At 30.3% G+C, this 57,671-nt stretch carries 51 protein-coding genes, 2 rRNA genes, 1 pseudogene and 1 other annotated feature (2 of these 55 running past the window's edge); of the genes and pseudogenes, 40 read left to right on the top strand and 14 right to left on the bottom strand.

The window, feature by feature from the left end; all coding sequences use genetic code 11:
- From OCV55_RS03045 to OCV55_RS03025, 5 genes are all read left to right on the top strand, one after another.
- On the top strand, positions 1-315 hold the 3' portion of the coding sequence (locus OCV55_RS03045; protein ID WP_048924247.1) for a recombinase family protein. It extends 312 nt beyond the left edge of the window; only the last 315 of its 627 coding nucleotides appear in the window; the start codon falls outside the window, past its left edge; its stop codon occupies positions 313-315.
- A 243-nt stretch (positions 316-558) separates the two neighbouring features.
- On the top strand, positions 559-4,047 hold the full coding sequence (locus OCV55_RS03040) for an SHIRT domain-containing protein (protein ID WP_267309785.1): 3,489 nt from the start codon (positions 559-561) through the stop codon (positions 4,045-4,047).
- Between the two features lie 31 nt (positions 4,048-4,078).
- A complete protein-coding gene (locus OCV55_RS03035; RefSeq protein ID WP_117811922.1) occupies positions 4,079-4,300 on the top strand; it encodes a hypothetical protein in 222 nt (73 codons plus the stop codon).
- A gap of 359 nt (positions 4,301-4,659) precedes the next feature.
- Positions 4,660-4,953, top strand: coding sequence for an RNA polymerase sigma factor (locus OCV55_RS03030; RefSeq protein ID WP_048924251.1), 294 nt, complete (start codon positions 4,660-4,662; stop codon positions 4,951-4,953).
- Position 4,954: 1 nt separating this feature from the next.
- The gene (locus tag OCV55_RS03025; RefSeq protein ID WP_048924252.1) at positions 4,955-5,140 is read left to right on the top strand and encodes a hypothetical protein; all 186 of its coding nucleotides are present in this window, start codon (positions 4,955-4,957) and stop codon (positions 5,138-5,140) included.
- Positions 5,141-5,507: 367 nt separating this feature from the next.
- Here the strand turns inward: OCV55_RS03025 and OCV55_RS14050 are convergent, their stop codons facing one another.
- Positions 5,508-5,774, bottom strand: a complete 267-nt coding sequence (locus OCV55_RS14050; protein WP_394802852.1) for a nucleotidyl transferase AbiEii/AbiGii toxin family protein — start codon at positions 5,772-5,774, stop codon at positions 5,508-5,510.
- A gap of 52 nt (positions 5,775-5,826) precedes the next feature.
- Positions 5,827-6,012 (bottom strand): nucleotidyl transferase AbiEii/AbiGii toxin family protein, encoded by a 186-nt coding sequence (locus tag OCV55_RS03020; RefSeq protein WP_158556413.1) that lies wholly within the window; start codon positions 6,010-6,012, stop codon positions 5,827-5,829.
- A gap of 83 nt (positions 6,013-6,095) precedes the next feature.
- Between OCV55_RS03020 and OCV55_RS03015 the strand changes: the two genes are divergently transcribed.
- On the top strand, positions 6,096-6,353 hold the full coding sequence (locus OCV55_RS03015) for a hypothetical protein (protein WP_147579765.1): 258 nt from the start codon (positions 6,096-6,098) through the stop codon (positions 6,351-6,353).
- A gap of 111 nt (positions 6,354-6,464) precedes the next feature.
- Here the strand turns inward: OCV55_RS03015 and OCV55_RS03010 are convergent, their stop codons facing one another.
- Entirely contained in the window at positions 6,465-7,085 is a 621-nt protein-coding gene (locus OCV55_RS03010) for a TetR/AcrR family transcriptional regulator (protein WP_147579764.1), read from the bottom strand.
- A 153-nt stretch (positions 7,086-7,238) separates the two neighbouring features.
- Between OCV55_RS03010 and OCV55_RS03005 the strand changes: the two genes are divergently transcribed.
- The 9 genes from OCV55_RS03005 (at position 7,239) to OCV55_RS02965 (ending at position 21,410) form a co-directional block, all read left to right on the top strand.
- Positions 7,239-9,332, top strand: coding sequence for an efflux RND transporter permease subunit (locus OCV55_RS03005; protein ID WP_147579763.1), 2,094 nt, complete (start codon positions 7,239-7,241; stop codon positions 9,330-9,332).
- A gap of 1 nt (position 9,333) precedes the next feature.
- Positions 9,334-10,905, top strand: a complete 1,572-nt coding sequence (locus OCV55_RS03000) for a hypothetical protein (RefSeq protein WP_147579762.1) — start codon at positions 9,334-9,336, stop codon at positions 10,903-10,905.
- Between the two features lie 203 nt (positions 10,906-11,108).
- Positions 11,109-11,468: a DUF6465 family protein gene (locus tag OCV55_RS02995; protein ID WP_267309784.1), complete on the top strand. Its 360-nt coding sequence runs from the start codon at positions 11,109-11,111 to the stop codon at positions 11,466-11,468.
- A 117-nt stretch (positions 11,469-11,585) separates the two neighbouring features.
- Positions 11,586-12,455 (top strand): aldo/keto reductase, encoded by an 870-nt coding sequence (locus OCV55_RS02990; protein ID WP_119362514.1) that lies wholly within the window; start codon positions 11,586-11,588, stop codon positions 12,453-12,455.
- A gap of 90 nt (positions 12,456-12,545) precedes the next feature.
- Positions 12,546-12,778 (top strand) — a binding site (T-box leader).
- A gap of 33 nt (positions 12,779-12,811) precedes the next feature.
- Complete coding sequence (gene lysS / locus OCV55_RS02985; protein WP_032091192.1) at positions 12,812-14,302, top strand: lysine--tRNA ligase; 1,491 nt, start codon at positions 12,812-12,814, stop codon at positions 14,300-14,302.
- 227 nt (positions 14,303-14,529) lie between these two features.
- Positions 14,530-16,440 (top strand): BglG family transcription antiterminator, encoded by a 1,911-nt coding sequence (locus OCV55_RS02980; RefSeq protein WP_147579761.1) that lies wholly within the window; start codon positions 14,530-14,532, stop codon positions 16,438-16,440.
- Between the two features lie 172 nt (positions 16,441-16,612).
- On the top strand, positions 16,613-17,899 hold the full coding sequence (locus OCV55_RS02975) for a PTS sugar transporter subunit IIC (protein WP_107029674.1): 1,287 nt from the start codon (positions 16,613-16,615) through the stop codon (positions 17,897-17,899).
- A gap of 60 nt (positions 17,900-17,959) precedes the next feature.
- Positions 17,960-19,462, top strand: a complete 1,503-nt coding sequence (locus OCV55_RS02970) for a glycoside hydrolase family 1 protein (RefSeq protein WP_147579760.1) — start codon at positions 17,960-17,962, stop codon at positions 19,460-19,462.
- Between the two features lie 379 nt (positions 19,463-19,841).
- Positions 19,842-21,410: a prolyl oligopeptidase family serine peptidase gene (locus OCV55_RS02965; protein WP_267309783.1), complete on the top strand. Its 1,569-nt coding sequence runs from the start codon at positions 19,842-19,844 to the stop codon at positions 21,408-21,410.
- Between the two features lie 99 nt (positions 21,411-21,509).
- On the opposite strand, the gene OCV55_RS02960 is transcribed toward OCV55_RS02965, so the two are convergent.
- Both OCV55_RS02960 and OCV55_RS02955 read right to left on the bottom strand, forming a co-directional pair.
- Complete coding sequence (locus OCV55_RS02960) at positions 21,510-21,944, bottom strand: hypothetical protein (protein WP_147579759.1); 435 nt, start codon at positions 21,942-21,944, stop codon at positions 21,510-21,512.
- Between the two features lie 222 nt (positions 21,945-22,166).
- Positions 22,167-22,628, bottom strand: coding sequence for a sigma-70 RNA polymerase sigma factor region 4 domain-containing protein (locus OCV55_RS02955; RefSeq protein ID WP_117782878.1), 462 nt, complete (start codon positions 22,626-22,628; stop codon positions 22,167-22,169).
- A 256-nt stretch (positions 22,629-22,884) separates the two neighbouring features.
- Between OCV55_RS02955 and OCV55_RS02950 the strand changes: the two genes are divergently transcribed.
- Positions 22,885-23,256, top strand: coding sequence for a hypothetical protein (locus OCV55_RS02950; RefSeq protein ID WP_117782877.1), 372 nt, complete (start codon positions 22,885-22,887; stop codon positions 23,254-23,256).
- A gap of 129 nt (positions 23,257-23,385) precedes the next feature.
- On the opposite strand, the pseudogene OCV55_RS02945 reads toward OCV55_RS02950, so the two are convergent.
- Positions 23,386-24,231: pseudogene (locus OCV55_RS02945) on the bottom strand (IS3 family transposase); the annotation flags it as partial.
- A gap of 679 nt (positions 24,232-24,910) precedes the next feature.
- Between OCV55_RS02945 and OCV55_RS02940 the strand changes: the two are divergent.
- The 7 genes from OCV55_RS02940 (at position 24,911) to OCV55_RS02910 (ending at position 31,132) form a co-directional block, all read left to right on the top strand.
- The gene (locus tag OCV55_RS02940; protein ID WP_147579758.1) at positions 24,911-26,029 is read left to right on the top strand and encodes an aldo/keto reductase; all 1,119 of its coding nucleotides are present in this window, start codon (positions 24,911-24,913) and stop codon (positions 26,027-26,029) included.
- 118 nt (positions 26,030-26,147) lie between these two features.
- The gene (locus tag OCV55_RS02935) at positions 26,148-26,741 is read left to right on the top strand and encodes a hypothetical protein (protein ID WP_022002375.1); all 594 of its coding nucleotides are present in this window, start codon (positions 26,148-26,150) and stop codon (positions 26,739-26,741) included.
- Positions 26,742-26,899: 158 nt separating this feature from the next.
- A complete protein-coding gene (locus tag OCV55_RS02930) occupies positions 26,900-27,568 on the top strand; it encodes a response regulator transcription factor (RefSeq protein WP_175301748.1) in 669 nt (222 codons plus the stop codon).
- On the top strand, positions 27,561-29,129 hold the full coding sequence (locus OCV55_RS02925) for a sensor histidine kinase (protein ID WP_147579756.1): 1,569 nt from the start codon (positions 27,561-27,563) through the stop codon (positions 29,127-29,129). The genes OCV55_RS02930 and OCV55_RS02925 overlap by 8 nt, the downstream gene beginning before the upstream one ends.
- 91 nt (positions 29,130-29,220) lie before the next feature.
- A complete protein-coding gene (locus tag OCV55_RS02920; RefSeq protein ID WP_147579755.1) occupies positions 29,221-29,703 on the top strand; it encodes an RNA polymerase sigma factor in 483 nt (160 codons plus the stop codon).
- A complete protein-coding gene (locus OCV55_RS02915; RefSeq protein WP_032091209.1) occupies positions 29,693-30,325 on the top strand; it encodes a hypothetical protein in 633 nt (210 codons plus the stop codon). Before OCV55_RS02920 ends, OCV55_RS02915 begins: the two co-directional genes overlap by 11 nt.
- Positions 30,326-30,427: 102 nt before the next feature.
- Entirely contained in the window at positions 30,428-31,132 is a 705-nt protein-coding gene (locus OCV55_RS02910) for a hypothetical protein (protein WP_147579754.1), read from the top strand.
- A 2-nt stretch (positions 31,133-31,134) separates the two neighbouring features.
- Here the strand turns inward: OCV55_RS02910 and OCV55_RS02905 are convergent, their stop codons facing one another.
- Together OCV55_RS02905 and OCV55_RS02900 are read right to left on the bottom strand one after the other, a co-directional pair.
- Positions 31,135-31,611 carry a potassium channel family protein gene (locus tag OCV55_RS02905; protein ID WP_267309796.1) on the bottom strand — a complete coding sequence of 159 codons (477 nt, stop codon included), beginning with the start codon at positions 31,609-31,611 and terminating at the stop codon, positions 31,135-31,137.
- Between the two features lie 45 nt (positions 31,612-31,656).
- Entirely contained in the window at positions 31,657-31,851 is a 195-nt protein-coding gene (locus OCV55_RS02900) for a hypothetical protein (protein ID WP_217498486.1), read from the bottom strand.
- Between the two features lie 109 nt (positions 31,852-31,960).
- Here OCV55_RS02900 and OCV55_RS02895 point away from each other — a divergent pair, with 109 nt between their 5' ends.
- From OCV55_RS02895 to OCV55_RS02885, 3 genes are read left to right on the top strand one after another with little or no spacing between them, the layout of a single operon-like run.
- Positions 31,961-32,779, top strand: coding sequence for a Cof-type HAD-IIB family hydrolase (locus tag OCV55_RS02895; RefSeq protein ID WP_147579753.1), 819 nt, complete (start codon positions 31,961-31,963; stop codon positions 32,777-32,779).
- Positions 32,780-32,836: 57 nt separating this feature from the next.
- Positions 32,837-34,255, top strand: a complete 1,419-nt coding sequence (locus OCV55_RS02890; protein ID WP_147579752.1) for an SWIM zinc finger family protein — start codon at positions 32,837-32,839, stop codon at positions 34,253-34,255.
- Entirely contained in the window at positions 34,245-37,451 is a 3,207-nt protein-coding gene (locus OCV55_RS02885; RefSeq protein ID WP_267309782.1) for a DEAD/DEAH box helicase, read from the top strand. The genes OCV55_RS02890 and OCV55_RS02885 overlap by 11 nt, the downstream gene beginning before the upstream one ends.
- A gap of 19 nt (positions 37,452-37,470) precedes the next feature.
- Here the strand turns inward: OCV55_RS02885 and OCV55_RS02880 are convergent, their stop codons facing one another.
- The gene (locus tag OCV55_RS02880) at positions 37,471-38,097 is read right to left on the bottom strand and encodes a DUF5052 family protein (RefSeq protein ID WP_147579750.1); all 627 of its coding nucleotides are present in this window, start codon (positions 38,095-38,097) and stop codon (positions 37,471-37,473) included.
- Positions 38,098-38,189: 92 nt separating this feature from the next.
- Here OCV55_RS02880 and OCV55_RS02875 point away from each other — a divergent pair, with 92 nt between their 5' ends.
- From OCV55_RS02875 to OCV55_RS02850, 6 genes are all read left to right on the top strand, one after another.
- Positions 38,190-39,077 (top strand): LysR family transcriptional regulator, encoded by an 888-nt coding sequence (locus tag OCV55_RS02875; RefSeq protein ID WP_147579749.1) that lies wholly within the window; start codon positions 38,190-38,192, stop codon positions 39,075-39,077.
- Positions 39,078-39,493: 416 nt separating this feature from the next.
- Positions 39,494-39,808 carry a flavodoxin gene (locus OCV55_RS02870; RefSeq protein WP_267309781.1) on the top strand — a complete coding sequence of 105 codons (315 nt, stop codon included), beginning with the start codon at positions 39,494-39,496 and terminating at the stop codon, positions 39,806-39,808.
- A complete protein-coding gene (locus OCV55_RS02865) occupies positions 39,781-40,005 on the top strand; it encodes a flavodoxin (RefSeq protein ID WP_267309780.1) in 225 nt (74 codons plus the stop codon). The genes OCV55_RS02870 and OCV55_RS02865 overlap by 28 nt, the downstream gene beginning before the upstream one ends.
- Position 40,006: 1 nt before the next feature.
- On the top strand, positions 40,007-41,188 hold the full coding sequence (locus tag OCV55_RS02860; protein ID WP_147579746.1) for an iron-containing alcohol dehydrogenase: 1,182 nt from the start codon (positions 40,007-40,009) through the stop codon (positions 41,186-41,188).
- Positions 41,189-41,293: 105 nt separating this feature from the next.
- Positions 41,294-41,554 carry an RDAC family protein gene (locus OCV55_RS02855; RefSeq protein ID WP_147579745.1) on the top strand — a complete coding sequence of 87 codons (261 nt, stop codon included), beginning with the start codon at positions 41,294-41,296 and terminating at the stop codon, positions 41,552-41,554.
- 51 nt (positions 41,555-41,605) lie between these two features.
- Positions 41,606-42,631 carry a MerR family transcriptional regulator gene (locus tag OCV55_RS02850; protein WP_119362537.1) on the top strand — a complete coding sequence of 342 codons (1,026 nt, stop codon included), beginning with the start codon at positions 41,606-41,608 and terminating at the stop codon, positions 42,629-42,631.
- On the opposite strand, the gene OCV55_RS02845 is transcribed toward OCV55_RS02850, so the two are convergent.
- Both OCV55_RS02845 and OCV55_RS02840 read right to left on the bottom strand, forming a co-directional pair.
- Entirely contained in the window at positions 42,628-43,320 is a 693-nt protein-coding gene (locus OCV55_RS02845) for an alpha/beta fold hydrolase (protein ID WP_217498484.1), read from the bottom strand. The two genes, OCV55_RS02850 and OCV55_RS02845, sit on opposite strands and share 4 nt — an antisense overlap.
- Before the next feature lie 2 nt (positions 43,321-43,322).
- Complete coding sequence (locus OCV55_RS02840) at positions 43,323-43,766, bottom strand: MerR family transcriptional regulator (protein WP_147579743.1); 444 nt, start codon at positions 43,764-43,766, stop codon at positions 43,323-43,325.
- A 111-nt stretch (positions 43,767-43,877) separates the two neighbouring features.
- Between OCV55_RS02840 and OCV55_RS02835 the strand changes: the two genes are divergently transcribed.
- The 3 genes from OCV55_RS02835 to OCV55_RS02825 all read left to right on the top strand — a co-directional run bounded on the left by OCV55_RS02835 (position 43,878) and on the right by OCV55_RS02825 (position 46,525).
- Positions 43,878-44,033 carry a hypothetical protein gene (locus OCV55_RS02835; protein ID WP_267309779.1) on the top strand — a complete coding sequence of 52 codons (156 nt, stop codon included), beginning with the start codon at positions 43,878-43,880 and terminating at the stop codon, positions 44,031-44,033.
- Positions 44,034-44,063: 30 nt separating this feature from the next.
- The gene (locus OCV55_RS02830; protein WP_147579741.1) at positions 44,064-44,972 is read left to right on the top strand and encodes an MBL fold metallo-hydrolase; all 909 of its coding nucleotides are present in this window, start codon (positions 44,064-44,066) and stop codon (positions 44,970-44,972) included.
- Positions 44,973-45,058: 86 nt separating this feature from the next.
- Positions 45,059-46,525 carry a glycoside hydrolase family 1 protein gene (locus OCV55_RS02825; RefSeq protein WP_106987358.1) on the top strand — a complete coding sequence of 489 codons (1,467 nt, stop codon included), beginning with the start codon at positions 45,059-45,061 and terminating at the stop codon, positions 46,523-46,525.
- A 39-nt stretch (positions 46,526-46,564) separates the two neighbouring features.
- On the opposite strand, the gene OCV55_RS02820 is transcribed toward OCV55_RS02825, so the two are convergent.
- Positions 46,565-47,923, bottom strand: coding sequence for an MATE family efflux transporter (locus OCV55_RS02820; protein ID WP_147579740.1), 1,359 nt, complete (start codon positions 47,921-47,923; stop codon positions 46,565-46,567).
- Between the two features lie 9 nt (positions 47,924-47,932).
- A complete protein-coding gene (locus tag OCV55_RS02815; RefSeq protein ID WP_147579739.1) occupies positions 47,933-48,502 on the bottom strand; it encodes a histidine phosphatase family protein in 570 nt (189 codons plus the stop codon).
- A 240-nt stretch (positions 48,503-48,742) separates the two neighbouring features.
- Here OCV55_RS02815 and OCV55_RS02810 point away from each other — a divergent pair, with 240 nt between their 5' ends.
- The 3 genes from OCV55_RS02810 to OCV55_RS02800 all read left to right on the top strand — a co-directional run bounded on the left by OCV55_RS02810 (position 48,743) and on the right by OCV55_RS02800 (position 51,819).
- Complete coding sequence (locus OCV55_RS02810) at positions 48,743-50,254, top strand: carboxylesterase family protein (protein WP_147579738.1); 1,512 nt, start codon at positions 48,743-48,745, stop codon at positions 50,252-50,254.
- Between the two features lie 79 nt (positions 50,255-50,333).
- Entirely contained in the window at positions 50,334-51,092 is a 759-nt protein-coding gene (locus tag OCV55_RS02805; protein WP_032091227.1) for a MurR/RpiR family transcriptional regulator, read from the top strand.
- Positions 51,093-51,114: 22 nt separating this feature from the next.
- A complete protein-coding gene (locus OCV55_RS02800) occupies positions 51,115-51,819 on the top strand; it encodes a MurR/RpiR family transcriptional regulator (RefSeq protein WP_143712318.1) in 705 nt (234 codons plus the stop codon).
- 29 nt (positions 51,820-51,848) lie between these two features.
- On the opposite strand, the gene OCV55_RS02795 is transcribed toward OCV55_RS02800, so the two are convergent.
- Complete coding sequence (locus OCV55_RS02795; protein WP_147579737.1) at positions 51,849-53,483, bottom strand: aryl-sulfate sulfotransferase; 1,635 nt, start codon at positions 53,481-53,483, stop codon at positions 51,849-51,851.
- A gap of 323 nt (positions 53,484-53,806) precedes the next feature.
- On the opposite strand from OCV55_RS02795, the gene OCV55_RS02790 reads away from it, so the two are divergent.
- Positions 53,807-55,331 (top strand): 16S ribosomal RNA (locus OCV55_RS02790).
- A gap of 210 nt (positions 55,332-55,541) precedes the next feature.
- Positions 55,542-57,671: ribosomal RNA gene (locus OCV55_RS02785) — 23S ribosomal RNA — on the top strand (it continues 741 nt past the right edge of the window).
- The 16S and 23S rRNA genes sit together here, the layout of an rRNA operon.

Raw genomic sequence — 57,671 nt, 5'->3', positions numbered from 1 at the left:
GTAAATGGGATTACAGGGAAATTTATTGCTGATTTGGTTTTACAAATATTATCTTATGTGGCACAAGTAGAACGAGAAAACACTAAACAACGACAGGCTGAGGGGATACGGATTGCCAAAGAAAAAGGAATACGGCTAGGGCGACCACCTATGCCTATTCCAAAAGAATTTGAAGAAATCTATCGATTATGGAAAGAAAATAAAATCAGTAAACGAAAAGGTGCATTGATGTTACATACTAATCATAATACTTTTTCTAACTGGATAAAAAAATATGAAAAAAGTATTGAAAATAACGGTAGTTCATGTAATTAAAAGCAGACATTTTATTCCATTAAAATAAGAAGTTTTTCTAAATGGAATAGGTATAAAACTTCTGTTTTTCTTTATATTTTAAGCGGTAAAATGCAAAAACATTTCATATTATCTCAATTTTAGATTTTATCACTACTGGTAACAAAAGTCTACTTTCTGTGGCAATAAAAGTCTGCTTTTCTTACCATTTCATGTATCTCTTAACATACATTTGGTTCAAAAGATAGATAGGAGGGAATAAGAATGAACCTAACCAAGAGAGCAACTGCATGGTTTCTTACATTGGTTATGATACTGGGATTGGTATCGCAGACTGTATTTGCAGAAGAAACAACCGATTTGCCACTTCAAACTTCTTTGCTTCAATATGAAGTCTTGCAAGAAATAAATAAAGATAAAACTGAATCGGCTATTTCTTTGGAATTTACAGAGACAGAAACTATTCAGTTGGAGAAAGTAACATTGCCAGACGGCACAGAGAAAACAGAAAATTTTGCTGTTATTGCTTATACTGTTTCTGAAAATGGAAAATATGAATTTGTAGTAGATTATTTCAAAGATGGTATAGAACAGGAAGAAATGATACAAGTTGAAGTAACTGAATTATTGGAAAAGAAAACAGAAGAGGAAATTCCAACAGAAGAAAAGGAAAATCTTACTGATGTTGAAACAACTTCTAATATGCTGCAAGCTGAGGGAAATACTTATAAGGTTTCCAGTGCGGATGAATTGACGAGGGTATTGGAGCAGATTGGAAAAAGTCAAGAAACAGAAGCAACGATTGTGTTAAATGCTGATATTGGAAATGATGTGAAATTTGTTGGTGTTGTTAATAAATCCATTACTGTGAAAAGTACAGACGGACAAAAACACGCACTTACTCTTGGAAGTGAATTAGTAGGTGATATTACATTAGATAATGTAAAGGTAACCGCTGGAACATTGTATTGTAGTGGATATAGAACCATTTTTACTGAGAATTGTGAGTTTACGATTTCTGGTACTCTTTATGGTGGTGGAAATTCAAAGACCGTATCAAGCGTTTATGTAAAAATAAACGGAACAGGAAAAATAAATACTTCCGATATGGAAAATGTAGTTGTTGGTGGTAGTTATAAAGGATCTGTAGACGGAGATATTTATGTAGAACTTGTAGGTAATATTAGCTATGGAAACAACGAAGGTGGCAATTATCTGATAGGTACAAACAAAGCAACAGCTTATGGTGGAGATAGACCAAGTGGTACACCGCTTTATGTAGGTGGAAATGTAACATTGATTCTTGATGGACCAGCTACTAATACAAGACCGCAGAATATCGTTGGAGCATATAACTCTCATGTTAAGGGAAATGTAACTGTACAAGTGAAAGCTGGTTATGCTACTGGAATTGAAGGAATGCGAGAAGATCCAACGCAATCTATCGTTGATGGAGATATACATATTATTGCAGGAGATTCTGCATATGCAGGTACAGACCGTATCGTTCGTATTGGTGCAAATTGGGACATTATTGGTGCCGGAGAAAAAATAAATTTAACAGGTAACCTGTTCCAAGTTGGCGGAAATGTAACAGTTGATACATATGAAAATGTTTGGGGTTGGGATAAAGATGGAACTCCAGAAAGTGATCCACCGGGAATTGTAGGTGCAGAATCTGCAATAGTTGGTGGGAATGTCACAATCAATGCCAATGGGTCACATTTAGAAGATATTATTGGTGTTGATGATTCTGCAACAACAGGTTCAATCGTTAATGGAGATATTATTATCAATGCTACTGATATTGATTTGAGAAATAGTTATAATTATCAAAGTGGCATTATCCCTGTTTATGCAACAGCCAGAAAGGATGTAACAGTAAATTTAGATGGTGGCTCTTTATCGGGAATCTATGGATATGGCGGTACTGTTAATGGTAACATGGAAATCAATATCACAGGAAGTCCAGTGTTTACAGATGATGAAGCCGGCGTTTGGGGAGTAAATAATACAGATACAAAAGAAAGATCAGTTCTTAACTTTGATAAGGCTCAAACTTCTATTCCAATCGTAGGATATTTTACAGAGATGAATGTTACTAATGATTCAGATGTGACTTTAGGAAATAAAAAAAAGAATGCTTTTAATATTTATGATATAAATATCAATACAAATGCAAAATTAACAACCAATAAGCAAGCATATTCCAAAGGTGCTTTGACTATGGATCATGGTACTTGGATTGCTAATGGTTATCTTTATGTCACAACTGCAACAAATACAAATAACTCTGAGATTGTAATGAACGATTATGCAGCATTTGGATATGGTTATAAAGATAACAGTGCTTATGATAAAACAGTTGTGACAAGCATTGACGATACATATACATTTAATCAGTGCAATTATGTCGATAAAATCTATGGTAATGCTGTAATTACAAATAGCACATGGAATGTATTTGTACCAACTATGATTGGTGGAGGCTATAAGGCAACTTCAAACAAATTAAATTTATTAGCATTTGTAGATAAAGAAAATTATCCTGACGAAAAGATACCTTTAGAAATTTTAGGTACAGCTACAGGAAAAACAGCAGTAACACTTGTAGATAAGACAGATACTTCTAAAGAGGGAAAACCAATCGTTGGGCAAAATTATATCAATGCACTGAAAGTAAGCAAAGATACTTTTGAATTGGTAAATAAGAATGCAGAAACAGAGGGCTTATACTTTAAGAAACTTGCGGACGCAAATACACAAAATAAAGCTGATTATGATATGTGGCAGGTTGCAAAAAAAGACACATATCGTGTGTTATATGAATTTGTGGGTGGAACAAAAGGAAAAAGCCTTCCACAAGAAGTGACAGATTTATTACCAATAGATCCTTCTAAATATGTAGAGGGTGCAACCATTACTGCGATTCAACCAGATGAAACAGAAATTAAAGTAAGTGATGGCGTATGGACATTTAAAGGATATGACGCTGATAGTAAAGTGGCTAATGCAGATAATGCAGATAAAAACAGAAATGTTTCATTTACTGGCACATGGGAATTCAAGGTAAATCAGTATGTCGTAGATTACCGCTTTGAATCTACAACCAAAGATAAAGAGCTTCCAAAAGAAATTACAGACCAGCTACCAGAAACAGGAAGTGTTGAGCATGGAAAAACAGTGCAACCATCAATAGAAACATTTGCCGATGTAAAAGTATCAGATGGTATATGGTCATTCAAAGGTTGGACACCTGCTAAGCATGATAATGTAACAGATAATGTAGAGTTTGTAGGTACATGGGAATTTAAGAGAAATATGAGTGATATTAACCGAATTCCAATAATCAATGCAAGTGATAAGACATTAACAGTTGGAGATGTGTTCGACCCATTCAAAGATGTAACTGCAACAGATAAGGAAGATGGAAATTTAACAGAAGAAATTGAAATCCTGAAGAATGAAGTGGATACAAGTAAAGCTGGAGTATATGAAGTTACATATAAAGTAACAGATAGTAAAGGAGCTTCATCTGTTAAAACAATCAAAGTTACAGTAAAAGCAAAAGATAAACCAGTAGCTCCAAGTGAACCAGATAAACCGACGCAACCAGATACAGATAAACCTAATAATAGTGGAAGCGTTGAAACAGGCGATAAAACAAATATGACACTTTGGACATTATTGTTACTTGTATCAGGAATTGGTGCTATCGGTGTATATCGAAAAAAAAGAAGAACAAATCAATAAATCTTATAAGTAATTTGAGGAGAATTGATTTATGAAACAGGATATTTTTGAAGATATGAGTACTGAAATAGGTTGCGAGTATATTTCGGATTTATCACTTTATAAAGATCAAGTAGAAAAGAAACTGCTGAAAATTTCATTGGAAGAGTATTCAGAAAAACAAATCTGTGAACTTTGTGAGTATGTATTTGGCGATAGTTCTATTTTGAAATCTTTATATGAAAAACAAAATAATGATACTTTACATCTGTAATGCTATATTGCAAATGGTGTAGAAACTAAAAAATTATTTCTAGTTTATGAGGGTAGTTGCCTAAACATAGACGCTACCCTTTTTCAAAAGACAAAGGAATGAAAGGCTATGAGAGAACCTACCCCTAACGAGAAAAAATAATTTTCTTGTTTCTGATGTAGAATCAGATAGTGGTTTTCCCATGTACAAAAAGAAGAAGTACAGTAAAACAAATATGTTTTATTGGCTTTTTTCGTATTTGAAAAAATTTTTTCAACTTTTTTTCAAAATTTGTATTCAAATCACGTCTCGCTGTTGAGTGTTGGTGCGGAAAGAGGGAGATACCGATTTTCGCTATATGTAGAGAGGGGGGTGAAGATATGAAACCTACTTCTTTTGAAACGGCAATCCGATTGCAGTTTGATACATTGGTTAAACGCGTGATTGATTGTACTGTGAAGAATTATGAAAAAGAGTTAGATCGTCGTTCCAGACGTGAAGTTCTCTTTTGCGAATTGCCGGAAATCAAACGTAATGTACTTCTGCTGTCCTATTTTGAAGAACTTTCGGATCAGGCGATTGCAGAATTGATGGACGCAACAAGGAACGGAATTTATAAGCGTAGACAATCTGCGTTGCAGTTAATGCGAGAACTATTACAGGAGGAAGAATGACATGGTAAAGAGTGTTGATAAATGCCCTGCCTATCGAACTATTTCCGCTGCATGTGATGGTAGCGAGAAGTCTATGGATAAATTGCTGAAATTCTATGACTTTGAAGATAAACAGAAAGTGCTTGACGCATTTGGCAAAGTTATCAAGATTGCCAATGGAAATATAGAAATGACATGGAATATCTAAGTTCCATGTCATTTCCTAACAAAGTTTATTTTAGCCAAAATGATTTAAAAGTGTTTAGTTTACTAAACCATAATCATTTAAAAAATCACGATAACATTTATAAGAAATCATTTCACTATCAATTAATAATCCATCCATATTTATTGTTTTAAAAAATCAACCTCGTTAGAAGATAACATGAAGTGCTTGTTAAAGAAATCAAGCACTTGTTTTTTTGTTAAAGATAATGAGAAAAAATCTTTTGAATTAATAACAGGTAATAGAAATCTTTTAATGTGATTTTGATTAATAGAATCAAGATGATTTAAATTAAAATCATAGCTTTCATATTTATTGCTTATTGCTCTATAAAATACAGCACATTTTTTTATTTCTTGAATATCGTGTTCAAGAAAATATGAGAATTAATCATATAAAGAATATCATATAAATCACGTGGAGTTGCACGTGTCATTAAGGCAATAAATTTACTTCCGTAAATTGCATAGGGATGCAAAGTTCTTATTAAAACATTTTTAACCAATCCATAATCTTTACTTTCTACAACAATAAGATCATAGATATGATTACGGAAGATATAATTGATTTCTATTTTAATAGAATCCTTATTATTTCCTGCGTTTATATAATAGATTTTAAAGCTATCTAAAGCATAATGATATCGAGATTCTTTTTCTAAAATATAATCATTTTTTTAAATAATTTTTAAGTAGATTGGTTATTTTTTGCCTTATGATGAGCATCTCATCTTTAGTAACATGATTGGTGAAATCTAGGTCAATGTCTACTGATAAACGAGGTAAATCAAAAATAGTTAAGTTAATAGCTGTTCCACCTTTTAAAGCAAGATTACTAAATAAGATAAGCACCATTTTGTCCATCTCTAGGACCAGTAACCAAATCTCCCTCCCAATGACCAAACTCCTTTCTAGAGCTGATATATTCAGGTCTTTCAGTGATAGAAGGTCCTTTTTCTCAGTTAGAAACAATTACTTCTAAAGAATTAAAAACCATGCCTTTAATTTTACATGAATGTTTTGACCTTCAAGAAAGGTTAGCTCATTGCACACAAGTTGATTTAAAAAATTTAAAAATTCAAGCAACTTATAATGTAATCAATGGTTCAGATATTGAACTGATAAGAAATAATTTAGGATACTTACTTGCAACTGACAATCATCTAACACAAACTTTAGATGATTTAAATATTTAGAACCTAATTTAAGTGAATTATATGCACTTGTATGGAAAAAAGCAACTACATTTTAGTAGGGAAACTAGAGCTTTTTATGAACAAATAGAGGGAAAATAAAAAAATGGAAAATTACTTTTCCACTTTTTCGTTAATTAATAAACGAATTGTTTTATAAAGATGTGGTTTAAATTCTACAATAGGAAGTGGTTGTTTTTCAACAATTGAAGTAAAAACAGTTGAACTGACAAGTTCAATAATCATAAATAAAGTCATTTCAGGATATTCTAAAGGAATATCCTTTTCTTTTACTTCTCTTATAAATAATTCCTTAATTCCTAATTCTTCACTATCTAATAAATCAGTTAACTTTTCACTATAAAGTCCTAAAGACAAGTTCTTTTGAATAAACTTAAGAATGTTAGGACGATCAATTAATTCATTAATAATAGAATCTATAATAAAAACAATTTTATCATCTAAACGATCAAAGTGATGTTGATTGGCTTTTTTACAAGCATTCGCAAAGAATTCATGAGAAGTCTTTGCAAGTAAAACATCTTGAAGTTCATATTTATCTTTAAAATACAAATAAAAAGTTCCTTTAGCAATTCCTGCTTCATGAACAATATCTTGAATAGATGTTTTTTTAATTCCTTTTTCAGTAAATAAATGTAAAGCGGTATTTAAAAGCTTACGTTCTTTTTCTTGTTTATTATCATTTATCTTTGATTTTATATCTTGAATTGCCATTTTAACACATCCTTTTAGAAATATTTTATGTTCTAAAATTTGAAAAGTCAAATAAAAATATAAAAAAATGACTTTTAGTCATTTATATATTGACCGATGGTCATTTTAGTGCTACTATCATAACTGACCAAAGGTCATTTAGGAGGGTGAACTATGAAAAAGCTAGGAGAAACAATTGGTAAATTTGTTGTAAAACATAGAATACTAATTGTTATTGCATCAATTCTTCTATGTATTCCATCATTATTTGGATACATCAATACAGATATCAATTATGATATTCTTGTTTATCTACCAGAAGATATTGATACGATGAAAGGACAAGATATATTAGCTGAGGATTTTGATATGGGATCTTTTGCGATGTGTGTTGTCGAAAATATGTCATCAAAAGATATCTTAGATTTAGAAGAAAAATATAAAGATATTGAGGGAGTTGTCAAAGTTGTATCAGCCAACGATATGATTGGAACAACAATTCCTAAAGAAATGTTACCAAGTGATGTAACAAAACAATTTAAAAAAGGTAATAGTGAATTGATGTTGGTTACTTTTAAAGATAGTACAGTAGCCATTGATGCAATTACACACATGAGAGAAATCACCAGTGATAAAGTTGTTCGTATTGGTGGAATGTCAGCTTCTACTTTAGATACAAGTATTGTTGCTGATAGTGAAATTATTACTTATGTTATTGTTGCTGTTATTTTAGTTTTAATTGTTTTAATGGCATCGTTAGATAGTTATGTTGTTCCATTTCTATTATTAGGAAACATCGGACTAGCAATTCTTTATAATATGGGATCTAATATTTTCTTAGGTCAAATTTCATATATTACAAAGGCAATTGCTGCTGTTTTACAATTAGGAGTTACAACAGACTTTTCAATTTTCTTATATCATAAATATGAACAAGCTAAATTGAAAGTGAAGACAAATGATGAAGCCATGACATTAGCCATTGGTGATACACTTGTTTCTATTGCAGGTAGCTCACTTACAACTATTGCTGGATTTTTAGCGTTATGTACAATGCAATTAACATTAGGTTCAGATATTGGTATTGTAATGGCAAAAGGTGTCTTTATTGGGGTTCTTTCAACAGTTACAATTTTCCCAGCATTTTTATTAGTATTTGATAAACTTGTCTTTAAGACAAAACATAAACCAATTATTCCATCATTTAATGTTGTTAAAAATTTTGTTGTTAAACATTATAAAATTATTTTATTAGTTGCATTAGTTATTGCTTATCCAGCTTATTATGGAAATGCACATGTTAAAAGTTATTACAATTTAACAAAAGATTTACCACAAGATTTAAAAAGTTGTGTCGCTAATAGTGAATTAAGTGATGAATTTGATTTAGTTGCTTCACAAGTTATTTTAGTAAATAAAGATATTAAAGAAAATGATTTAAATAAAATGGTTAATGAAATAGAAAATGTTGAATCTGTTAATCTTGTTTTATCACCATCAGAGTTATCAAATCTAGCAATTCCTGATGAAATGATCCCGGATGATGTAAAAGGTATCTTTGAAAGTGATCGTTATAAAATGATATTTGTCAATTCTACTGAAGAGATTGCAACCAATAAATTAAATAAAGTAATTGATAAAATTGATCATATTATCAAAAAATATGATAAAAATGCTATAATGGCAGGGGAAGGTCCATGCATGAAGGATTTGGTTAATATAGCAGATGAAGACTTTAAGAATGTAAGTATTGCATCTATTGGAATTATTTTTATCATTATGTTATTTGTTTTAAAATCAGTTTCACTTCCAGTATTGTTAGTTTCTGGCATTGAACTTGCTATCTTTATCAATATGGCAATCAGTTATTACACAGGTGATGTTTTACCATTTGTTGCCTCTATTGTTATTGGAACAATTCAACTTGGAGCAACAATTGATTATGCTATTTTACTTACAACAAAATATTTGGAAAATAGAAAAAATGGTATTGATAAGATTAAAGCAATGGATAATGCAATTAGTAATTCTGCAGGTTCAATCTTTGTTTCTGGAATGTCATTCTTTGCAGCAACATTTGGAGTAGGAATGATTTCTAAATTGAATATGATTGGATCATTATGTAATTTAATGTCAAGAGGAGCACTTATTTCAATGTTTATTGTTATTTGTGTTATTCCAGCAATCTTACTTGTATTTGATAAAGTTATTATTCATACTTCTATCGGTTTTAAACAATTAAAAAATAATGTAAAAGGGGAATGTTAAGATGAAAAAAGCAAAATTAATCACTTCTTCAGCAGTTGTAATGACAATGGTCATGAGCTCAATTGTTCCTGCCTTTGCCTATTCAAAAGAAGAAACAGTTTATAGTAAGTTAAAAACAAATGGTTCAGAAAAAACAACAGTTGTTTCTGAACATCTTATCAATGATCAAAATGAAACATCATTAGATGATCAATCATCATTAAAAAATATTAAAAATGTTAATGGTAAAGAAACATTTAAACAAGATGGTTCTAGTTTGGTATGGCAAACAACAGATGGACAAGATATTTATTACCAAGGTAAAACAACAAATTCATTACCTGTTTCAATGAAAGTAACTTATAAATTGGATGGTAAGAAAACGAAGTTAAAAGATATGCTTGGTAAAAAGGGTAAAGTAGAAATTCAAATTTATTATACAAATAATGAAAAACAAACTGTTGATGGTAAAGAACTTTATGTTCCTTTTGTCGTTACAACAGGAACAATGTTACCAACAAAAACAAATTCTAATATTGAAGTTACAAATGGTAAAGTAATTAGTAATGGTTCTTCTAATATCATTATGGCAATTGCTGCTCCAGGATTATCAAAGAACTATGATAATAATAAAGATTTAGAAAAATTAAATTCTGTAACAATTAAATATGATACAACAAAGTTTAAATTAAATAGTTTAATGTCAGTAGCAACACCATCATTATTATCTGAAACAGATATTAATTTTGATGATTTAAATGATGTTTATGATAGTGTAGATACATTAAATTCATCATTTGATCAAATTATTGCTGGTGGGAAAACATTACAATCAGGCTTAAAACAATATGCTTCTAAATACAGTGAATTTGATCAAGGTGTAGCATCTTTAAAAACAGGTGCAGCTTCTGCTCTTGTAGGATCACAAAAATTAACAACAGGTATCGAAACACTTTATAATGGATTAATTACTTTAGATGGACAAAGTGCAACATTAGTTGGTGGAGCAAAACAAGTATTTAATACTTTATTAACAACAACACAAACACAAATTAATAATCAATTGGCTGCTACAGGAATGTCTATTGAATTGACAATTGATAATTATCAAACAGTTTTAAATGGTTTAATGGCAAAATTACCAGCAGAAAATCAACCATTAATCAAAACAGCTTTAGCACAATTAGATTCATATAACAAATTCTATCAAGGATTACAAAGTTATACAGATGGAGTTGCTCAATTAAAGGAAGGAGCTAAGAGTGCTGTTGATGGTTCTAAACAATTAAGTGAAGGATTATCTTCATTAAGTGATGGATCTAATACTTTAGTACAAGCAAGTAGTCAATTAAAAACGGCATCAAATCAATTAGCTCAAGGTAGTGATACTTTAGTTGATGGTTTAACTTTATTTAAAAGTAAAGGTTTAGATAAGATTTCTAGTGTTTTAAATGATACAGTGAAAAAAGATGTAGATACAACACAAGAACTTGTTGATTTAGCTAATGATTATAAAACATTTGCAGATAGTAAAGATGGTGTAGAAGCTAAAACTAAATTTATCATGATTATTGATTCAAAATCTAAGAAATAGAATTGGGTTTCCAATTCTATTTTTTTACAAATTAAGATAAAAGGTTTGAAGATAAAACAATATTTTATTCTTATGATAAGTGATTAGAGAAAAACGTTGATTTCATGCGCTTTTTCTTAAGAAAAACACTTTACAAATAAAAAAAATGGTATAGAATACTTACCAAGGAGGAAGTAAAAACTGAGGTTTTGAAGTGAGAGAATATGAAAACAATGATCGAAGTACAATACCAAGAAAAGAATGTTAAAAATGGTGATTTAGATAAATACGTTAAAGAAACTTTAAAAGAACAAGGTGTAAAAACAACAGAAGTTGAAACTTTAAATATTTATTACTTACCTGAAACTGCTAAAGTTTTCTTTGTAGCAATTAAAAAAGATGGTTCTGAATTAAAAGGTGAATTAGATGTTAATGCTATGCCTGAATATCCAGAAGTTGTTAAAAAAACAGCTGCCAAAAAAGCACCAGCTAAAAAAGCTACTGCAGCAAAAGCTGTAGCTGCTAAAGAAGCTAAACCAGTTGTTAAAAAAGCAACAACTGCTAAAAAAACTACTAAAAAATAATAGAGGAGAACCGAGAGGTTCTTTTTTTATGCTTTAAATGTATGATAGATGATAGTTAATAAGTATTTGAAGATTTATATAGATGATTTAAAATATAAGCAAAAGGGGGATCATATAATGGAATATGTTACATTAAATAATGGTTTAAAAATGCCAATGGTAGGTTTTGGTGTTTTTAGAGTACCAGATAAAAAAGAATGTGAAGAATCAGTTTATCAAGCAATTAAAGCGGGATATCGTTTAATTGATACAGCTGCTGCTTATTATAATGAAGATGCTGTAGGAGCTGCTGTAAAAAGAGCAATTGCTGATGGTCTTTGTACAAGAGAAGATTTGTTTATTACTTCTAAATTATGGGTACAAGATATGATGGATTACGAAAGTGCCCAAAAAGGAATTGAAGCTTCTTTAGAAAAAAGTGGTTTAGAATATTTTGATTTATATTTATTACATCAAGCTTGTGGTGATTATTTCAGTGCTTGGAGAGCCATGGAAACTGCTTATCAAGAAGGTAAATTAAAAGCAATCGGTGTTTCTAACTTCTATCCAAATATTCTTACAAACTTCTGTGAAGTTGTTAAAGTAAAACCAGTAGTCAATCAAGTAGAACTCCATCCATATTACACTCAAGAAAAGGCGTTAGAAACAATGAAATATTATGATGTTATTCCAGAAGCATGGGCACCACTAGGTGGAGGAAGATATAATCCATTTGAAGATGAAATGTTAAAAGGAATTGCAGCTAAATATAATAAGTCTGTAGGACAAGTAATTCTAAGATGGAATGTACAAAGAGGAGTCGTTGTTATTCCAAAATCAACACATGTAGAAAGAATTAAAGAAAATATAGATATCTTTGATTTTGAATTAAATGAAGAAGAAATGAAACAAATTTCATTATTAGATATGGGATATTCAGGATCAAGAGCTAAACATTTTGAACCTGATTTTGTAAGAATGGTTTTAAATAATAAGATTCATGATTAATGCACTTACGTGCATTTTTTCATTATTAAAACTAATTTTATCGCTTATATTGACAATAAATTTGAATTAAGTTAAGATAACGAAGTAGAAATAAAGGCAATGAATAGACAAGTAATAATAGCCCTTCATTCAAAGAGAGTCTTGGTTGGTGGAAAAGATAATGAAACTATTATGAATAAAGACTAGGAGCTGCATCTTGGATGTTTTGATAAGATGACGTAAGCCACGTTATAGGCAAGACTATTAATAGATAGTTATTGAGGTTAATAGGGTGACCTATTGATGAATTTGGGTGGTAACACGATTTAGCTCTCGTCCCATGGGATGGAGAGTTTTTTATATTTTAGGAGGAAATTATGGAAGAAAGAAAATTTAGTGAACAAGAACTTGTTCGTAGAGAAAAAATGCAAGAACTTATTGATAAAGGGATTGATCCTTTTGGTCAAAGATTTGATGTAACTGCTTATTCAAAAGGTATTAAAGAACAATATGGTGAAAAAACTCATGAAGAATTAGAAGAAATGGCTGTAGAAGTATCTGTAGCTGGTAGAATTATGACTAAACGTCGTAAAGGTAAAGTATGTTTCATGCATATTCAAGATAGAGATGGACAAATCCAATTATATGTAAGAAAAGATACTATTGGTGAAGATGCTTATGAAATCGTTAAAAAAGGTGATATTGGAGATATTATTGGGGTTAAAGGTACAGTATTTATGACAAATACTGGAGAATGTTCAATTAAAGTAAGTGAATATACACACTTAACAAAAGCATTACGTCCTTTACCAGAAAAATTCCATGGTTTAAGTGATATTGAAGAAAGATATAGAAGAAGATATGTTGACTTAATCATGAATGAAGATGCTAAAAAAATTGCGTTTACAAGACCAAGAATCATTCGTTCAATTCAACATTATTTAGATAGTAAAAACTATGTAGAAGTTGAAACACCTGTACTAAATCCAATCTTAGGTGGAGCAGCTGCAAGACCATTCGTTACTCATCATAATACATTAGATACTGATTTCTATTTACGTATTGCGACTGAATTATCTTTAAAGAGATTAATTGTTGGTGGTATGGATGCTGTTTATGAAATTGGACGTTTATTTAGAAATGAAGGTATGGATAGAACTCATAACCCTGAATTTACTACAATTGAAGTTTATAAAGCATTTAGTGATCTTGAAGGAATGATGGATTTAACTGAAGGTATTATTTCTAATGCAGCTATGGAAGTTAATGGAACTTATGAATTAGATTATAAAGGACATCATATTTCTTTAGCTCCAGGATTTAAACGTGTTTCTATGACAGAAGCTATTAAAGAAAAAACTGGTATTGATTTCAATGAACATATGTCATTTGAAGATGCTAAAAAATTAGCTGAAGAACATGGTATTGAAGTAGAAGCTCACTTTGGTTATGGACATATTATCAATGAATTTTTTGAAAAATATGTAGAAGAAACAATTGTTGAACCAACATTTGTATATGGTCATCCAATTGAAATCTCACCACTTGCTAAAAAGAATTTAGAAGACCCACGTTTCACACAACGTTTTGAATTATTCATCTGTGGAAACGAATATGCTAACGCATTTACTGAATTAAATGATCCAATCGATCAATATGAAAGATTTGCTGATCAATTAAAAGAAAAAGAATTAGGAAATGATGAAGCAAACGAAATGGATTTAGATTACGTAGAAGCTCTAGAATACGGTTTACCACCAACAGGTGGAATGGGTATGGGTATTGATAGATTAGTTATGTTATTAACTGGACAAGAATCTATTCAAGAAGTTATCTTATTCCCTCAAATGAAACCAAGAAACAAATAAAACAACAATAAAATCAACATTTTTTTGATTTTAAATTTGTGATTAACACATCAAAATAAGACACATTTATTGATGATAAATATACTTAAAATAGCACTTATTTAGGTATAAAAATCATTAATTAGATGTGTCTTTTCTTATTAAAAGTATATATTATAGCTAATTGGTTTTAATATGTTAAAAAGCATGAGTAGACAAATTTCTAGATAAAATATTATAATAGCAATATGAATGAAAGAAATTATACAATATTAAAATATTTAAAAGAGAACGGCGAATATGTGACTTCAGAAAATCTAAGTGCGTTATGTAATGTAAGTACCAAAACAATATTAAAAGACATTAAATTAATAAATGAAGACATGAAATCAACAAAGAATTATATTGATGTCAAAACATCTCAAGGATTAAAATTAGTTATTAATAATGTTGATGAATTTATTAATTTATGTAATTCCTATCGCTCTTTACAAGATTCTTTTGTTTTTAGTGTTAATGAAAGAGAAGATTGGATTCAAAAATATTTGATAGAGTCTAATGATTGGGTTAAATCAGAAACATTATGTGAAATGCTATTTGTTTCTGCTTCTGTATTGTCGCAAAATCTAAAGGGAATTAGAAAATCACTGTCAAAATATGATTTAAAATTAGTACAAAAACCACATTATGGAATGAGAGTAGAAGGAAGAGAATTTAACAAGAGATTATGCTTAGCAGCAATATATATTTCTTATATTGATCAACGCGATGATTTTCCAGGAAATCAGTTTAATTCTAATGATTTGTTAATGATTCAAAATATTAGTCAAATTCTTGAAAATGTAATGGTCAAATATCAAATTTCAATGTCAGAAGTATCTGTTCAAAACTTTATTATTGTTATTTTTGTATCATTAAAAAGAATTAAACAAGGTATTTTATTGAAAGCTACAGAAGAAATGATTATTGATATTTCTCGTTGGACTGATAGTGTTGTTGCTGTAGAATTAGCAAAACAAATTCATAAACACTTAGGAATTGAGATGAGTGATCAAGAAATTGTGTCTCTTTCAATACATTTAGCATCAAAGAGAATTATTAGAAATTTTGATGAAAGTATTCATCGTATTATCAAAGATTTTGATGTTAATCAAATTGTAAATACTATGTTAGTTAATATTCAATCACAATGGCACATTGATTTTTCTAATGATAATGAATTAAGAGATTACTTACTTTTACATCTTATTCCATTAGAGGTTCGTTCAAGATATAATGTAGTTCTTCGTAATCCGCTTATTGATAAAATAAAACAACAAAATATATTGGCTTATCAATTAGCTGTTGCTGCATGTAGTCATCTTGTAGATTATCATGGAAATAATTTAAGTGATGAGGAAATAGGATATATCGCGTTACATTTAGAACTTGCTCTTCTTAGAAAGAAAATAAAAGATAAAAAGAACATTCTTGTAATGTGCGGTGTAGGAAGAGGAACATCAAGTACTTTAGCGTATCAGATAAAGGAAATGTACGGAAAATTTATAAATGAAATTCAAACGGTTGATTATATTGGAATTAAAAGTTATGATTTTGAAGATGTTGATTTTCTTATAACGAGCACACCGATAAAAAATAAGTTGCCTATACCAGTAATAGAAGTTAATTATTTTTTAAATAATAATGATAAACAAAGAATACTCTCCTTTTTGGATGATCAAGATAGTTTTCATATGCAAGAAGTAATTAAGAGGAATTTAATAATAAAAAATATTAATGAAGAAACAAAGGAAGGAGTTCTTTCTTATATTATAAAAAATACTTTAGGAAATGAAAGTATTTCAAAAAATTTGATTGAAGAGGATTGTATAGGAAACTATGAATTAGAAAATATGCTCGCCATCTTATCTTGTTGTGTTGATGAACCAAAGACAAAAATTATTATAGGTATTTTATCAAAACCTATTTTATGGAATAAGAAAAAAGTACAACTTGTTATTATACCGCTTATTGGTAAAAATATAGGGATAAAAATCTTAGATTTATATAAGGAACTTTCTTATTTTGCGGATAATTCTAACTATATAAAAAGAATTATAAAAAAACAAAACCAAGAAGAAATTATAAAAATATTTAATGATATTGAATTGAAAATATAGATAAAGAATTGGTAATTTATCAATTCTTTTTCTATATTTTGAAAAGTTCCACAATGAAATGGAATTTATATACATTGAGTTCTATAATAGAGGCTTTATAATTACATATGAAAGATATAGATAGATCTGCAGAAATAAATTCTTATATTTTTTAGAGAGAGAGGAAATAAAAATGAAAGATAAATTACAAAATGTTTTGTTATCAATAAGCTCAAAAGTCGAAACAAATAAATATCTTGGTTCGATTAAAGAAGCATTTACGATGTTTGTACCGTTTATTATTGTTGGTTCATTTGGTAGTATGTTAAATATATTAGTATCTGGAGCTAATGGCTTGGCACAATGGGTTCCATGGTTATCAAATTTATCTCCAGCATTTACAGCGATAAATTTTGTGACTATTTCTTGTATGTCATTACCAATTGCATTTTTAATTGGTTATAAACTTGCTGAAAAAGAAAACTTACCACAATTAGAAAGTGGGTTAATTGGATTATTAAGTTATTTAGCTGTATGTCCAAATACAATAAGTACAGTGGTCGAAGGTTTAAAAGATCCAGTTGTGGTCAATGGATTAGGTGCAGGTGTTATTGGAGCACAAGGACTATTTGTTTCAATGATTATGTCAATGGTTGCTGTAAAATTTTTTGGATTATTGACTAACATTGATGCTATTAAAATTAAAATGCCAGATTCGGTTCCAACAGGAATTGCTCGTTCATTTAATATTTTAATCCCTATTTTCATTATTATTACTGCATTTTCAGTTGGGGGATGTTTATTTAATACATTCACTGGTAATTATTTAAATGTTTGGATTTACAATATTATTCAACTTCCGTTACAAGCGTTAGCAAATACAACAGGTGGTATTCTTGTTCTTGCATTAGCAAATCAATTATTCTGGTTTTTAGGTATTCATGGTGGTATGGTTATTGAAGGAGTTAGAGGTCCTTTATCTGCTGCTGGACTTGCAGAAAACATTTCTGCTGTACAAGCTGGAGGAGTTGCAACAAATATTTTAACAAGAGGTTTTTGGACTAGTTTCGTTGTTGTTGGTGGAGGAGGAATTACTCTATCATTATTAATAGCAATTTTCATTTTTTCAAAACGTGAAGATCATAAATCTATTGCAAAATTTTCATTAATTCCTGGTATTTGTGGTATTAATGAACCAGTAGTTTTCGGTTTACCTTTAGTATTAAATCCAATCTTTGCAATTCCATTTATACTTAATTCAGTTATTGCAGCATTTATTGCTGTAGTTGCTACAAATATAGGATTTTTAACTTGTGGAGTACTTGATTGTCCACCAGGGTTACCAGTATTTGTAACAGGATTTATTAGCTATGGAATTCATGGAATTATTGTTCAAGCTATTATTTTAATTGTTACATTTATTATTTGGGTTCCATTTGTTTTGATGTCTAATAAACAAGCCAAACTTGAACAAAAATAAAATAGTTTGTTCTTTAAAAATTGTTTAATTAATGTAAAACGAAGAAGGAGTAAATGAAATATGAGTTTTCCAAAGAATTTTTTATGGGGTGGTGCTACTGCCGCTAATCAATATGATGGTGGATGGCAGGAAGGTGGCAGAGGAATTGCTGTTCACGACTTAATAACTAATGGAACTAAGGATGAACCTAGACGTATTTTTTGTAAGAATGATCAAGGTGATGAAGTGACAATCCAAATGGGAGAATGCATTCCTTATGGATATGTTGGTTTCTTAAAAGAAGGGTATTATTACCCAAGCCATCAAGCTACAGATTTTTATCATCACTACAAGGAAGACATTGCTTTAATGGCAGAAATGGGATTTAAAACGTATCGTCTTTCGATATCGTGGACAAGAATATTTCCTAACGGTGATGATGAAACACCTAATGAGGAAGGACTACATTTTTATGATAATGTTATTGATGAATTAAAAAAGCATAATATAGAACCATTAGTAACAATTTTACATTTTGATATGCCTTTAAATTTAGCTACTAAATATGGTGGATGGATCAATCGTAAATTAATTGATTTTTATTTAAAATTTGCAAAAGTTCTTTTTGAAAGATGGAAAGATAAAGTTACTTATTGGATTACCGTTAATGAAATAAATGTATTGGGTGGTTATTGGACACTTGGATTAGCTTCGAATCATCGTAAAACTGGAGCTCATTCTAATCAAGGAGAAACACCATTAGAAGATGCGGGAATTAAGTTTCAATCAATTCATCATATGTTAGTTGCCAACGCAATGGCAAATAAAATGGCAAGAGAGATCAATCCACATTTTATGTTAGGTACAATGTGTGCACTTTCTGGAATTTATCCTGCGACTTGTCATCCGGATGATGTATTTGGAGCATATGAATTCAGAAGAAAAGCATTGATGTTTAGTGATGTTACTTGTCGAGGATATTATCCTAATTATGCACAAGCTATTTTTGATGAATATAATTTTAAATTAAAGATGGAACCTGAGGATGAAAAATGGTTAAAAGAAAATACATCTGATTATCTTGCATTTTCGTATTATCGAACAACTGCATTTGATCGTTTTTCTCCTAATACGACAACTACTGGTGGACAACAAGCATCACCAAACCCATATTTAGAAAAAACACCTTGGGGATGGCCAATTGATCCAGAAGGATTAAGATTTGTTTTAAATGAATTATATGATCGTTATCAAAAACCATTATTTGTTGTAGAAAACGGAATGGGAAATGATGATGTTGTTGAAGCAGATGGCATTCATGATGATTATCGTATTGCATATTTAAGAGAACACATCAGAGAAATGAAAAAAGCTGTAGAAATAGATAAAGTAGATTTATTAGGTTATACAACTTGGGGTTGTATCGATATTGTATCAGCTGGAACTGGTGAAATGAAGAAAAGATATGGTTTTGTTTATGTTGATTTAGATGATAAAGGAAATGGAAGTTTGAAAAGAATGAAAAAAGATTCATTCTATTGGTATCAAAAAGTCATTGAATCAAATGGTGAAGTCCTAGATTAAAAACTATATTTATGCCTCCCAAAATAAATATAATTGAAAATAAAACAAATGACTTCTTTATGAAATGACATAAATAAAAAGTCAATCATATTGAAAGAATATGAAAGAAGGTCAATCATCCTTTTCATAGTCTTTTTTCTCTATCAAAAGAAATATAAAAAATGAAACAATGTTTTATTAAAATATCTTTTAAAAGAAAATGAATTTAAAACACTGTTTAAATTGAATAAAGAAATATCGAAAATAAAAAAGCGTTTCAATAAAATAAAATCAGAAAATCAAATAAAGATAATCTGAAACGTGGAGGTGTAAAAGCATTAAAAATCTTTATTGAAATTTTCTAATAATAATGAAGATAGAAAACAGGAGGGAAAGTAAAATGAATATGAAGAAGATTATTTCTTCTACTCTTATTGCATCAATGCTTTTAGGATCATCAGTATGTTCAGTAATGGCTTTAGAAGAAAATAGCGTTGATAAAGGTGAGTCTAAAATTGTTGCTGAAGTGTTTGATTATGGAGAAAGTGTAACAAGTGTAGTTGTAGATTTGGGGTCTGTTATTTCAGCAGATGAATTAAAAGAAGATGCTTTTGAAGTGTTTGCGAAAAATGAAGAACCAGAAGCATGTATTGGTATTTCAACTGGAAAAACATACTATGAAGGATCAAGGGATATTACAAATATGTATGTTAACAGTACAAGTATTCCTGATGGTGAAGCTGATGCAGAAGGACAATATGTTGTTATTGAATTAAAATATGGTTGGAAAGAGTATGTTGATGGTGTATTAACAACTGTTAAGCAATCTAATACTTGTGATTATGATATAGTTATGAAAGATGGAGCTTTTAGTATTTTTGAATCACTCAATGTATTATTGGATATGCATTATACAATTACTTCAAATCAAAATTTAGGAAACTTAAAACAAGGTGATCAAATCTTATTAACAAATGATGATGTTTATCGTCCAATTGCTGGTCAATTCTCTGCTGGAAAATCCAATGGTTTAACATATCGTTTATATGAACCAACTCTTGGTGAAGGTGAACGTCCATTAATCGTTTGGTTCCATGGTTCAGGTGAAGGTGGATTATCAAATATCACACACATTCTTTGTAATAAAGGTGGGGTAGGATTTGCTACTGAAGAAGCTCAAGAAATATTTGGTGGTGCTTATGTATTAGCCCCTGAAACTCCAGATAACTGGACATTTGCTGGCAAAGATTATACAGAACAAGCTATTGCATTGATTCAAGATGTCATTGATAACAATAATATTGATCCAAATAGAGTTGTTATTGCTGGATGTTCAGCAGGTGGATATATGACTTGGCAAACATTATTAGCAGCTCCTGATATGTTCGCTGCAGCAGTTCCAATTTGTGCACCTGGAATTTATACAACTGAAGATTTTGAAGCAATTAAGGATGTTCCTATTTGGATGGTACATAGTAAAGATGATACAACTGTTGATGTAGAATACAGTTATGCAAACTATTATTTATTAAAAGAACTTGGTGCTGATGTCACTTTAACATTATATGATCATGTTATTGGTTATGATGAAGGATCTGATTTAATACATACATATTCAGGACACTGGTCATGGGTATATGCATTAAATAATGATCCAACAAATGATAAAGGACAAAGTTTATTTGAATGGATAGCAGAACAAACTTTAGCAAATGATGAAGATTCAGTTGTGAATCCGGATGAAAACGAACCAGTTGTAAAACCAGATGAAAAAGATCCGGTAGAAACAAATCCAAGTAACAATGTAACTCAACAACCATCAGTTGATCAACCAACTGATGTTGATAATAATCAAACTGTTTCAGTTCCAAATACAGGTGATCATTTGAATGTTGTATTGCCAGTAACATTATTGGTATTATCAGCTGCTATTGGTTATGTTGTTTTAAGAAAAAGAAAAGAATGCTAAAACATAAAGAGTTTATAAAATAGCTTTATGTTTAGATTGAAAGAGGCCACTAAAACATATGGCAATATGACTATATGTTTTTGAAAAGGCTTCTTTTTTTTATTGATTTCTTTTTTGTTTGATGAATTTTGACCAATCAAAAGATTTATTTTCCTTTTCTTTGATTAAAGAATATTTTTTACATGTTTCAGCAAATTCAACTGATAGATTAGTGATTTCCTTGAAGAAAGATTCTGGAAAATTATATATATTACAATATTTTAATGAATATTCTATTTCCTTTTTAATAATAGAGATTTCATTTTCAATTGTAGCATCTAATGTTTGTTCATTTGTTTTGTTGAATATATTTTTTTGCTTAGGATCATTAGCAATGCTTATATGCATTTTGAAGTTATAGAAAATGTCATATTTCAAAATAATAAAATTATAATAATGTTGCTTATACATTGGCTGTATTATATCATGTATCATTTCTACAAGTTTATCGATAATTTGTTTTAATGTTTCATTTTCTTTTTTTATATCATTCATTTTGTAATACCCCTAATAATAATTATATAAAAAGATAATAGATTATATAGTTTAATCACTTTTTTAAGTGTAATTTAACATCAGTTTATTTTAACTTTCATTAACGATGAATATAGATATATAATCAATTAAAATGGTCATGTGAGAAATTATATATCTTAATTTCAAATGATCTGTACAAATATGCGAGTAAACTAATGAGAAACTATTTTTTTAAATTGTCTATTCATCAATTAACGAATAATCATCCTTGTTAAGAACTTCTTTAAGCTTTTTTAATCCTAGCTGAATTGATAAATGTACTGCTGTTATGGAAACATGATCTTCCCTTGCTATCTGGATTAAGTTTTTTCCTTCTAAATAATATCTTATTATTCTGGAACTTTCTTTTTTTGGAAGTTTCCTAATACAACAAAATATGTAATCCATCATTTCCTTATGTGATAAATCATTTATCATTTTATCTGCTGATAAATTCATATTAAGTGATTCATTTTCTAAATAAGGTTGACTATTTAGAGAATAATAAGACTTATGATATTTAATTTTTTGGTTATAATTCCATTCAGCTCTTTGAAATTCAATGAAAACATTAACGATTTCTTGATCTACTTCAATAAAGTAATCGTTATTATAAAGTTCAGGATAGTATTGTTTTAGATTTATTTTGATTTTATTTGACATAAATTGACACCTCAAGAATTAAGAGGTTTAAGTGAGAAAATTTAATAAATAAATAAATCTAAAGAAAAATTTTACAATAAATAAAAAAAGTGCATAAAATGCACATATATAGCATAAATTAACAACTAATTTTATTAAAAAGAGATAATCAAAATAAAGTGGACCCCATGTCAAGGACAATAAATAAAAAAGTACTTAAAACTGAATAGAAATAAATATATCCTCTAGGTATCTAAGACCGGGAGGATATATTTTTATGTCAAAATATTATAGATATGTAATTATTAAAAATAATGAATTAAAAATTTTAAAAACTAAAAAAATGGAAAACCTTGTTAAAAAGGAATTAAGTGTTTTCGATTATCGTGACTATCTTTTTGAAGATGATCTTTCAGTTTATCTCCTTGTAAGAGATTTAAGTGTCTATGATAACGATACAACTATCATTTATAGATCTTACCCAGGCGATTGTGATGGTGTATTTAATGGAACTGTTATCTTTACAAAAATGGATGAATATGGCTATGTATCATTAAATGACGACGATATTGATTTGATTCTTAGACATCTATGTAAGTTACCCAATGGTTTATTTGAGATGAGATATTTCGTTGATGACACTTACTAGCTTTTTGATTGTTAGGTTCTTATCTAAGTTTTGCTTTACCTGCTTGAATTTTTTCCTATATTCAGTAGGTTCTTTTGTTATATGATCCAATGGGTAATTTCCTGTTTTATAATATTCAAAAAATTCATTTGGTGACAGTTTGGCAAGTTTATACTGATAACGTTCATTATTATAGTAATCTATATAATTATTGATTACTTTTTCTAATTTGTCGTATGCAGAAGTAGTTTTTATATATTTTCCAAGTTCATCTTTCATATGTCCAAAGAAGGATTCCTGAGGAGCGTTGTCCCAACAGTTTCCTCTTCTTGACATTGACTGCCTTATTTCTAAATTTTTAAGAAGATCAATGAACCTGATGCTTGTATAATGTGCACCCTGATCACTATGAATTAAAGCATCAGTATGAATATCATGTTTATGCTTTTCAAACAGTTGATTTATTGTTTTCAGTACGAAATCTTCTTCCAATGATGTTGATAATACATATGAGAGTATTTGTTTTGTAAAGCCATCTTTAACCACTGAAAGATAGGCTTTTGAATGTTTCGAACCATAAAACAAATAAGTGATATCTGTTTCCAATACATATCCAGGTCGATATTCGTCAAAATGTCTGTTTAAAACATTATCTGCATAATTTGATGTTTTTATTGCCTTGGCCATTCTTCTTGCAGGATTGGCTTTTCTTATCGGGCAAATGTTTTTACTTCTTGTATCCTTGAAACCATCTTCTCTTGCAGCCTGTTTTTTTAAACAATCTGTAAAATTATCTCGTCTTCTTGCTCCTAAAGCGTACGGATCAAATCCGTATTTTTTAAATATCTCTATTGGTTGCATCCCATTTTGATAATCAATCCAATACAGTTCCTTAAATTCCTCTGAATAAGTTATACTTTTTTTAGATGCTTTTACCACATAAGGATTCTCTTCCAATAATCTAAGCTGTTCATCCGTAAAATAATTAGTTCCCATAAATAATACCACCACCATTTTTCTAATAATCATAATACACAAAATAAAAGCCCTGTAAAACGGACACAAGAAAAAAAGTACTTTGGTGCTTAGTCCTGTAACAAAATGTCAATAGTTTTTTAATCACTTTTTCAAAAAAAGGCAAACCTGTATTGTAAAATGAAAATTTAAGTGAATGCACAATAACTTGTGTACTACACGCAAAATATGGTATACTTTATTTGCAAGTCGGAGAACAATTGCATCAAAACGAAAAGGTAAGGATTGGTGGATCCTTACCTTTTCTAACTTTTAGAGTGGTCTAACACTTGGCTAGTTATCGCTTAAATCTTTTGTCTAACCATTTGCATATGTAATAAACTAAAACACCTGCCACGACAGATACTACTAAGTCGGAAAACAATTAACATCACCTCCTTTCAGGGAGGACGATAACAAAACAATTATATCAAATTATGTTGAAAAAGTATGGTTGAACAGTAAAGTAAATGGATAAAAATAGTATTTTATAAACTTTTAATTAATGCTTTTTTTTATGCCTTTTTATTTATTGATTACTTTACAAATTTGCTAATGTCGTCTGTCATATTAGCAAGAATGTAAAGTTTAAATCTATCTTGACATAAACCAAGCTTTAGGGTTTACAATAAATGTAGGTTAATTTAGAGAGGATAAAAGGATGGAATATAGTAAAATTGATAAACTTAATGTCAATCCTTCATTATTAGGATTTGGCTGCATGCGTTTTCCTAAAAAGGAAGATGGCACTATTGATGAGGTAGAAGCAGAAAGAATGTTAAATCATGCTATTGAAAGTGGTGTGACTTATATTGATACAGCTTATCCTTATCATGATGGCGAAAGTGAACCATTTGTAGGTAGAGTTTTAAAGAAATATAAAAGAGAAGATTTTTATCTTGCGACAAAGTTACCAATGTTTAAAATTGATTCATTGGAACAAGCAAAAGAAATCTTAGAAGAACAAATGAAAAGACTTGATGTCGATTATGTTGATTTCTATTTATTACATGCTTTAAATAAAGATACATGGAAAAAAGTTATTGATTTAAATATCATTCCTTATTGTGAAGAATTAAAGAAACAAGGAAGAATTAAAAACTTTGGTTTTTCATTCCATGATGATTATGAAGTATTTGAAGAAATCATTAATTATCGTGATTGGGATTTCTGTCAAATTCAATTAAATTACATTGATACAGATATCCAAGCAGGAATGAAAGGATACAAACTTACAGAAGAAAAGAATGTACCATTAGTTATTATGGAACCTATTAAAGGCGGAGCTCTTGCTAGCCTTTCAGATGATATTGAAAAAGTCTTTACTGACTATAATCAAAATGTTAGCATTTCAAGTTGGGCTTTACGTTTTGTGGCTTCACTTCCAAATGTTAAAGTTGTTTTAAGTGGTATGTCAACTTATGCTCAAGTAGAAGATAACTTAGCTACTTTTAAAGATTTTAAACCATTAGATCAAGATGAAGAAAAACTTGTAGAAAAAGTAGCTAATATGATTAAAGCAAAAACTAAAAATGGATGTACAGGATGTCGTTATTGTATGCCTTGTCCATTTGGAATTGATATTCCAGGTAACTTCAAGTTATGGAATGAATATGGTATGTTAGGTCTTAAAGATATAGCTAAAAGACGTTATACAAATCTAGGAGATGCACAAGCTGAATTCTGTAAGAAATGTGGTAAATGTGAAAAACTTTGTCCACAATCTATTAAAATCAGAGAAGATTTACAACGTGTCGCTCAAGATATTAAGAACTTATAAGAGAATGGCGTTATGTCATTCTTTTTTTTGTATTATGTTTTAGTAAAATAAATAGTGATATGTATGGTATGATGTATTTATAGATAAAAGTGAAACAGGATATACGAGGAGACAACTTATGAAGATAAAATATATGGGGAAATTAGATCCAGAAACTAATCCACTTCCAACAAATAAGCTTAAAGAAGGGGCTATTCGATTTAATGAGCCTACGGATAGAAAAAAACAGAATATACAAACAAGTATTGTTACTTTTATTATTATATGTATTATGTTTGTACCAGAATATTTAAATGTTCTTTTTAGAGATGTTGATTCTATGGATTTATCAAATCTTTTTAGCTATTTTATACTCGCAAATATTTTATTAGTTCTTTCAAAACTATGTCAGTTTTATTTCTATAAAGAAATTTATATGTTTAAAATACCACGTGTTGGTTTTGCAGGAGTATATACAACAGAGTTTACAAAGAAAAAATATATAGCTATCAATCTTATTCCTGATATTTTATTTGGTTTAGTTCCTTATTATATTTCATTAACAAAATGTAAGTTTTTTTTAGGAATGGCCGCTATGTTTGTTGTTGCAAATTCAGCAGTAGATTTCATGAATGTATATCATGCATTTGTAGAAATGCCACCGGGTTCAAAAACATTCTTATATCAGTTCAATAATTATTGGTATTTACCAAAAAAAGATAATAATAACTAGGGCGAGGGAAACAGTATGATACTGTTTCTTTTTTATATGAAATATGATGGAATAGAGTTGAATCTTTAGGATATCATAATATAAAATTAAATTATTAAAGAACTTACACAAAGATTACAAATGAAGAAAGTATATTAAAGATGAAGGGAGGTATTGTTATGAAGATACTACTTGCTGAAGATCATGATCATTTAAGAGAAATACTAGAAGATTACTTAGTAGAAAATGACTATGAAGTAAAAAGTTTTGATAATGGAGAAGATGCTTATTATTGCTTTTTAACAGAAAGTTTTGATCTTATTTTATTAGATGTAATGATGCCTAAGATGGATGGATTTACTTTATGTCAAAAGGTACGTGAAAAAGAAGAAACACCGATACTTTTTATTACAGCCAAAGTACAAGAAGTTGATCAATTAAAGGGTTATGAATTAGGTTGTGATGATTATATTATTAAACCATTTTCCTTACCTGTATTACTTGCTAAATGTAAAGCTATTACAAACAGAAAACATTATCAATTTTTAGAAAAAGGTATATTAAAGTTAAATACAAGAGAAAAACAAGCATATCTTAATAATCAAAATTTGAATTTAAAAATAATAGATTATAAAATATTAGAATATTTTATAAAAAATCCAAATCAAATCTTATCTAGAGAACAGATTTTATTAAAAGTGTGGGGATTTGATTATAAAGGACAGGAAAGAAGTGTTGATACACATATTAAAATATTAAGAAAAGCCTTGGGACCTTATCAAAAGGGAATAAAGACAGTGATTAAACAAGGTTATTGTTTTGAAACGAAGGTGTTTGAAAATGGTTGATTTTTTAAGAGCGTTAAGTATTGTTTTATTATTAGGCATGTTTTATCTTGCCTTTAAAAATAAGAAATTTAAAAGATTTTTATTAATTGAAAGTGTGTTAATTATTGTTTTTATTATAGGTAGGCAGATGTACACGAGTAATCTTAATACAATGGATACTGTTATGTGGTCACTAGCAAGTGATGTTACGAATAAAATGATAACGCAAAGTGATAAAAATATTGAAAATAATATGCATGATGTACTATCTGCTATTTATGATGGTAATGGTTTTGATATTAAACAAAATATAGCTTTTGAATATAAAGTAAAAGATAAATATAAATTAAATAATAAAAACTTTATTATCTTTTTTAAAGATAGTACAAATGATAAGTATACTCTTTTTAATCTAGAAAAATCTTTTAATAAAAAAGAGATAAATAATTTATTAGACTTTTATAATCAAAATCAAGATGGTTGTACTATAAAAAAGATGAGTTTTCATTCAAAAGATAATCAATACATCATAGATCAAATTGTCTTTTATGATGAAAATAGTCATATGACTTATAAACTTGGTAACTCACAAGGAACAATGAATTATTATTCATGGTATAAATATCAAAATAAAAAAGCAAACGATCAAAATAGACTTGGTGATTTTGAATTAATGTTTTTTAATTCAAAACAAACACTAGAAAAGAATCCAAAAGAAAAAGATATTAAAGTAGAACAAGAAACATGTGCTATTTCTTCTGATAAGTCAAAGATATATGTTCATTATGTAAATAAAGAAAATAGTATAAAACTTAATATGTTTATCGATACCCCAAATATTGTTTTAGATAGTCTAAAAGATAGATTTATTTTAATGTTTAGTTTAGTACAAATTATTCTATCATGTATTTATTTTATATATACGTATCTTGAAAATGAAAGAGAAGAATTAAATAAAACAAGAAACTTATTTATCAATGCAATGGCCCATGAAATGAAGACACCAAACGCAGTTATTTTAAATAGTACAGAAATGTTGATAGAAAATGTTAATCCTGAAAAACAACATAAATACTTAAGAATGATCGAAGATGAATCTAAGCATATGAATAATCTTTTAAATCAAATGTTGATATATACAAGAACGACAAAGTCTTATCAGTTGCATAAACAAAATTATAATCTTTCGCCAATGATTGAAGAAGTATTAAAACATTATGATTTAGAATCAAAAATCATTACGATTGATATTGATCCTAAAATCAATATCTCATGTGATCAACAATTGATGATGATTGTCTTTGACAATCTAATCAACAATGCTTTTAAATATGCAAATAAAAAAATAAATATTGTTTATAGACAAGAAAAAATAATTATAAGTAACGATGGATCAAAAATAGAAAATAAAGATATTAATCATATATTTGAACCTCTCTATAAAGCAGATGTATCCAGAAATGATACAAATTCTACAGGAATGGGATTAGCGATTGTTAGAAATATTTTAGATTTACACAACTATACTTGTAAAGTTGTACAAGACGAAGAAGTTCATTTTATCATAGAAATGAATAAGTAATAAAAAGTTTATGTAGAAATACATAGACTTTTTGTTACCTTTTTTCTATATAAAACGTATTATAAGTGAAAGAGCTCTTGAGGAGGATGTTATGAAGATAGATACAGAACAAGTGATTGCAACATATAAAGATCGTATTTTTGCGATAGGCTTATCCATTTTAAAGAATCCTGATGATGCTGAGGATGTTGTTCAAGAAACTTTTCTTAGATATCATACATATAAAAAAGATTTTGAATCTAAAGAACATATTCAATCTTGGTTATATAAAGTAGCTATTAATAAAGCAAAAGATATTCAAAGAAAGTTTTGGCGAAGAAAACAAGTATCGTTAGAAGACTATATGGCTACTATTTCTTTTGATACCCCACAGGATGAAGAATTATTTCAAACAGTGATGGCTTTGCCGTCAAAGTATAGTATTGTGATTCACTTATATTATTATGAAGATTATTCAATTAAAGAAATTGCTCAACAATTAAAATTAAATGAAGGAAATGTCAAAGTAAGACTTTCTAGAGCAAGACAATTATTAAAAAAACAACTCAAGGAGAACTGGAACGATGAAGAATAAAGAAGCGTATAAACAAGCGTTTAAACATGTTCATTATCAAAAAGAAGTTAACTTAAATCAAAAAAGAATACCTAAATCCCTTATTACTTTTGTCACTTCATTTATTATATTACTTTCCACATTTACCGTAGCTTATGCTTTCGATATAGGGGGTATACAAAGTAAGATAGAGGTATGGTTTCATGGAGAAAAAAGAATGATTCAATATGAAGAAGTGGAAGATCATGTTTATCATTTCTATACGACAGATGAGGATGGTAACGTCATTGATATGGGAACACACTCAGGATCAAAAGGAACACTTACGGGAATAGAACCAATGAGTGGTGATGAACTTGCAGAAAGTATGAATGATAATAGTGAAATTGTTTATGATGAAAAAGAAGATAAATGTTTATTCTATTATCAAGATAAAGCGATTGATATAACAAAGATGTTTGATAAAGAAAAGGAATGTTATTTAGTAATCAATAATGGTGAAAAAGATATTTATTTTGTTATTAGTTATGAAGATAAAATAGATGACGATTGCACTATATCACAGTATAGTGATGAAAATGCGACAGTTACACAAGGTGTAAAGGTCAAAGATATTAAAGATCGATTTGTAAGAATTAAATAAAAATGGAGGATTTTGAAGTGAACCGAAAAAGTTGGACAAACTTAGGAGGGTCACTTCATTTTCCTCCATTTTTTGATACAATAAATTAAAGGAGATGATCTTATGGAATTACTATTTGTTTTTGCTATGATTCTTATTGTTCTTTATTACTTTTATCAAAAAAGGCCTAAAACACATTTTCCAACAATCTTGTATCAAGATCATAAAAAACATGTACTTAACTATAAAAAAATAAATCCCAATAATAAACAGCCACAGGATTTACAATATACAACCTATTTACTTTCATTAATAAATGAACTACCTCAAGATGAATTTATTCTTATTTATGCATGTTTAAAAAAATGGGAAAAACAAGAAGAAATTGCTTTAGAAGAAAAAGAGGGGGAACTTAATATTCATTTTCATAAAGCTTATACAAATAATCTTGTTGAAGATCAATTATTTCAAATGCTTTATTGTTTAGAAATAGATCATATAGTAGAAAATGAAGTAATTAGAAAATGGGTGGAAGTAGATTTTGATAAAATACTTGAATGGAAAAATGCTTATCTAAAAGATATACAAAACAAACTCAAACAAGAACATAAATTTGTAGATGGAAGATATAGTTTAGAAATCTACCAAGATTTAGAAAAAGTATTAGGTTATAAAAAATATTTGGATGCTTATAAGGAAATAGAAACAGAAGAAGAAAACATCTATGCAATGTTATTTGGATTAAAGGAATGTCCTTATCATATGTATACTTTCTTTATTATGAAAAACGATGACGATAAGCCAATGATAAATAGCTCATTAAAATAGAATCAGATTTTATCTGATTCTATTTCTTTCATATAACCTGCCGTAATAATACTAGCTGGTAAAGCGACAATCGCAATTCCCATAAAGGAAGAAACCATTGTAATTATTCTTCCCAAAGTTGTTATAGGATAAATATCGCCATAACCAACGGTTGTAAGAGAAATCGTTGCCCAATAGATGGCATCAAAGAAAGTATTAAAGCTATCTGGTTCAACATTAAAAATAATAAGGGTACAAACAAAAATATAACCAATAGCTAAATAAAGAACAGCAATCAAAGCCTTCTTTGAGTTTTTTTCAACCTGAAGAATGATTTGAATATTTTTTGAATAACGAAAGCTTTTAAAGATTCTTAATACACGAAAGGTACGAATAAGACGAATTGTTTTAAGGGATTTAAATCCTTTATTTATCATATTGATTGAAGGAAGTATTGATAATAAATCAATAATTGCCATAAATGAAAATGGATATTTTATGTAAGAAATAAAGCGAGGATCATCATATTTTAAATCAGCTGTAGCCTATCTTAATAAATAATCAATAATAAAAATTATAACTGTAATTAAATCAAGTGTTGTAAATAACTTTGTTTCTTGTTTAAAAGCAAGAGGAATAATACTCATAAATATTGTAAACATCATCACAAGATCATAAATATGACTTGTTGTGTCATCTTCTTTAGATACTTCTATAATTTCATAAATACGTTTTTTCATAACATCATCCTTATTAAACATACCATAGAAAGTATTTATTTCATATCATGAAAGTTACGAAAATATTAATTCCTTTTTGATAAGATAAAAGTAAGAAAAGAGGGATACTATGTATAAAATTATAGCGTGTGATTTAGATGAAACATTGTTAAGTGATGATCGTACGATTTCTAAAGAGAATATTGAAGCCATTCAAAAAGCAAAAGAGTTAGGTGTGAAGTTTGTTCCAGCAACCGGAAGAGGCTTTAATACCGTTGGTGGAACTTTAAAAGATTTAGGATTGTATGATTTAGAAAATGAATATGTGATTTCTTATAATGGTGGAGCCATTACTGAAAATAAAGGAAGTAAGTTACTTCATTTTGAAGGAATTTCTTTTGAAAACGCGAGTGAACTTTACAAAAGAGGTTTAGATTATGATGTTTGTATCCATGTTTATACAAAAGATATGGTCTATGCTTATAAGTATGTCCAAGAAGAAAAAGATTATTTGGCAGGAAGAATGGAAGTTACCGAAATCTTTGATAATAATATTGATTTTTTAAAGGGTCAAGAAATTGTAAAAGTCTTATATATGAATACAGATTACCAATATTTAAAAGGAATTGAAAATGATTTAAAAGAGATAACAAGTGATTTGGATGTAAGTTATTCATCGAATCGTTATATTGAATTTAATCATCAAGGAGTTAATAAAGGACAAGGTTTAAAGAAACTTGCAGAGTTATTACATGTAGATATTAAAGATACAATTGCAATAGGTGATAATTTTAATGATTTATCAATGATCAAAGTAGCAGGCCTTGGGGTAGGTGTCCAAAATACAGTTGAAGAAATGAAAAAAGAATGTGATATTATTACCAAGGCAACAAATAATCAAGGAGCGATTGCAGAAGTTATCAATAAACGTATTTTAGGCACAAATTAAGTTTTGTGCTTTTTTTCTTTCTTGGTATAATGAAGTGAATATGAAAAGAGGAAGCCTATGAAATCATTTTTTACAGAGACAATATTAAAAAGAGGAAAAACATATTTTGAACAAAATAGAGTTTTTTCTGTAAATCAATATGATAACCAAACCTATACAGGAATTATTTTAGGAAATGAAGCTTATCATACTAAAATCACTTTAGATGAACATTATGATGTCATGTCAGCTACGTGTGATTGTCCTTATGCTAAAGAAGGAAATCATTGTAAACATGAAGCGGCACTTTATTTTGCGATTGAAGATCGACTTCCTAAAGATGAACAACAATATATTGATATCAATGCTTTATTAAAAGATGTTCGTAGAAGAACACATAGTAGTTTTATGTTAAAACGTGAATTCAATCAAGAATTTAAAAAATATTTAAAACGTATTATTCAATTAAATGAACAAGGAAGTTTTCATATTACCAATTATCAACAAGTCATTGATGAATTTTTAAATTCTAATTATCCTAACGATTATCGTCATGAAATACTTCGAATCATGTTTCAAGGTTATAGTAAGTTACTTACAAGTGAACATAATAAAGAACTTACAACGTGCTGGTTAAAAGAAAATATGAAATATCAAAGATATGAAAATGCATTTAGCTATATTATGATGATTATCTATAAATTAGATGTCAATGATCAAATAGATATTATTAGAGAAATGCTTTTAACGAAAAGAAAAGTTTCTTTACTAAATACATACTTTAAAATTATCAATGATCATCATTTAGATATGAAAAAATATTTAGATGATATTCAAATTTATAATAACAATGAAGATTATATCACAGAAATGATACATTATTATGTTGATCACCAACAAGTAGGACTTGCTCGTCTTTACTATAAAAAACATGAACAAAATATTAGAAAAAAAGAAACCAAGGCAAAACTTGATTCATTGCTTGATCCTGAACATGAAGATGCCTACTTGAATTATATTTATTCTAAATTAGATTATTATAATTCATCGCATATTCCTGTTTATTACGTAGATTTAAAACAATTTTATGGAATTAAGTTTGAAGATTATTTACTAGATTTTATGGATGCGATTAAACCTATCTATGATGATTGTGATTTAGCTTTAATGTTTAAACAAAGTCAAGATGTTAAATATTTGATCTATGTTTTACTTCAAAGACCAAATATGACACTTTTTGAACAAACAAAAGAAATCATTAAAGAATATAGTTTAGAAATGTATTTAATGGTTTATGTTGAATGTTTAAAAAATTATATTAAAAAAGGAAATTCAAATTATTATTTTAAAAATTATGTTTATGAGTTATTTCTTGATTTAGATAAAATATCAAAAATAGAGTTTGTCGATATGATCAAAAAAGAATATCCAAGAAAAAAGAAAATACATGAAATGTTAGATGAATGTTTAGAAGAAGGTGATGAAATTGAAATTTAATATTAATTTAAATGTTGTAAAAAGTAAAAATAACTTAGAGATTGCCAGAAGATATCATCACTATGATAATGTAGAAAGTATGTATATTACTTTAAAAGATGATCTTTATCATATTGATGCTGTCGTTTCAGTTTTTAATCACATACAAAAATGTTCATTAGAAATTAAAGATAATAAAGTCGTTTCTTATAAATGTGCGTGTCCATTTAATGATCAAGATTCTATGTGTGGTCATTTAGGGGCAGTTATTATGAAACTTAATGAATTAGAAATCAATGATTTTCCTTTTGAGTATCAAAGTGAAAAATTAGAAAAAATGAAAGAGATTGAAAAAGAAAATCAAAGACAAAGAAGAAAAGTTCAACTTAGACAACTGGCACATACATCCTCACGACTCATTGATCTTAATAAAAATCATTATCAAACAGAATTACAACTATCTATTAATAATGAAAAATATGATTTAACACCTTTTATTTATCTTCAAGATGATGAGATAAATGTTGACTATAGAGTTGGAAATGAAAAGAAGTATGTAGTCAAAAATATTACAGAATTTATTGATCGAATCAATCATCAAGAAAATTATAAATATGGAAAATCTTTAGAATTTGTACACAGTGAAAAGAATTTTACAGAAAACGCCTTAAAACAAATAGATTTCATGAAAAAAGCAATCTCCTTTAGAAGTCAAGATATAGAAGACTATAACTATTACTATGAACCCATTAAAAGAAACATCCCTATTGATAAACGTTTACTTGATGAGCTTTATGAAATCAATAAAGAGAATCTTTCTTTTGGTGAAGTAGAACCAGAGCTACGTTTATATATTAATAAAGAAGAAGATTTTTATGTCATTAGAGTAAGTATCAATCAAGAAATGTTTATTGGAAATAAACATGGTTATCGCTATGAAATGAATAATGGAAAGTTTTATATGGAACGTATCGTTCTTGATGAAGAGGGGAATATTGCCCGTTTTTTAGAAAGTATTATTGAAAATGAAGGACAACTGATTGTTTTAGAGGAACAATATCATGATTTCTATAAGTACGTCTTATTACCAATTCTTTCTTATTTTGAAGTCTTTGATCAAAGCCAAGAAGAAATACCAACTTATGATGAAATTAAAATCTATGGAGATATTGATGATGATCAAATGATTTATTTTCAACCGGTCTATGTAGATGAAAATCAAAATAGAGTGTATGGATTTAATGATCAATTGATGACAACTTATCAACAAGATTTGGTAGAAAAATATATTGAACGTTATGCTTCATTCATCGATACAAAAAAACATCGTGCCTATTTTGATACAAATAGTCAAACAACCTATGAATTTATTTTTGAAGGTTTAGATTATTTAAAACAATATGGGGATGTTTATGTATCAGAAGCTTTAAAAAGAGTAGGAAAGAAGATATCTTATAATTTACATGTAGGTGTCCGTATTGAAAATGATCTTTTAAAATTTGATATTTCTTCGCATGAAATACCAAAGAAAGAACTACAAGAGGTTTTAAATCAATACCGTCGTAAGAAGAAATTCTATCGTCTAAAAAATGGAGAAATTCTTTATTTAGATTCACCAGATTTAGAAGAATTAAGTCAATTTATGGATGATTATCATATTGACGTCAAAGACATTGATGATGGTGAATTCTCGATGAATAAACAAAGAATGCTTGCTATTGATGAAGAAAATGATTTTGAATATGTTGAACTAGATAGAGAAGAATCTTTTGTAGAGACATTGGATCGTTTTAAATCAGCAACTCAAAAAGAATATCCTATCGCTAAAGAATATAATACTATTTTAAGAGATTATCAAAAAGAAGGTTATGTGTGGCTTCATACTTTAAAAGATTATGGATTTAATGGGATTTTGGCAGATGATATGGGGTTAGGGAAAACTTTACAAATCATTACGTTATTAGATTCATTAGAAACGCCTCGACCAAGTTTGGTAGTTTGTCCTTCTTCACTTATTTATAACTGGGAAGATGAAGTCCATAAATTTTCTAATAAATTACCAGTTACATGTATTACAGGAAATATACAAACAAGAAGTGAATTAATTAAAGAGATTAAACAAGGATTATATGTAACTTCTTATGATTATATGCGTAGAGATTTTGAATTATATCAAGAAATTGAATTTGAATATGTTATTTTAGATGAAGCACAGTATATCAAAAACCAAAAAACCAAAAATGCCCAATCAGTTAAAACCTTAAAAACAAGACATAAATTGGCTTTAACGGGAACACCGATTGAAAATAGTTTAGCGGAATTATGGTCAATCTTTGATTTTTTGATGCCACAATATTTATTTAATTATCATTATTTCCAAAAACAATATGAAAATGACATTATAAAAAATAATGATGAAGAAAAAACAAAACAACTTAAAAAACTAGTCACACCATTTATTTTAAGAAGAAATAAAAAAGAAGTTTTAACAGAATTGCCAGATAAAATTGAACAAAATATCATTCTTCCATTCAATGATGAAGAAGAAAAACTTTATGTAGCTAATCTTGCTGAAGCAAATAAAGAATTACAAGAACTTTACGATTTAGAAGGTTCTGATAAGATGCAAATCTTAAAGCTACTTACAAGATTAAGACAGCTTTGCTTAGAACCACGTCTTGTATATGATAATATTGATCAACCTTCTTCTAAATTAAAAGCTTGTATGGAACTTATTAAAACGATGCAAGAAAATAAGCAAAAAGTTTTGTTATTTTCATCCTTTACTTCCGTTTTAGATTTAATTGCAGAGGAATGTCAAAAAGCAGAAATTACATATTATATGCTTACTGGAAGCACCAATAAAGAAGATAGAAGAGAACTTGTTTCAAGATTCCAAAAAGATGATACAACAGTATTCTTGATTTCCCTTAAAGCGGGAGGAACAGGTTTGAACTTAACATCTGCCGAAGCCGTTATTCATTTTGATCCATGGTGGAATGTTTCTGCTCAAAATCAAGCGACAGACCGTGCTTATCGTATAGGACAAAAGAATAATGTTCAAGTCTTTAATCTTGTGATGAAAGATAGTGTTGAAGAAAAGATCATTGAATTACAAAAACGCAAAAAGGAATTAGCTGACATGTTTGTTGAAAACAATAGTGGTGGTTTATCACAAATGTCCAAAGAAGATATTTTAAGTTTATTCACAATGTAAAAGACGGGCTCCCCGTCTTTTAATTTAGTAATGATGTATCAATAATTTGATAATTTGCGCGATGAATATAAAGAGCTTTACCATCAATCATTAATTTTGTCATCTTCGGTAATTTTTTAGGAACAGTCCAATAAACCTTATCCCCTGAATAAGCCGTAATTGGTTGCCCTAATTGAGATTTAATCACAACCACTCTTGATTTACCAAACTTATTTTTATACTTATTGATAATATTCGCAATATATGTATTATTTGAAAGTTTTCCATTATCATTACTTTCAATGTCTTCTTGAGTAAAATCAACATTAGGTTCTAAACCTTTTTGTGTAAAGATACAAGTATCTCCACAAGATTCAATTTCTTGCCCATCAATAGTAATAGTAATAACAGAAGATAATTCATAACCTGTAATAATACTTCCATCACTATCATAAGAAGTTGTTTCTACGGGATTTCCTTGAATATTGATTTTATCTCCAGTTGTTGTCATGACTCTTTTTCCATAGTTATCGAAAGTATCAATAGTATAGCCATTTCCTACAAGATTTCCTTTAATATCATTGATTTCTGATTCAAACATCGCACATCCTGTTAAATTTAATGCCATGACACCAACAACTAATAAACCTAATATTTTCTTTTTCATTTTTTCACTCCCTCTATTCATACAAATTATAACAAATTTTGTTATAAAGAATGAATAAAATACGATAAAATAGTACATAAGAGGTGAAGACCATGTTACTTAAACAAATGAAATATTTTATTACCATTGTTGATTGTCATAGCTTTACCGAAGCGGCAGAACAATGCTTTATTTCACAATCAGCAATTTCTCAACAAATTAAATCATTAGAAAAAGAATTAGGCATTCGTTTATTTGAAAGAAATAAAAGGCATTTTTCTTTAACTCCTGCAGGAGAATATTTTTATCGTCATGGAAAAGTGATTTTAGATGAAATTGAAGATTTTAAGGAAGAAACAATTCGTCGAGGAGAAGATCAAGAATTGAATCTAACCATTGGTTATCCTAAAAACTTTAGTACGAGTGAATTTCATCAAGCTATTGTTGAATTTAATCGTATTTATCCAGAAGTTAATATTTCGGTGGTAAGTGGAACTCATGAAGAATTATTCGAACTTTTAGTCCAACATCATATTGATGTTAAAATCAGCGAACAAAGAAGAACATTTAATGAAGATTATTACAATTATGAATTAAAACATAGCGAATGTTTTGTAGAAATATCTTCAATGAATCCACTATCTCAAAATGACGTTCTTACAACGGATGATTTAAAAAATATGTCTTGTATTCTTGTTGTTTCTAAAGATAAAGAAGATTCAGAAAGAGAGTTCTATGAAAAATCACTCAATCTTTCAAGACGTTTTTTATATGCGAATTCATTAGAACAAGCACGTTTAATGGTGGCGAGTCAAAGAGGATATTTACCAATTGATCAAATAGGTCATTTACCAAAAACAATGGAAGGTATTGAAAGAATTACCTTGCATTATAAAGGAAAACCAATCCAAAGAAATTATTTTGCATGTTGGTCTAAAGAAAATACCAATTATTATATTGAAGAATTTGTGAAAATGTATAAAGAGCTTTTAAATAAGTAAAACTTATGAAGATGATTAGGAATTGAAATTGTTTCAAGTCCTAATTTTTTTTATTATATAGGTGGAAAAAGAAGAAAACATTACTACACAAGTTCTTATATTAATGCAAGAAAAAATGGAAATACCACACGTCTAACAAATGCTTTTATAAAAAGCATAGAAGAAAATAGGTATACCACAGAAAAGGTCTACGTCAACTATCAAAATATTAAACCTTGTTTAGGATGTAATGTCTGTCAAAAAACAAAACAATTTGTACAAAAAGATGATAGAAGCAAGCATCATTGTCTTTGCTTTACTTGTGTATTTTTACACATTTAATGGTTTAATGAAGTTATTAATTGATCGTATATTCGCAATTGAAAAAACAGATGTAATAGAAAAAGCATATCACATGACAAAGGAGATAAAAATCAATGAGTAAAAGTTTAATTGTTTATTTTTCACATAATAAAGAAAATTATTTCTCGGGAAATATTGTTAATTTAGAGAAAGGAAATGTACAAGTCATTGCTGAAACATTATCAACAATGATTGATGCAGATGTTTATCAAATTAAAGAAGTGGATGCATATCCCTTTGATTATCATGAATGTACATCACGTGCAAGTGAAGAACTTAAAAATAATGCCCGTCCACAAATATTAGATCCATTAGAAAGTATTGATGAATACGATACGATTTATTTAGGTTATCCAAACTGGTGGTCAACAATGCAACGATTGTTATGACATTCTTAGAAAGCTATGACTTTACAAATAAACATATCTATCCTATTTGTTCACATGAAGGAAGTGGTATGGGAAGAAGTGAAAGTGATCTTAAAAAACTTTGTCCAAACAGTATCGTTCATAAAGGATTAAATATTCATGGAAGTCATATAGGTGAATGTAGACAACAATTAGAAAGATGGGTAGGAGGAAAATAAAATGAATGATTTTCAATTTCAAAACACAACAAAAGTTTATTTTGGTAAAGATCAATTAGGTCATTTACATGAAGAAGTTTTAAAATATGGAAAGAGCGTCCTTGTTGTTTATGGTGGTGGATCGATTAAAAAAATTGGACTTTATGATAAAGTCATGAAAGAATTAAAAGATAATAATGTAGAAGTTTATGAACTTGCAGGTGTAGAACCAAATCCAAGACATACAACTGTCAATAAAGGAGCAAAAATCTGTAAAGAAAACAATATTACAGCTGTTTTAGGGATTGGGGGAGGATCTACTATTGATGCTTCTAAAGCGATTGCTGCTTTAACTCTTGTAGATACTGATAATATTTGGGATTTAGTAGAAAAGAAAGTAGCTTGGCATGATGCTTTACCTGTACTTGCTATGCCTACAATTGCTTCAACGGGAAGTGAAATGGATAAATCATGTGTCATTGCTAATGTAGAAAAAGGTGTTAAAAGTGGAATCAATGGAGATATCTTAAGACCAAGAGCATCTTTCTTAGATCCTACTAATACATTTAGTGTTTCACCTAAACAAACAGCTTGTGGTGGATTTGATATCATGGCTCACTTATTCGATATGAACTATTTTGTTAATAGCGATAAATATCCATTACAATTCAATGTAGTAGAAACATTATTAAGAACAGTTCGCCAACAATTACCAATTGCGGTGGAAGAACCAGAAAACTATTCAGCAAGAGCAACAATGTTATGGGCTGCTTCATGGGCTTTAAATAGTTTCTGTACATCAGGGTATAAGACACAAGCTCAACTTCATGCGCTTGAACAATTCTCATCAACTTATGATATGACGCATGGCTTAGCTCTTGCTATTATTACTCCTAAATGGATGACATATTTATTAAACAAAGATGAAACTGTTGCTAGAGACTTTGCTCGTTTTGGTTTAAATGTGATGGGTATTCAAGATCAAGGTAATGACATGGCTAATGCAAAAGCAGGAATTAAAGCTTTACAAAACTTCATCAAAGATGAACTTCATTTACCTACAACACTTAGTGAAATGAATATTACAGATGAAAAATTTGATGAATTAAAAGTTAAAGCGTGTTATGGCCAAGATTCGCTGCCAAGAGCTTATCGATCATTAAGCCAAGAAGATTGTTTAAATATTTATAAAATGTGTTTATAAAAGACAAGACCTCAGATTTCTGAGGCCTTTTTTATTAAGAAACACATTGTGTTTCTTTTTTTACATAAGAGCGAATATGCTATAATAAATAAAAGAGGTGATACTATGAATAATGTTGTACACTTTAATATGATTCTCGAAATCAATCAATTACTTAAACAAAATAATATAGAATATTCGATTCATGGTGTTGGTGGATGTACATGTTGTGGTTTAGAACTTAGACAAGAAGGGAAAAGTTATCCTACAGATAAGATTTTAGAAGTTATTAATGGCTATTTAAAAAATCATTGGATTTATGTTCAAGAAAATAAATATCAACCAGGATTTCTTACAATTCATTCAAAATTTGATAAAAATCCTTGACTATAAAGCCACTCTATAGTGTTAGATAAAGTTAAGGAAGGGGTGTTATTTATGAAAACACACGAATTAGAAAAGGAATTAGGGATTTCAAAGCATACAATCTTCTATTATGAAAAAGAAGGGATCGTTACACCACAAAGAGATGAAAATGGTTATCGTAGTTATAGCCAAGATGATTTACAAAAACTCATCATGGTAAAGTTCTTACGTAATTTAAATATTTCGATTGATGATGTAAAAGCAATCTTAAACAATGAACTTGATTTTAAAGAATGTTTAGAAATCAATCAGATTCATTTAGAAAAACAAATTAAAAGCTTAGAAGAAGTTCAAGAAAATATTGAAATGTATGTAAGAAAAGATCTACCAATGTTACCAGCTTTACAACAAATCCAAAGAGAAGTGAAGAATTATAAATTAGGTTATCAAAAAACAACAGATATTGTATCTCTTGGAAGAAGACTTACAAAGAAACTTGCATTAAGAAAATTCTTATATAAATTTATTCCTACATTTTTAATTGTTTTATTCTTTAGTGCTGTAAATGAGCAAGATGTTTTAACAAGAGTACTTTCAGTATTAGTGATTTCATTTGTATTTACAAATGGTTTGATTGCTGCTGATTTCCAGTTTTCACAATTATGGTTAAGATTACCACTTGATCAAACAAGAAATCAATCAGTAGAGTTTTTAAATGATCGTATTCGTTATTATCAATTTAAAGGTTATATAGATAATGTAAAATATTTTTATTCTGTTTTATTTGGAAAAGAAGCTAAGTTTATGAATGAATATAAATATGAAGATATTCAAAGTGTAGAACTTCTTTTAAAACATCGTTATGAAAGTTATGGAACACCGATTGCGAGAGATTGGTATGTTCTTGATTATCGTTTTGAATTTAAAGATGGAAATCATTTCTACTTCTATTGGCCTTTTACAATTGATGATGATGCACGTTTTATTGGAATGATTTTAGATGAAAAGGTAGAAAATGTGATTGATAAAGATCATGTCATTGAAGCTTTAAAAAATGGTATTCATTTAAATGACTATATGAAAAAGACTGAAGATTAATTCAGTCTTTTTTTAATAAATTGATCTATTGCTTTAATTGTTTGATTTTGTTGGCTTTTACGAGAAATAGTCGCTTTGGCATCTCCTTTTTGATGCCCGTAGTTTCCAAAGTTAGCATGGTTACCACCTTGAATAACAACAATATTCTTTTTATAGTCTATTTTCTTTTTTACGCTGGTATTTAAAGAGCCATAGATGGTAAGTGTATCTTGAGCGGAAACATCGCCATAAATATACGAACCTAAAAGAATCAAACCATCAACTTTATCTTTATTTTTAGAAACATAAGAAGAAGCCATGGCACCACCCATAGAATGTCCACAAAGATACCAATGTTTTATATTTGAATATTTATCAATAATTTTATTAGCAGCATTTTTATTAAAAATAGCCATCTTAAAAGGCATATTAACTAAATAACAGTTATAACCTTTCTTTTCTAGTTGTTCAAGTAAAGGAAGATAAGCTGTATTTTCTACTTTAGCTCCAGGATAGAAAATAATACCTACATCACTTGTCTTTTGAGGAGTTAAAGTAATAAGATTAGAATTTACTTGTTTTACTTCTTGATGGTTTAAGATTTCCAAAGCATCACCTTGTGCGTGATAATAATCATTGACGTAAAAACCAAAACCACCAACACAAAGAATGAGAATAATTGATAAGGTAATTAGTATTTTCTTTTTCACTTCTAACAATCCTCATGACTATGTTTATAGTATTGTTGGATTTGTGGTGGAAATTGATTAAATGAAAGAGCTTGAACGTAAGCTTCATCTTTTTTTTCAATCGCTTGATCATAATACCAACATTTATAATTGAGCATAGAAAGGACTTTTTGAAGTTTTTCCATTTCTTGTAAAACTTCTTCCTTTTGTTTTTCAAAGATTTCTTTTCTTTGTTTTAACGTGGTATTTCCTAAAGAACATAAAGACATATATTCTTTTATTTCTTTAATTTCTAAGCCTGATTTTTTTAAACAATCAATAACACGTAAAGTTTCAATTTCACTTTCACTAAACTGTCTTACACCATTCACTCTTTTTAAATGAGGAAATAATCCTTCTTTATCATAATAACGAAGAGTTGAAATAGGTAATTGAAACATTTTTGAAATTTCACCAATAGAATACATATGATTTCCTCCTTGATACTTGACCTAAAGTTAAGTTTAGGTGTTATGATAAATGTAACATAAAATTCATGAATATTCAAATCTATGATAGAAGGAAGTGAATAAATAGAAATGATAAAAAAGATATTAAAAATTGTAGGTATTGTGATAGTAAGTATCGCTATTGTGGCTGTGTTATTTATTGAATTTTGGCCAAGCTTAGGTGGAAGTGTAACAGATGAAGATCAAAAAGAATATAAAGCGAGAAATTCATTATATAAAAAATGAATATTTCATGGAAATCCTGAAATTCAATTAATGACAGGACAAAAGAGTGAATATAAAAATGAAGAAAAAGTTCCTAAAGGTGAAATACCTGTTTATAAGTTGAAGAAAATAGAAAAAGCGAAGAAAGATGAACTTAAGTGGATTTGGTTTGGACATTCAAGTTCATTGCTTCAAATAGATGGAAAGAATGTCTTAATGGATCCTGTTTTTTCAAACTATAGTTCGCCAGTTCCTTTTATTGGACCAAAGCGTTTTTCTAAGTTACCGATAGATATAGAAAATATGCCAAGTATTGATGTTCTTGCCATCTCACATGATCACTATGATCATTTAGATTCTCAAACAATTAAACAAATAGATGAAAAAGTCAAAGAATATTGCGTTCCTCTAGGTGTAGAAAAACATCTTCTTCGTTGGGGAGTCAATGAAAAGAAAATACACGTTATGAATTGGTGGGATGAAGTAAAAGTTGATGGACTAACGATTACTTCAACACCAGGTAGGCATTTTACTGGACGTGTTCCTTGGAGAAACAATACGACATTGTGGAGTGGCTATGTCTTTAAAAATGATAAATATACAACTTATTTTACAGGGGATACCGGTTATGGAAATCATTTCGAAGAAGTTTATGAAAAATTTGGTGCTATTGATTTATTAATGATTGAAGATGGACAATATGATCGAGCATGGTCCAATATTCATATGTTACCCAAAGATGGCATTCAAGCAATGAAGGATCTTCATGCAAAGTGGACAGTTCCTGTTCATTGGGGTGCCTTTTGTATTTGTAATCATGCTTGGGATGATCCAATTAAACAAATTACCACAAGATCACAAAAGGAAAACTTAAATGTAGCAACACCAAAGATTGGTGAAATTGTCGATTATAGTAAAATAGAAACTTATCAAGAACATTGGTGGGAAAATGTTGAATAGTTTTTTCATATTATGAAAGAAATTTTAATAATTTTCCTTTATAATGTTTATAGAAAAAATCAAATGGAAACAAGGAGGTAATGAAAATGGGATTTCCTAAAGGATTTTTATGGGGTGGAGCAGTAGCTGCCAACCAATGTGAAGGTGCATATTTAGAAGATGGTAAAGGATTATCTGTACCAGATATGTTATTAGGTGGAGATGTCAATACACCAAGAACATTCTTACCAAAAACAGATCCAGAAGCTTTTTATCCTAGTCATGAAGCAGTAGACTTCTATCATCATTATAAAGAAGATATCGCTTTATTTGCTGAAATGGGATGGAAAGTATTCAGATTATCAATTAACTGGGGGCGTATTTTCCCAAATGGTGATGATGAAGAACCAAACGAAGCAGGATTAGCTTTTTATGACAAAGTATTTGATGAATGTCATAAACATGGAATGGAACCATTAGTTACTTTATGTCACTATGAAATTCCATGGAACATTGTAACAAAATATAACGGATTCTCAGATCGTAGAGTCATTGATATGTTCGTTAAATACGCTACAACTTGTATGAAACGTTATAAAGACAAAGTTAAATATTGGTTAACATTCAACGAAATTAATATTGCATGTATGGGTGAAGGTGGAATTGGTAACCTTTATGGGCTTGGATTAATGGATCCAGAAGATGTTAATGCAGATCATAGAATTCCATTAAATGAATTAAAATCAAATGAACAAATTATGTTTGAAGCATTACACAATGAATTTGTAGCAAGTGCAAGAACAGTTATTGAAGGTCATAAGATCAATCCAGATTTCATGATTGGTAACATGATTGCACATACAACTTTATATCCACTAACACCAAATCCAAAAGATATCTTAGCAGCATTTGATGAAGATAACTTTAAAAATAATTTCTGTGGAGATGTACAAGTACGTGGAGAATATCCATCATTTATCTTCAGATATTTTAAAGAACATAATATTGATACTTCTTATATTACAGAAGAAGATAAAAAAATCATTAAAGAAGGTACAGTTGACTTCTATACATTCTCATATTACATGTCAAACTGTGTAACAGTAGATGAAAATGCAGAAACAACAGCAGGTAATATGTCAAAAGGTGCTAAAAACCCATACTTAAAAGCATCTGATTGGGGATGGCAAATTGATCCTGATGGTTTAAGATATACATTAAACTTATTACATGATCGTTATCCACATACTCCATTAATGATTGTTGAAAATGGTTTTGGAGCATTTGATACAGTAGAAGAAGATGGATCAATTCATGATGATTATCGTATTGATTACTTCAAAGGACATATTCATGCAATGAAAGAATCTATTGAAGATGGTGTACCATTAATTGGATATACAACATGGGGACCAATTGATTTAGTATCAGCTGGAACAGGACAATATGCAAAACGTTATGGATTCATTTATGTAGATAGACATGATGATGGCACTGGAGATTTCTCTAGAAGCAAAAAAGATTCATTCTATTGGTATAAAAAAGTTTGTGAATCTAATGGTGAAGAAATTTAATATAATAAAAGGACGATGCTTTGGCACCGTCCAATTTTTTTAATTATTTTTAATATAAGGATTATGATAGAAAGAATAAACAAGTTGAACTGTCATTACACACCAGATAACTGGTTCACAGAAGATAACAGCCATATATTGAAAACGTGGAATTAAGAAGATAACAAAGATAATCTTTCCAAAGAATTCAATCACACTTGAAATTAAAGGAAGAAGTTTTTGACCAATTCCTTGAAGTGCATAACGTGTTTGCATCAATATTCCAAGCACGGCATAGAAAGGACCAACAATTGTAAGATAAAGTGTTCCATTATGTAAAACAACTTCTTTACTTGAGCCTGATATTAATTTCACTAAAGAAGAACCAAATAATAAGATAATACAAGTTACAATAGCTGCACCAATAATGTCATAGATATAAGCATAACGAAGTGCTTGTTTAATTCTATCTTTTTGATTAGCCCCTTTATTTTGAGAAACAAAAGTTGAAATAGCAAGAGCCATTGCTGTAAAAGGCATATTAAAGAACATATAAAGTTTTCTTGCAGCAGTATGTCCAGCAATAATTAAATAACCTAAATTATTAATACCATATTGTAAGATGACAGAACCAGCAGAAACAATACAATTCATAAATCCCATTGAGAACCCTTGTCCTAATAATTCTTTATAAAGATCTTTATCAACTTCAAAATGTTCTTTTTTAGGCAGTAACAAAGGTGTCTTTTTAAACATATAAATGATACACAAAATAACGGAAGTTCCTTGAGAAATAACAGTTGCGACTGCAGCACCTTGAACTCCCATATTTAATTGAGTAATAAAAACTAAATCTAAAATAATATTTAAAACAGATGAAACAACCAAGAAAACAAGAGGCATAACACTATTACCAATGGCTCTCATTAATCCAGCACATAAGTTATAAGCAAACATAACAATAATAAATAAAACAATAAAGAAAATATAACTATAAGCTTCATCAATAATGTTTGCAGGCGTATTTAATAAATGAAGAAGTGGTTGTAAGAAAATTAAACCAATAAGTGTTAGTCCAATTGAAACAACAATACCAATGACTAAAGAACTAGCAACTGATTTCTTCAATAATTTTTCATCTTTAGAGCCAAAACTTCTTGCAGTAACAATAGCAAGACCATTTCCAATACCTAAGGCAAAACCTACAAGTAAGTCATAAATAGAGGCACATGATCCAATGGCTGCTAAAGAAGCATCTCCTAAAAAGTTTCCAACAATCATGGTATCAACGGTGTTATAAAGTTGTTGGAAGATATTTGATATAAATAGTGGTAATGCAAAAATGATCAATGATTTAAAGATAGGTCCATGAATCAAATCAACATTTGTATTAAATGATTTACGTTTTATCGAATCCATATTCTTCTCCTATTCTGTAATATTTCGATTAAAAATTTCTACAAGTGTAAAGATTCCATCCTCATATTCATATTTTTGAATACAACAATTATAAAATCTTTCGGTTTTCTTTACTTTTGCATGTTCTTCCCAAGCACGATAGAACTGTGCACAAGCAGCACCATGAGAAACCGCTAAAACAACTTGATGATCTTCCTTACTTATGATTTCAGTTAAAGTTTTATTCATACGTTCTCTAAGTTCAAGTTCACCTTCACCACCGAATTGTTTAAAGAAATCCCCATAAGGTAGTTTAGGATTTAAACATTCATCTTTTCCTTCAAAAGCACCAAAATTCCATTCTTTTAAACCTTTTAATCTTGTATAAGGCATATCTGTAATGATTTCTAAAGTATCCGATGCTCTTTCAGAAGTAGAAGCATAAGCGTGATCAAGAGTAATATTTGTAAAGTATTCTTTTGCCATTTGTGCTTGTTTAATTCCTAAAGGTGTAAGAGGTGCATCACACCAACCTTGTATTTTATGTTGTAGATTGAACAAAGTCTGTCCATGTCTCATTAAATAGAGTGTTTTTTTCATGATAAATCTCCCCCCCCAAGTTTACTTTAATCAATAATATTATAAAAGTACAATACCTAAATAGCAATCTTCTATAACTAAAAATAATAGTAAAAATAGGATTTAAAAAGTACCATAAAAAAATACCAAATATAAAATATTAATATGTAGTAAAAAAACAAGAAACAATAGATATAATATTGTAATCGCTTACAATAAGCGGAGGTGATAGTATGAAAGTGCGAAAGGGAGGAAAAGAATATGAAAAGTAAAAAAATAATAGCAGCATCCTTAGGCGCAGCGTTATCGTTATCGATGCTTTGTATGCCTGTTTATGCTACTAGTCCAACAGTTAGTTCTATTGTTGCAAACACACAAGTTGGAGATGGACAAAGAGAAGTATCTTCATTTGAAATTGAGGTAAGCGATGAAAGTATTATACAAAATTTAACAGCAGCAGATTTTGATATTATTAATAATTCAAGCACTGTTCCATTTGATGTAAATACAGGATCTTGGGCAAAAGCTTATCAAGATGATGGGATTGAATTAAGTGTATCAGGAAATAAGTTAAAAATGACAGTGAATCCATTTTGTTATGCTGGAATCTATAAAACAGATTGGTCATTTCAAAGATTGGATTGGGAAGTTAAATGTTTAACTAATGATGCATTATCTTTTAAGGCAAGTGATGTAACAACAGTTAAAACTAAAGTCTTAGATGATACAGAAAGAAAGACATTTACTTATGCTGGATTAACACGTCAATATGCGTTATATTTACCAAAAAATGCGGATGGATCAGTTAAGAAAAATGTACCACTTGTTGTATGGAATCATGGTGGTGGAGAATATAATGGTAATTTAGAAGATACTCTTGTAGCGAATAAAGGATTAACTGGTTGGGTAGATGCTGGTTATGATGTTGCAGTATTACAAATGCAAGTTGGAAATGAAAACTATAGCTATGGTGCTGCAGAAAATGAAGATAAGAAAAAATTAATTGACCAAAACAATGCGTTACAAGCACAATTGATTAAAAATCTAATTAATGATGGAAATGTGAATAAAAATCAAGTATATGTTGCAGGTGCTTCTAGTGGAGGAGGAGCAACAATGAGATTTTTAATGCAATATCCTGAAATATTTGCTGGAGCTATAGCTTGTTGCTCAATGGATCCAATTGTTCCTGTACATAATCAAACATTTGCAGCATTAGGTAGAAAAAAAGATCCTTTTGATACAATTGTTTCGAATTTTGAAGAAGCATTCCAAGGAAATGTATATACTTGGGATGAAAGTACACAATCGATGGTTTCTAAAAAAATTGATACTCAAAAATTATTAGATGTTCCAGTTTATTATACGCATGCTGAAAATGATCCAACATGCAATGTAGATAGTTCAAAAGCTATGTACAAAGCTATGGAAAATATGGGAGATAAAAATAATAAATTATCTATATGGTCAGATGATGAAATGAAAGCTGTAGGAATCAGCAATGGTATGGGAGGTACATTATTGCATTGGTCATGGGTAAAAGTTCTTAATGATAATACTGATGGTAGTCCAATGAATTGGTTGTTCAAACAATCTAAAGTGGAAACAGTGTCAAAATCAGAAGATAAAGTAGATGATAAAAAGGAATCAACAGTTAATAATAAAGTTGAACAAAGTGTTAAAACTGGAGATAATACAATGATTGGTTCATATGCTATTATCATGTTGTTAGCAGTAGGTGCCTATACAGCTACTAAAAAGGTAATTAGATAATAATTAAGTAAGGCGGAAAATGGTTTCAATTTTTCCGCTTTTTATATTATAATATTTTTGTTGTAGGAGGGTGTTTATTGTGAGCAAAACAAATTTAAAAATAGAATATATTTTAAAAGCATCTAATAATATAGAATTTGATAATATTGATACATATATATCTAGAAAAATATTTGAACACTATAATAAAATACCAACCTATACATTAGAAGACATTTTAACAATTTTAAATATATCAAAACTTAAATTTAAAACATATCTTAATCAACTGGGATATAAAAATTATACAGCGTTTAAAGATGAGGTTATTTTTGAAAGAATAGTAAGACTAAAACAAATCAGAGATAGATATGAAAGTTTTGAAAAAAATAAAATTATTCAAATTATGAGTCAATTAAGACATCATCTAATTAATATGGATGAAATAGATAAAATTTGTAAACAAATAAATGAACATGAAAGATTTATAGCTTATGGGTCACCAACACTTTTAAATTTATTGTTTGATTTTCAAGTAGATATGAAAATATTTGATAAAACGGTTTTGTTAAGTTCAGTAAATAATGGAAAAATTTTAGTACCAAAAAATAATGATCTTATTGGTCTCTTTACAGCAACAGGAAGATTATTAGGCTGTTGTGATGCAAAATTTCAAGAAGTTGTTTTAGATACAAAGAATACAAAGATACTTTTTAGTAAATCTCAAATAAATAGTGAATATATTGATTTTAGCTTTTCTATGGATACGGATAATGATTATTATGAAATGCATTATGTTTTTTTATTTCTATTTGATTTAATTAAAACGAGATACTATGAATTATATATAAAGGAATGAAAATATGATTATAGGAAAAATAATGATGATACAAAATAGTAGTTCAAAAGAGAGTGTGGAATATTTAATTAGTAAAAAAATAATGGAATTAAAAGGTAATATTAAGGATTATACATTAAATAGATTTATAGAAGAAGTGGGTGTGTCTAAGACTTCGATGGTCAGATATTTAAAAAATATTAATATTAATAAGTTTTCTTATTTTAAAAATGTTATGTACGAAGAATATATGCATGCGGAAGTAGATATGAAAAAGATGAAAAAGGTTATTAAAAATAATTTTCCTCACATACAAACACAAATTTTTAAAAAAATCATGGTATGTAAAAGAATTGTTATATTAGGCGATGGAAATAGGTTTGCATTGTTACTATGTCAAAAAGCGTTGACATATTTAGGATATCCTTGTGAGATACCGGTTTATCTTGGAAGTGAAGAAGAAATTATTGATCAGTTTCACTTGAAAGAAGATGATTTGGTTATTATTGTAAGTTTACATGAAACATATGATGATTTTTGTACAAATAGATCTGTTTTTTATCAAAATGCTAACTATTTAGATGTGAAAATAAAACCTAAAATTGGGTTTATAGGAGTTGCTCCTAAAGATAATCATCTTTATTTTAACTACAATATAAATCAAGAAAGCTTTGATAAAAGTATGAATGAGTTACAAGTATTCTTTTTAAATCTTGTACAATATATTCTTTATAAAAATGGAATATAAAAGGCGTAGCACAAACTACACCTTTTTAATTATTGAAACCAATAATCTAGATAATCATATTTAAAGACGCGATAAACAAATTTACCACCAGTTGTTTTAAACGTTCTTAATAAAGTTCCATCCTGACTGTATTCGCTCCAAGACATTGCGATACCACTATCGATAATTACATTTCCATCTAATTCTTGAACACTACTTACATATCCTGAATAAGCAACAGGAATACTATTTACAAGTTCAACAGTACGATTATTTTCATCTACTAAATATTTATAGTAATAAGATGTTCCTTTTTTTAAGTTATAGTAAGTATTTGAATAATTTGAATCACTTTTCCAATCATAATCAGGACGTGTTGTACTTACCGCAAGGTTATTATAAAGATAGAGATAATATTGACCTTGAGGTAGGGAGTTATCATCTACATAAGTGACACAATGTTGACCAGCTTGCATTGAAAAATCGCTTGTTTTATTTAAGAGTAAGGAATCATATCCACTTTCTTGCCAAAAGTTATCAGAACCAATCATGTAATCAATTGTTGGATTTGAATAGATATTATCTAATTTAATAATTGTGGATGTTTCTCTTGAACTAATAATTAAACTTGTTTTATCAACAAGAGCCAGTGAATTGATATGCATCCAATCAAGATCTTCTGCACCATCAGGTAATGAAGTTGTTGAATAATAATCAGGTAATAAATCAATAAGATCTACAAGTTCTGTTATGTTACCAGAATCTTTTTCAATCATAATAATTTTATCTTCACTTGTTTTTGCTTCTTTTTCACTTGCAAGAACAAGAATATTATTGTTGCTATCAAAGATGTAATCATGATGTAATTTATAATTACCTGTATCATAAATTTTAGAAACATAACCAGTTTGTTCCATACCAACTATTTTTGTACTAGAAATACTAAAGTACATGGTGTTGTTTTCAAAAAGAATACGGTGACTTCTATAAGAAACGATAGGAATTTCACTACGAATGATGCCGTAATTATCATAAAGTCTCATATAAGCTTGTTCTTCACTCTCTTCAGTAACATCGTTTCCAAGAACAGTATAAAGACCGTTAGATAAGGATGATGTATTTGAATCATCGCATTCTACTGTAAGATATTGATCACCGCCTTGTAATGAAGGGGCATTATATGACCATGATAAGGTATCAACAACTTTACCTTGTTTATTTGTTAGAGTAACTGTAATCGTATTTGTTTGATTAGGAATTGCTCCAATTAAGAGATATTCATGTTCTGTTGTATAACCGCTTAATGTATTAGTATTCAAAGTTTGTGAAAAATTAGCGTAATTATCACAACGAATTGTGTAACTTGCTTGTAATTCTTCTGTGGTTTTAAAATACATATAAACAGCTGTTGTATTTGTTCCATATGGATTCCTTATTAATAAAGGATGTTGAAAAGTATAATTATTTAATTTCTTTTGTTTATTAATTTGATTATGTATAAGAGTTTGATATTTTTCACTATAAATAGTAGAAAGGGATGTACTTTTATTTTTTAATTTTAAGTAATTTATTGAATTATTATCATTACTTGAAGCTTCTATTTCTGTAGAGTTAGAAAACATGAGATAGAGTGGAGCTATAGAAATAGATAATATTAGTAAAATTAATTTTTTTAATTTATGCATAATCTTTACCTCCGCATCCATTATGTATGTGAATTATGTAAAAAATGTCGCATTTATTTAAACAATTATAAAAAAGTAATGATTATAGAAGAAAAAATGGCTTATATAAATAATAATTTAAAAAAAATAAAAAAAGGACAAGAAAAAGCTTTACAAAAGGGAGAGAGGATGGTAATATAAATGGGCACTCGACGAGAGAGTCAAGTGAGAGGACATTGAAAACTGAACAGGAAAGAATAAAACACAACGTCAATGAGAGTTTAGAAATAAACAGAAAACAAAAAAGAGCTAAACAGACCAAAGTTGTCTGAAGAGATAGAAGGACAATGGAGAGTTTGATCCTGGCTCAGGATGAACGCTGGCGGCGTGCCTAATACATGCAAGTCGAACGCTTCACTTCGGTGAAGAGTGGCGAACGGGTGAGTAATACATAAGTAACCTGGCATCTACAGGGGGATAACTGATGGAAACGTCAGCTAAGACCGCATAGGTGTAGAGATCGCATGAACTCTATATGAAAAGTGCTACGGGACTGGTAGATGATGGACTTATGGCGCATTAGCTTGTTGGTAGGGTAACGGCCTACCAAGGCGACGATGCGTAGCCGACCTGAGAGGGTGACCGGCCACACTGGGACTGAGACACGGCCCAGACTCCTACGGGAGGCAGCAGTAGGGAATTTTCGGCAATGGGGGAAACCCTGACCGAGCAACGCCGCGTGAAGGAAGAAGTAATTCGTTATGTAAACTTCTGTCATAGAGGAAGAACGGTGGATATAGGGAATGATATCCAAGTGACGGTACTCTATAAGAAAGCCACGGCTAACTACGTGCCAGCAGCCGCGGTAATACGTAGGTGGCGAGCGTTATCCGGAATTATTGGGCGTAAAGAGGGAGCAGGCGGCACTAAGGGTCTGTGGTGAAAGATCGAAGCTTAACTTCGGTAAGCCATGGAAACCGTAGAGCTAGAGTGTGTGAGAGGATCGTGGAATTCCATGTGTAGCGGTGAAATGCGTAGATATATGGAGGAACACCAGTGGCGAAGGCGACGATCTGGCGCATAACTGACGCTCAGTCCCGAAAGCGTGGGGAGCAAATAGGATTAGATACCCTAGTAGTCCACGCCGTAAACGATGAGTACTAAGTGTTGGGTGTCAAAGCTCAGTGCTGCAGTTAACGCAATAAGTACTCCGCCTGAGTAGTACGTTCGCAAGAATGAAACTCAAAGGAATTGACGGGGGCCCGCACAAGCGGTGGAGCATGTGGTTTAATTCGAAGCAACGCGAAGAACCTTACCAGGTCTTGACATCGATCTAAAGGCTCCAGAGATGGAGAGATAGCTATAGAGAAGACAGGTGGTGCATGGTTGTCGTCAGCTCGTGTCGTGAGATGTTGGGTTAAGTCCCGCAACGAGCGCAACCCCTGTTGCCAGTTGCCAGCATTAAGTTGGGGACTCTGGCGAGACTGCCGGTGACAAGCCGGAGGAAGGCGGGGATGACGTCAAATCATCATGCCCCTTATGACCTGGGCTACACACGTGCTACAATGGACAGAGCAGAGGGAAGCGAAGCCGCGAGGTGGAGCGAAACCCATAAAACTGTTCTCAGTTCGGACTGCAGTCTGCAACTCGACTGCACGAAGATGGAATCGCTAGTAATCGCGAATCAGCATGTCGCGGTGAATACGTTCTCGGGCCTTGTACACACCGCCCGTCACACCATGAGAGTCGGTAACACCCGAAGCCGGTGGCCTAACCGCAAGGAAGGAGCTGTCTAAGGTGGGACTGATGATTGGGGTGAAGTCGTAACAAGGTATCCCTACGGGAACGTGGGGATGGATCACCTCCTTTCTAGGGAGAGAAAGTTGTGCTTTCTTGTTTGGTTTTGAATGTCCTGGACATTCAAGAGGACATTGAAAACTGGATAGTAGTAAAAAAAATTGCGAAAACGATAAAGAAGAGATTAGACATTAAAGAAAAGGTCTAGTACGAAAAGTCGAAAGTAACTAAGATTTTACAGCAAGTGTAAACGAAAAAAAGTTCAAGCAAGCAAACCTAGAAGGTAAAGCAAGAAAGGGCGTATGGGGAATGCCTAGGCACACTCCGGCGAAGAAGGACGCAGCAAACAGCGAAATGCGACGGTGAGCGGTAAGCACGTGAAGAGCCGTCGATATCCGAATGGGGGAACCCACACGGAGTCATATCCGTGTATCACATGTCGAATACATAGACATGATGAGGCGAGACGCAGGGAACTGAAACATCTAAGTACCTGCAGGAAGAGAAAATAAGAATGATTTTCTGAGTAGCGGCGAGCGAAAGGGAAAGAGCCCAAACCGATTTTAGGATCGGGGTAGTAGGATCATCGAGAAATCTGACAGAGGATCATAGAGGAATCACATGGGAAGGTGAGCGAGAGAGGGTGAGAGCCCCGTACTCGAAATGAGAGACTGGAGAGAGATGACACCTGAGTAGGGCGGGACACGAGAAATCCTGTCTGAATCAGCCGGGACCATCCGGCAAGGCTAAATACGAGAGAGTGACCGATAGTGAACCAGTACCGTGAGGGAAAGGTGAAAAGAACCCCGGGAGGGGAGTGAAAGAGAACCTGAAACCATATGCCTACAAGAAGTCAGAGCCCGTTAAAGGGTGATGGCGTGCCTTTTGTAGAATGAACCGGCGAGTTACTGTATGGAGCGAGGTTAAGCAGGATATGCGGAGCCGAAGCGAAAGCGAGTCTTAAGAGGGCGAGAGTTGCATGCAGTAGACCCGAAACCGGGTGATCTAGCCATGACCAGGTTGAAGTTGGGGTAAAACCCGATGGAGGACCGAACCGACCCCCGTTGAAACGTTGGCGGATGAGTTGTGGCTAGGGGTGAAATTCCAATCGAACCCGGAGATAGCTGGTTCTCCCCGAAATAGCTTTAGGGCTAGCGTCGAGGTAAGTTGCGTGAAGGTAGAGCACTGAATATGTGATGGCCCCATCTCGGGGTACTGAGCATAATCAAACTGCGAATGTCACGCCAACATGCTCGGCAGTCAGACAGCGGGTGATAAGGTCCGTTGTCAAGAGGGAAACAGCCCAGACCATCAGCTAAGGTCCCAAAATGTATGCTAAGTGGAAAAGGATGTGGAGATGTACAGACAACTAGGAGGTTGGCTCAGAAGCAGCCATCCTTTAAAGAGTGCGTAACAGCTCACTAGTCGAATGACTCTGCGCCGATAATTTACCGGGGCTAAGCATACTACCGAAGCTATGGATCCCAAGGGATGGTAGGGGAGCGTTCCATGAACGGAGAAGTACGACCGAAAGGACGTGTGGAGATCATGGAAGAGAGAATGCCGGTGTGAGTAGCGGAACGTGGGTGAGAATCCCACGCACCGAAAACCCAAGGTTTCCAGAGGAAGGTTCGTCCGCTCTGGGTAAGTCGGGACCTAAGGCGAGGCCGAAAGGCGTAGTCGATGGACAACAGGTAGAGATTCCTGTACCCGTATATATGTGAAGGAATGACGGAGAGAGGAAGCTGCAGCCAGCGGCTGGAAGAGCTGGTGCAAGCGAGATATCGGGATGGCAGGCAAATCCACCATCCGAAACGAGAAGGCGTGAAGCGTACGGAAAGCTACGGCGAGTACGGAAGGCAGTGGAGGAACTTCCAAGAAAAGTTTCTAACGTAAAGTATATATGGCCCGTACCGAAAATGGACACACATGGGTGAGGAGAGAATCCTAAGGTGAGCGAGAGAACTATAGCTAAGGAACTCTGCAAAATGACTCCGTAACTTAGGGAGAAGGAGTGCTCATAGAGATATGAGCCGCAGTGAAACGGCCCAAGCGACTGTTTACCAAAAACACAGCTCTCTGCTAAGCCGCAAGGCGAAGTATAGGGGGTGACGCCTGCCCGGTGCTGGAAGGTTAAGGGGAGGGGTTAACGCAAGTGAAGCCCTGAACTGAAGCCCCAGTAAACGGCGGCCGTAACTATAACGGTCCTAAGGTAGCGAAATTCCTTGTCAGGTAAGTTCTGACCCGCACGAAAGGCGTAACGATTTGGGCGCTGTCTCAGCTGTAGACTCGGTGAAGTCTTAGTACCTGTGAAGATGCAGGTTACCCGCGACTAGACGGAAAGACCCCATGGAGCTTCACTGCAGGTTGATATTGGGATTTGATGCAGCATGTACAGGATAGGTAGGAGGC

The sequence above is a fragment of the [Clostridium] ammoniilyticum genome, from assembly GCF_025566905.1.
Classification (GTDB): Bacteria; Bacillota_I; Bacilli_A; order Erysipelotrichales; family Coprobacillaceae; genus Faecalibacillus; species Faecalibacillus intestinalis.
Note: the sequence above shows the minus strand (reverse complement) of the source record. Positions and strands in the feature narration are given on the sequence as shown.

What these genes read in the sequence shown, in the direction of transcription:
- OCV55_RS03040 (WP_267309785.1), top strand. Translation starts at nt 559, where the DNA reads ATGAACCTAACCAAGAGAGCAACTGCATGGTTTCTTACATTGGTTATG.
- OCV55_RS03035 (WP_117811922.1), top strand. Translation starts at nt 4,079, where the DNA reads ATGAAACAGGATATTTTTGAAGATATGAGTACTGAAATAGGTTGCGAG.
- OCV55_RS03030 (WP_048924251.1), top strand. Translation starts at nt 4,660, where the DNA reads ATGAAACCTACTTCTTTTGAAACGGCAATCCGATTGCAGTTTGATACA.
- OCV55_RS03025 (WP_048924252.1), top strand. Translation starts at nt 4,955, where the DNA reads ATGGTAAAGAGTGTTGATAAATGCCCTGCCTATCGAACTATTTCCGCT.
- OCV55_RS03020 (WP_158556413.1), bottom strand. Translation starts at nt 6,012, where the DNA reads ATGGTGCTTATCTTATTTAGTAATCTTGCTTTAAAAGGTGGAACAGCT.
- OCV55_RS03010 (WP_147579764.1), bottom strand. Translation starts at nt 7,085, where the DNA reads ATGGCAATTCAAGATATAAAATCAAAGATAAATGATAATAAACAAGAA.
- OCV55_RS03005 (WP_147579763.1), top strand. Translation starts at nt 7,239, where the DNA reads ATGAAAAAGCTAGGAGAAACAATTGGTAAATTTGTTGTAAAACATAGA.
- OCV55_RS03000 (WP_147579762.1), top strand. Translation starts at nt 9,334, where the DNA reads ATGAAAAAAGCAAAATTAATCACTTCTTCAGCAGTTGTAATGACAATG.
- OCV55_RS02995 (WP_267309784.1), top strand. Translation starts at nt 11,109, where the DNA reads ATGAAAACAATGATCGAAGTACAATACCAAGAAAAGAATGTTAAAAAT.
- OCV55_RS02990 (WP_119362514.1), top strand. Translation starts at nt 11,586, where the DNA reads ATGGAATATGTTACATTAAATAATGGTTTAAAAATGCCAATGGTAGGT.
- lysS (WP_032091192.1), top strand. Translation starts at nt 12,812, where the DNA reads ATGGAAGAAAGAAAATTTAGTGAACAAGAACTTGTTCGTAGAGAAAAA.
- OCV55_RS02980 (WP_147579761.1), top strand. Translation starts at nt 14,530, where the DNA reads ATGAATGAAAGAAATTATACAATATTAAAATATTTAAAAGAGAACGGC.
- OCV55_RS02975 (WP_107029674.1), top strand. Translation starts at nt 16,613, where the DNA reads ATGAAAGATAAATTACAAAATGTTTTGTTATCAATAAGCTCAAAAGTC.
- OCV55_RS02970 (WP_147579760.1), top strand. Translation starts at nt 17,960, where the DNA reads ATGAGTTTTCCAAAGAATTTTTTATGGGGTGGTGCTACTGCCGCTAAT.
- OCV55_RS02965 (WP_267309783.1), top strand. Translation starts at nt 19,842, where the DNA reads ATGAATATGAAGAAGATTATTTCTTCTACTCTTATTGCATCAATGCTT.
- OCV55_RS02960 (WP_147579759.1), bottom strand. Translation starts at nt 21,944, where the DNA reads ATGAATGATATAAAAAAAGAAAATGAAACATTAAAACAAATTATCGAT.
- OCV55_RS02955 (WP_117782878.1), bottom strand. Translation starts at nt 22,628, where the DNA reads ATGTCAAATAAAATCAAAATAAATCTAAAACAATACTATCCTGAACTT.
- OCV55_RS02950 (WP_117782877.1), top strand. Translation starts at nt 22,885, where the DNA reads ATGTCAAAATATTATAGATATGTAATTATTAAAAATAATGAATTAAAA.
- OCV55_RS02940 (WP_147579758.1), top strand. Translation starts at nt 24,911, where the DNA reads ATGGAATATAGTAAAATTGATAAACTTAATGTCAATCCTTCATTATTA.
- OCV55_RS02935 (WP_022002375.1), top strand. Translation starts at nt 26,148, where the DNA reads ATGAAGATAAAATATATGGGGAAATTAGATCCAGAAACTAATCCACTT.
- OCV55_RS02930 (WP_175301748.1), top strand. Translation starts at nt 26,900, where the DNA reads ATGAAGATACTACTTGCTGAAGATCATGATCATTTAAGAGAAATACTA.
- OCV55_RS02925 (WP_147579756.1), top strand. Translation starts at nt 27,561, where the DNA reads ATGGTTGATTTTTTAAGAGCGTTAAGTATTGTTTTATTATTAGGCATG.
- OCV55_RS02920 (WP_147579755.1), top strand. Translation starts at nt 29,221, where the DNA reads ATGAAGATAGATACAGAACAAGTGATTGCAACATATAAAGATCGTATT.
- OCV55_RS02915 (WP_032091209.1), top strand. Translation starts at nt 29,693, where the DNA reads ATGAAGAATAAAGAAGCGTATAAACAAGCGTTTAAACATGTTCATTAT.
- OCV55_RS02910 (WP_147579754.1), top strand. Translation starts at nt 30,428, where the DNA reads ATGGAATTACTATTTGTTTTTGCTATGATTCTTATTGTTCTTTATTAC.
- OCV55_RS02900 (WP_217498486.1), bottom strand. Translation starts at nt 31,851, where the DNA reads ATGAAAAAACGTATTTATGAAATTATAGAAGTATCTAAAGAAGATGAC.
- OCV55_RS02895 (WP_147579753.1), top strand. Translation starts at nt 31,961, where the DNA reads ATGTATAAAATTATAGCGTGTGATTTAGATGAAACATTGTTAAGTGAT.
- OCV55_RS02890 (WP_147579752.1), top strand. Translation starts at nt 32,837, where the DNA reads ATGAAATCATTTTTTACAGAGACAATATTAAAAAGAGGAAAAACATAT.
- OCV55_RS02880 (WP_147579750.1), bottom strand. Translation starts at nt 38,097, where the DNA reads ATGAAAAAGAAAATATTAGGTTTATTAGTTGTTGGTGTCATGGCATTA.
- OCV55_RS02875 (WP_147579749.1), top strand. Translation starts at nt 38,190, where the DNA reads ATGTTACTTAAACAAATGAAATATTTTATTACCATTGTTGATTGTCAT.
- OCV55_RS02870 (WP_267309781.1), top strand. Translation starts at nt 39,494, where the DNA reads ATGAGTAAAAGTTTAATTGTTTATTTTTCACATAATAAAGAAAATTAT.
- OCV55_RS02860 (WP_147579746.1), top strand. Translation starts at nt 40,007, where the DNA reads ATGAATGATTTTCAATTTCAAAACACAACAAAAGTTTATTTTGGTAAA.
- OCV55_RS02855 (WP_147579745.1), top strand. Translation starts at nt 41,294, where the DNA reads ATGAATAATGTTGTACACTTTAATATGATTCTCGAAATCAATCAATTA.
- OCV55_RS02850 (WP_119362537.1), top strand. Translation starts at nt 41,606, where the DNA reads ATGAAAACACACGAATTAGAAAAGGAATTAGGGATTTCAAAGCATACA.
- OCV55_RS02840 (WP_147579743.1), bottom strand. Translation starts at nt 43,766, where the DNA reads ATGTATTCTATTGGTGAAATTTCAAAAATGTTTCAATTACCTATTTCA.
- OCV55_RS02835 (WP_267309779.1), top strand. Translation starts at nt 43,878, where the DNA reads ATGATAAAAAAGATATTAAAAATTGTAGGTATTGTGATAGTAAGTATC.
- OCV55_RS02830 (WP_147579741.1), top strand. Translation starts at nt 44,064, where the DNA reads ATGACAGGACAAAAGAGTGAATATAAAAATGAAGAAAAAGTTCCTAAA.
- OCV55_RS02825 (WP_106987358.1), top strand. Translation starts at nt 45,059, where the DNA reads ATGGGATTTCCTAAAGGATTTTTATGGGGTGGAGCAGTAGCTGCCAAC.
- OCV55_RS02820 (WP_147579740.1), bottom strand. Translation starts at nt 47,923, where the DNA reads ATGGATTCGATAAAACGTAAATCATTTAATACAAATGTTGATTTGATT.
- OCV55_RS02815 (WP_147579739.1), bottom strand. Translation starts at nt 48,502, where the DNA reads ATGAAAAAAACACTCTATTTAATGAGACATGGACAGACTTTGTTCAAT.
- OCV55_RS02810 (WP_147579738.1), top strand. Translation starts at nt 48,743, where the DNA reads ATGAAAAGTAAAAAAATAATAGCAGCATCCTTAGGCGCAGCGTTATCG.
- OCV55_RS02800 (WP_143712318.1), top strand. Translation starts at nt 51,115, where the DNA reads ATGATGATACAAAATAGTAGTTCAAAAGAGAGTGTGGAATATTTAATT.
- OCV55_RS02795 (WP_147579737.1), bottom strand. Translation starts at nt 53,483, where the DNA reads ATGCATAAATTAAAAAAATTAATTTTACTAATATTATCTATTTCTATA.